The organism is Solimicrobium silvestre (assembly GCF_002976435.1).
GTDB lineage: Bacteria > Pseudomonadota > Gammaproteobacteria > Burkholderiales > Burkholderiaceae_D > Solimicrobium > Solimicrobium silvestre.
Genome location: NZ_PUGF01000007.1, coordinates 1 through 57,671 on the forward strand (window position 1 = coordinate 1; position 57,671 = coordinate 57,671).

At 48.2% G+C, this 57,671-nt stretch carries 48 protein-coding genes, 1 tRNA gene and 1 pseudogene (1 of these 50 running past the window's edge); 26 read left to right on the forward strand and 24 right to left on the reverse strand.

Annotated elements, in window-relative coordinates:
- Positions 1-351: 351 nt before the first annotated feature.
- The 3 genes from S2091_RS08695 to S2091_RS08705 are packed head-to-tail and all read right to left on the reverse strand — an operon-like array spanning position 352 to position 2,921.
- The gene (locus S2091_RS08695; RefSeq protein ID WP_243405363.1) at positions 352-873 is read right to left on the reverse strand and encodes a phosphatidylglycerophosphatase A family protein; all 522 of its coding nucleotides are present in this window, start codon (positions 871-873) and stop codon (positions 352-354) included.
- Positions 870-1,832, reverse strand: coding sequence for a thiamine-phosphate kinase (thiL, locus tag S2091_RS08700; RefSeq protein ID WP_105531424.1), 963 nt, complete (start codon positions 1,830-1,832; stop codon positions 870-872). Before thiL ends, S2091_RS08695 begins: the two co-directional genes overlap by 4 nt.
- A gap of 9 nt (positions 1,833-1,841) precedes the next feature.
- Complete coding sequence (locus S2091_RS08705) at positions 1,842-2,921, reverse strand: YeiH family protein (protein WP_105531425.1); 1,080 nt, start codon at positions 2,919-2,921, stop codon at positions 1,842-1,844.
- Positions 2,922-3,043: 122 nt separating this feature from the next.
- On the opposite strand from S2091_RS08705, the gene S2091_RS08710 reads away from it, so the two are divergent.
- Together S2091_RS08710 and S2091_RS08715 are read left to right on the forward strand one after the other, a co-directional pair.
- Positions 3,044-3,946 (forward strand): LysR family transcriptional regulator, encoded by a 903-nt coding sequence (locus S2091_RS08710; protein WP_105531426.1) that lies wholly within the window; start codon positions 3,044-3,046, stop codon positions 3,944-3,946.
- A gap of 148 nt (positions 3,947-4,094) precedes the next feature.
- Positions 4,095-5,738 carry a sensor histidine kinase gene (locus S2091_RS08715; protein ID WP_105531427.1) on the forward strand — a complete coding sequence of 548 codons (1,644 nt, stop codon included), beginning with the start codon at positions 4,095-4,097 and terminating at the stop codon, positions 5,736-5,738.
- Positions 5,739-5,810: 72 nt separating this feature from the next.
- On the opposite strand, the gene S2091_RS24455 is transcribed toward S2091_RS08715, so the two are convergent.
- A complete protein-coding gene (locus S2091_RS24455) occupies positions 5,811-6,722 on the reverse strand; it encodes a hypothetical protein (protein WP_243405364.1) in 912 nt (303 codons plus the stop codon).
- A 295-nt stretch (positions 6,723-7,017) separates the two neighbouring features.
- Positions 7,018-7,212, reverse strand: coding sequence for a rubredoxin (locus tag S2091_RS08725; protein ID WP_105531428.1), 195 nt, complete (start codon positions 7,210-7,212; stop codon positions 7,018-7,020).
- 311 nt (positions 7,213-7,523) lie between these two features.
- Between S2091_RS08725 and S2091_RS08730 the strand changes: the two genes are divergently transcribed.
- The 4 genes from S2091_RS08730 (at position 7,524) to S2091_RS08745 (ending at position 11,140) form a co-directional block, all read left to right on the forward strand.
- Complete coding sequence (locus S2091_RS08730; protein WP_105531429.1) at positions 7,524-9,824, forward strand: NADP-dependent malic enzyme; 2,301 nt, start codon at positions 7,524-7,526, stop codon at positions 9,822-9,824.
- Between the two features lie 224 nt (positions 9,825-10,048).
- Positions 10,049-10,282: a BrnT family toxin gene (locus S2091_RS08735; protein ID WP_423828235.1), complete on the forward strand. Its 234-nt coding sequence runs from the start codon at positions 10,049-10,051 to the stop codon at positions 10,280-10,282.
- Positions 10,266-10,535, forward strand: a complete 270-nt coding sequence (locus S2091_RS08740; RefSeq protein ID WP_105531431.1) for a BrnA antitoxin family protein — start codon at positions 10,266-10,268, stop codon at positions 10,533-10,535. The genes S2091_RS08735 and S2091_RS08740 overlap by 17 nt, the downstream gene beginning before the upstream one ends.
- A 125-nt stretch (positions 10,536-10,660) precedes the next feature.
- Entirely contained in the window at positions 10,661-11,140 is a 480-nt protein-coding gene (locus S2091_RS08745) for a CinA family protein (protein ID WP_105531432.1), read from the forward strand.
- 181 nt (positions 11,141-11,321) lie between these two features.
- On the opposite strand, the gene S2091_RS08750 is transcribed toward S2091_RS08745, so the two are convergent.
- A complete protein-coding gene (locus tag S2091_RS08750) occupies positions 11,322-11,870 on the reverse strand; it encodes a YaeQ family protein (protein WP_105531433.1) in 549 nt (182 codons plus the stop codon).
- Positions 11,871-12,065: 195 nt separating this feature from the next.
- Between S2091_RS08750 and S2091_RS08755 the strand changes: the two genes are divergently transcribed.
- The 7 genes from S2091_RS08755 to S2091_RS08780 all read left to right on the forward strand — a co-directional run bounded on the left by S2091_RS08755 (position 12,066) and on the right by S2091_RS08780 (position 18,018).
- Positions 12,066-12,542 (forward strand): VOC family protein, encoded by a 477-nt coding sequence (locus S2091_RS08755; RefSeq protein WP_105531434.1) that lies wholly within the window; start codon positions 12,066-12,068, stop codon positions 12,540-12,542.
- Positions 12,543-12,651: 109 nt separating this feature from the next.
- A complete protein-coding gene (locus tag S2091_RS08760; RefSeq protein ID WP_207769661.1) occupies positions 12,652-13,233 on the forward strand; it encodes a GbsR/MarR family transcriptional regulator in 582 nt (193 codons plus the stop codon).
- Positions 13,214-13,456: a cytochrome oxidase putative small subunit CydP gene (cydP, locus tag S2091_RS23835; RefSeq protein ID WP_133166883.1), complete on the forward strand. Its 243-nt coding sequence runs from the start codon at positions 13,214-13,216 to the stop codon at positions 13,454-13,456. The genes S2091_RS08760 and cydP overlap by 20 nt, the downstream gene beginning before the upstream one ends.
- A complete protein-coding gene (locus tag S2091_RS08765; RefSeq protein WP_105531436.1) occupies positions 13,453-15,027 on the forward strand; it encodes a cytochrome ubiquinol oxidase subunit I in 1,575 nt (524 codons plus the stop codon). Before cydP ends, S2091_RS08765 begins: the two co-directional genes overlap by 4 nt.
- Complete coding sequence (gene cydB, locus S2091_RS08770) at positions 15,024-16,163, forward strand: cytochrome d ubiquinol oxidase subunit II (RefSeq protein ID WP_105531437.1); 1,140 nt, start codon at positions 15,024-15,026, stop codon at positions 16,161-16,163. Before S2091_RS08765 ends, cydB begins: the two co-directional genes overlap by 4 nt.
- Before the next feature lie 35 nt (positions 16,164-16,198).
- Entirely contained in the window at positions 16,199-16,363 is a 165-nt protein-coding gene (gene cydX / locus S2091_RS08775) for a cytochrome bd-I oxidase subunit CydX (protein WP_105531438.1), read from the forward strand.
- Positions 16,364-16,551: 188 nt separating this feature from the next.
- Positions 16,552-18,018 (forward strand): transglycosylase SLT domain-containing protein, encoded by a 1,467-nt coding sequence (locus S2091_RS08780; protein WP_105531573.1) that lies wholly within the window; start codon positions 16,552-16,554, stop codon positions 18,016-18,018.
- 71 nt (positions 18,019-18,089) lie between these two features.
- Here S2091_RS08780 and S2091_RS08785 read toward each other — a convergent pair whose 3' ends face one another.
- From S2091_RS08785 to uvrB, 10 genes are all read right to left on the reverse strand, one after another.
- Positions 18,090-19,367 (reverse strand): tetratricopeptide repeat protein, encoded by a 1,278-nt coding sequence (locus tag S2091_RS08785; protein WP_105531439.1) that lies wholly within the window; start codon positions 19,365-19,367, stop codon positions 18,090-18,092.
- A 104-nt stretch (positions 19,368-19,471) separates the two neighbouring features.
- Entirely contained in the window at positions 19,472-20,716 is a 1,245-nt protein-coding gene (locus tag S2091_RS08790) for a tetratricopeptide repeat protein (protein ID WP_243405365.1), read from the reverse strand.
- A 221-nt stretch (positions 20,717-20,937) separates the two neighbouring features.
- On the reverse strand, positions 20,938-21,366 hold the full coding sequence (locus S2091_RS08795; protein WP_207769662.1) for an ExbD/TolR family protein: 429 nt from the start codon (positions 21,364-21,366) through the stop codon (positions 20,938-20,940).
- A 77-nt stretch (positions 21,367-21,443) separates the two neighbouring features.
- A complete protein-coding gene (locus S2091_RS08800; RefSeq protein WP_105531440.1) occupies positions 21,444-21,875 on the reverse strand; it encodes an ExbD/TolR family protein in 432 nt (143 codons plus the stop codon).
- 3 nt (positions 21,876-21,878) lie between these two features.
- Positions 21,879-22,802: a MotA/TolQ/ExbB proton channel family protein gene (locus S2091_RS08805; protein ID WP_105531441.1), complete on the reverse strand. Its 924-nt coding sequence runs from the start codon at positions 22,800-22,802 to the stop codon at positions 21,879-21,881.
- Between the two features lie 89 nt (positions 22,803-22,891).
- The gene (locus S2091_RS08810; RefSeq protein WP_105531442.1) at positions 22,892-23,548 is read right to left on the reverse strand and encodes an energy transducer TonB; all 657 of its coding nucleotides are present in this window, start codon (positions 23,546-23,548) and stop codon (positions 22,892-22,894) included.
- A 171-nt stretch (positions 23,549-23,719) separates the two neighbouring features.
- A complete protein-coding gene (locus tag S2091_RS08815; protein WP_207769663.1) occupies positions 23,720-25,153 on the reverse strand; it encodes an amino acid permease in 1,434 nt (477 codons plus the stop codon).
- Between the two features lie 119 nt (positions 25,154-25,272).
- Entirely contained in the window at positions 25,273-27,717 is a 2,445-nt protein-coding gene (locus S2091_RS08820) for a TonB-dependent receptor (protein WP_105531443.1), read from the reverse strand.
- 664 nt (positions 27,718-28,381) lie between these two features.
- Complete coding sequence (locus S2091_RS08825; RefSeq protein ID WP_105531444.1) at positions 28,382-29,773, reverse strand: GntP family permease; 1,392 nt, start codon at positions 29,771-29,773, stop codon at positions 28,382-28,384.
- Positions 29,774-29,867: 94 nt separating this feature from the next.
- Positions 29,868-31,967, reverse strand: coding sequence for an excinuclease ABC subunit UvrB (uvrB, locus tag S2091_RS08830; protein WP_105531445.1), 2,100 nt, complete (start codon positions 31,965-31,967; stop codon positions 29,868-29,870).
- Between the two features lie 141 nt (positions 31,968-32,108).
- Between uvrB and S2091_RS08835 the strand changes: the two genes are divergently transcribed.
- On the forward strand, positions 32,109-33,323 hold the full coding sequence (locus S2091_RS08835) for an amino acid aminotransferase (RefSeq protein WP_105531446.1): 1,215 nt from the start codon (positions 32,109-32,111) through the stop codon (positions 33,321-33,323).
- A 60-nt stretch (positions 33,324-33,383) separates the two neighbouring features.
- Positions 33,384-33,459: transfer RNA gene (locus S2091_RS08840), tRNA-Asn, on the forward strand.
- 38 nt (positions 33,460-33,497) lie between these two features.
- On the opposite strand, the gene S2091_RS24640 is transcribed toward S2091_RS08840, so the two are convergent.
- The 8 genes from S2091_RS24640 to S2091_RS08880 form a co-directional block, all read right to left on the reverse strand.
- On the reverse strand, positions 33,498-33,644 hold the full coding sequence (locus S2091_RS24640) for a hypothetical protein (protein WP_480935827.1): 147 nt from the start codon (positions 33,642-33,644) through the stop codon (positions 33,498-33,500).
- Between the two features lie 253 nt (positions 33,645-33,897).
- Entirely contained in the window at positions 33,898-35,730 is a 1,833-nt protein-coding gene (locus S2091_RS08850) for a hypothetical protein (RefSeq protein ID WP_105531448.1), read from the reverse strand.
- A 377-nt stretch (positions 35,731-36,107) separates the two neighbouring features.
- Positions 36,108-36,389: a hypothetical protein gene (locus tag S2091_RS23840; protein WP_133166884.1), complete on the reverse strand. Its 282-nt coding sequence runs from the start codon at positions 36,387-36,389 to the stop codon at positions 36,108-36,110.
- Between the two features lie 116 nt (positions 36,390-36,505).
- Entirely contained in the window at positions 36,506-39,394 is a 2,889-nt protein-coding gene (locus S2091_RS08855) for a TonB-dependent receptor plug domain-containing protein (protein ID WP_105531449.1), read from the reverse strand.
- A 538-nt stretch (positions 39,395-39,932) separates the two neighbouring features.
- Positions 39,933-41,969 (reverse strand): hypothetical protein, encoded by a 2,037-nt coding sequence (locus tag S2091_RS08860; protein WP_105531450.1) that lies wholly within the window; start codon positions 41,967-41,969, stop codon positions 39,933-39,935.
- Positions 41,966-43,195, reverse strand: coding sequence for a glycoside hydrolase family 27 protein (locus S2091_RS08865; protein ID WP_207769664.1), 1,230 nt, complete (start codon positions 43,193-43,195; stop codon positions 41,966-41,968). Before S2091_RS08865 ends, S2091_RS08860 begins: the two co-directional genes overlap by 4 nt.
- 98 nt (positions 43,196-43,293) lie before the next feature.
- Entirely contained in the window at positions 43,294-44,292 is a 999-nt protein-coding gene (locus S2091_RS08870; RefSeq protein WP_105531451.1) for a LysR family transcriptional regulator, read from the reverse strand.
- 308 nt (positions 44,293-44,600) lie between these two features.
- Entirely contained in the window at positions 44,601-45,647 is a 1,047-nt protein-coding gene (locus tag S2091_RS08880) for an aldose epimerase family protein (protein ID WP_243405366.1), read from the reverse strand.
- A 163-nt stretch (positions 45,648-45,810) separates the two neighbouring features.
- Between S2091_RS08880 and dgoD the strand changes: the two genes are divergently transcribed.
- From dgoD to S2091_RS08935, 11 genes and pseudogenes are all read left to right on the forward strand, one after another.
- Positions 45,811-46,959 carry a galactonate dehydratase gene (gene dgoD / locus S2091_RS08885; protein WP_105531578.1) on the forward strand — a complete coding sequence of 383 codons (1,149 nt, stop codon included), beginning with the start codon at positions 45,811-45,813 and terminating at the stop codon, positions 46,957-46,959.
- Entirely contained in the window at positions 46,923-47,918 is a 996-nt protein-coding gene (locus tag S2091_RS08890; RefSeq protein ID WP_105531454.1) for a 2-dehydro-3-deoxygalactonokinase, read from the forward strand. The genes dgoD and S2091_RS08890 overlap by 37 nt, the downstream gene beginning before the upstream one ends.
- Positions 47,919-47,969: 51 nt before the next feature.
- Positions 47,970-48,623 carry a 2-dehydro-3-deoxy-6-phosphogalactonate aldolase gene (locus tag S2091_RS08895; protein WP_105531455.1) on the forward strand — a complete coding sequence of 218 codons (654 nt, stop codon included), beginning with the start codon at positions 47,970-47,972 and terminating at the stop codon, positions 48,621-48,623.
- A gap of 40 nt (positions 48,624-48,663) precedes the next feature.
- Positions 48,664-49,632 carry an SMP-30/gluconolactonase/LRE family protein gene (locus tag S2091_RS08900; RefSeq protein ID WP_165794955.1) on the forward strand — a complete coding sequence of 323 codons (969 nt, stop codon included), beginning with the start codon at positions 48,664-48,666 and terminating at the stop codon, positions 49,630-49,632.
- 15 nt (positions 49,633-49,647) lie between these two features.
- Positions 49,648-50,658, forward strand: coding sequence for an arabinose ABC transporter substrate-binding protein (locus tag S2091_RS08905; RefSeq protein WP_105531457.1), 1,011 nt, complete (start codon positions 49,648-49,650; stop codon positions 50,656-50,658).
- A gap of 5 nt (positions 50,659-50,663) precedes the next feature.
- Positions 50,664-52,154: an L-arabinose ABC transporter ATP-binding protein AraG gene (araG, locus tag S2091_RS08910; RefSeq protein WP_105531458.1), complete on the forward strand. Its 1,491-nt coding sequence runs from the start codon at positions 50,664-50,666 to the stop codon at positions 52,152-52,154.
- A 112-nt stretch (positions 52,155-52,266) separates the two neighbouring features.
- Positions 52,267-53,244 carry an L-arabinose ABC transporter permease AraH gene (araH, locus tag S2091_RS08915; protein WP_105531459.1) on the forward strand — a complete coding sequence of 326 codons (978 nt, stop codon included), beginning with the start codon at positions 52,267-52,269 and terminating at the stop codon, positions 53,242-53,244.
- Between the two features lie 33 nt (positions 53,245-53,277).
- Positions 53,278-54,051 (forward strand): SDR family oxidoreductase, encoded by a 774-nt coding sequence (locus S2091_RS08920; protein ID WP_105531460.1) that lies wholly within the window; start codon positions 53,278-53,280, stop codon positions 54,049-54,051.
- A gap of 26 nt (positions 54,052-54,077) precedes the next feature.
- Positions 54,078-55,079 carry a LysR substrate-binding domain-containing protein gene (locus S2091_RS08925; RefSeq protein WP_105531461.1) on the forward strand — a complete coding sequence of 334 codons (1,002 nt, stop codon included), beginning with the start codon at positions 54,078-54,080 and terminating at the stop codon, positions 55,077-55,079.
- A 185-nt stretch (positions 55,080-55,264) separates the two neighbouring features.
- Positions 55,265-55,426: pseudogene (locus S2091_RS08930) on the forward strand (transposase); the annotation flags it as partial.
- Between the two features lie 577 nt (positions 55,427-56,003).
- Positions 56,004-57,671: the 5' portion of a S53 family peptidase gene (locus S2091_RS08935; RefSeq protein ID WP_105531462.1), read on the forward strand. It continues 216 nt past the right edge of the window; the window shows 1,668 of its 1,884 coding nt (coding positions 1-1,668); its start codon is at positions 56,004-56,006; its stop codon lies beyond the right edge, outside the window.

Consider the following 57,671-nt stretch of genomic DNA (forward strand, 5'->3'; position numbering starts at 1 on the left):
AACGTAAGTCCATAGTATTGGCTGTATTCCAGGTCATAATGGCGGCTCCGATTGGACATCATTCTTGATGCCCAATAGTGTTACCTATGTCCTGATACAGGTGTTACCCATGTCTCACGTCTATACAGCGACGCAAAAAAGGCAGGTAGCCGCCGGTCTACCACCGGCCTACAAGCCTAAAACCAACTCCAGCTAGTAAATCAAAGATAACGCGTGATCACAAAAACCTGCCCAATCAAATCGGCACAGAGTACTTTCGGCACTAACCGTGTTAACTCCTGGATTCCCGCCTGCGCGAGAATGACGATAGTAGAGGTGCGGCTTAAACTACGTATTGAGCTTAATTAAATATCAAATCAACCGCCAAACCGCAAACAACAACAACGTATAAAACGCCGCCACAATATCATCCCACATCACTCCAAACCCACCCTTGATATGCTGATCAAAATAAGCAATAGGCGGCGGCTTAGTCATATCAAAAACCCGGAACCAAAAGAACGCCCAGCATTGGGTACTAAAACTAGCCGGCATAATAAACAGCAACACCAACCACATAGCAATAATTTCATCCCAAACCATACTGCCATGATCGGACACTCCCATCGCACGACCAGTCCGGTCACAAACAACAATGCCAAGTAAAAAACCTAAGACGATAATCCAGGCCCAATGTGCTTCCGTAAACACAGTCGGCCAGCGATGGCTTAATACATTAAATGCAATCCAGCCAAACAAAGTACCGGCCGTGCCAGGCATGATCGGAGATAAACCACTTCCAAAACCCTGCGCAATAAAATGGCTGGGATCCGACAACATAAAAACCGCAGTAGGCTTGATTTTTTGCGGTGGGTTAACTGAATCTTGGCTCATGAGCTGAAATGATCAAAGGATTGATGCGATAAAGAAAGCGGCTGGTTGTTTGCATCAACAATCCGCAAACCTGCTTCTGCTTCTATATAACCGATGCGAGTAACTACAGTATCCGCTTGTTTAGCTGCCGCCAATACCGCGCTACGCTGTGCGCTTGGCGCTGTAAAACACAATTCATAATCATCACCGCCAGCTAACGCGTATTCGCGGCATAACGCGGTATTTTGCTGCGCTAATATTGGACCAAAAGGCAAGGAATCGCACCACAACGTTGCGCCTAATTGCGAGCGTTTTAAAATATGCCCCAAGTCCCCAATTAATCCATCCGACACATCGATCGCCGCATGGGCAATACCGCGCAACGCTAAACCTAAGGTAATTCGCGGGCTGGGCTGATGCAGGCGCAATGCGGCTTGCTGATGATCGGCCTCGGATAATGCCTGCTGCTTTAAATAACCCGCCAATGCGAGTCTGGCGTCGCCTAAGGCACCTGACACCCAAATATCATCACCCGCTTGTGCGGCATCACGGCGTAATGCCTGCCCGATAGGAACTTCACCGAACACAGTAATGCAGATGTTGAGTGGGCCTTTGGTGGTGTCACCGCCGATTAACTGGCAGTGATGCTGCTCGGCCAAGAAAAACATGCCTTCGGAAAAATCACGCAACCAGTCGGGCTGCACTTCAGGTAGCGCTAAGGCCAGCGTAAAGGCACGCGGTTCGGCGCCCATGGCGGCCAGGTCGGATAAATTAACGGCTAAGGATTTATGTCCCAACATGCGTGGATTGGCGTCGGCGAAGAAGTGTCGGCCAGCGACTAACATATCGGATGAAATGGCTAATTGCATGCCGACGCGTGCCGACATTAAAGCACAGTCGTCGCCGATACCTAAGGGAATATAGGATGGCGACGACTGGCGCTCGGTGAAATAGTGTTGGATAAGTTCAAATTCAGACATTCGGGCATTTTACAGCCAAAATACCAGTCTGCTAATCAATGCGCCGCCAATAATTAACCAGACAAATAAAATCAACGCTAACAATAATGGCTTGGCTCCGGCTTTACGTACAGCAGATAAATGAGTGGTTAAACCTAAGGCTGCCATCGCCATTGCCAACAATATCGTATCAATCTGAACCAGAACATGTGTTAGCTGAGCGGGCAAGATATGGAGTGAGTTAACCACTGCCATACCGATGAATAAAAAGGCAAACCAAGGAATGGCTAATTTTGGCTTGCCAGGGGTATCAGCATCAGCAGAAGCTACGTTAGACGCACCATTAGCAGCAGATTTTCTAGCGAAATACAGCGACAACATCAACAAGAACGGTGCCAACATCATCACACGTACCATTTTAGTAATTACCGCCACATCTTCCACTGCAGGATTAATGCTGCGCCCTGCTGCCACTACTTGCGCCACTTCATGAATGGTAGAACCCGCATAAATACCGAAGGCATTCGCGCTGGTTGCCAGCCAATGCCAATCTAAATTCAGCTGATATAAATAAGGATACAAAAAAATCGCAATGCTACCGAACACCACGACAGTAGAAACCGCCACGCTTACTTGTTCCGGTTCGGCTTCCACTACGCCATCGGATGCCATAATTGCAGCAGCTCCGCAGATGGAACTACCGGCACCAATTAAAATCACGCTTTCAGGGTTTAATTTGAATAGTTTAATACCGATAAACAGTGCTAACAAAAATGTCGAACCAAGCACCAATACATCACTCGCAATCCCTGCCACGCCGACACCGGCGATATCTTGCAAGGTCAATCGGAATCCGTACAAAATAATGCCGAAGCGGAGTAAATTATGCTTACTCAATCCAACACCAGCCATAAATGTAGGTTCAACTTTTTTGTACCAAGTATTACCCAGCACCATTCCCAAAATAATCGCGATGGTAAGTGCACTAAATCCGTGACTTTGTAAAAAATCAATATCGCCCATAAAAGAAGCTAGGAAAGCAATTACTCCGCATAAAATCAGACCGGGTATCAATCCGGGATTCAAGCTTTTATAACGAGCTGGCAACATAATAATTCCAATTCATTGAATAGTATGTTGATAGTGTATGGCAACACAATCTGAAAATAAAATGACTTATTTTTGTATAATTAAGTTACCAATCAACTTAATAAGCTCTTTTCAAGGCCCCCATGCATCTCACCCTAAGACAACTACAAATCTTTATGGCGGTAGCCGAATCCGGTAGCACGACGGCGGCAGCGGAGCTGGTTTGCTTGACCCAATCGGCATCCAGCGCAGCATTGCGCGAATTAGAAAACTTGCTGAGTTGCCATTTATTTGATCGGGTTGGGAAACGTTTGATACTCAATGACAATGGCCGTCAATTATTACCGCAAGCGCGGTTAATGTTAGATGCGGCGGCCAATATTGAACAGCAATTTCTACCCGGAACATCGGCAAATATCTCTGGTTTAAAAATCGGCTCCAGTACCACTATCGGCATTTATTTATTACCAAGTATTTTGGCCAAATACGATGCCGGGCTCCATGCCCAACCAACCAAAATTACCATCGCCAATACGCTGGACGTCGCCAACCTGGTCGCCAACTTTGAAGTCGATGCGGGCTTTATTGAAGGCCCTTGCCATCAGACTGACTTGATTATTGAGCCTTGGTTAATGGATGAATTAATTATTGTCTGCTCACCACAACATCCAATTTTAGCGGGGCAAGGATCAAACAAAATTGACTTGGTTACTTTACGCGAAGCTGGCTGGTTATTACGTGAGCGCGGTTCCGGCACCCGGGAAGCGGTTGAACAAGCTTTATTGCCGCAATTGCATTTTTTAAATCCGAGCATTGAATTCAGCAATTCTGAAGCGATTAAATATGCGGCAGCGGCTGGTTTAGGTTTGGCCTGTTTATCGCGTTTAGTGGTGCAGGATTTACTTCATAGCGGCCAATTGGTTGAGCTCTCTACCTCGCTACCCAAATTGCAGCGGCATTTTTATTTGCTGACAGCCAAGAAAAAAATAGTCTCGGCACGGCTCGCCGCGTTATTGGAATTTTGTCGGGGTTGGACGTCCGTGTAAGTTTTAATTGAATTGAGTAACATTTGCAGCTAAATTGAATTTTGCAATGAAGCAATTAATTTTGTTGAAAAACTGAATTAATGCTGAACTACAGCTGAATTACTACTAACTCAATTCGATAAAAAACTCGCTCACCAATCTTGTTTTTATGCGCCCAGACTTTATTAGTGTTCAATTAATCAATACCCAAGGGCCGCACCTCAAGCTAACGCTCACTAGCAAGTTGATGGCAGCGGTACTGCTGGCCTTTGCTATGCTGTGCACAGGCGATTACCTGATCAGCTACCGAACACTGGAATCCACTGTTTTAAAAAATATCCTCACTACAGTAAGTCAAAGCTCACAACTGATTAATGCAGCCGTCGCGTCGGCTGCAAATGGCCACGAAAATAAAAATGGTTTGCATACCCTGCAAACCTTCTTCTCTGAAATGCTGACGCCTAATGGCAACAGCGGCATTGTGTATATAGCCGTACTGCGTGCCGATGGCACGGTGATAATGAATACCAGCGCCACCCAAGTAAGCTTGCCAGCGCCAGATCTACCAGAAAACTACGCTGCCGCCGCCAAGCGCGGGATGCTGCATGTGCGCGATAACGTATTACTAGAAAATAATGAGGTCGGCTTTCTGCAATACGGACTTGCTACCGGTGACTTGATGGAAGCAATGGCGCAAAGCCAGCGTAATTCATTGATTTTAACCACCATTGTGATCTTGCTGAGTTTCGTCGCACTGAGTCTGTTTGGGTTGAAGATCACGCGCCAGCTCTCTGCGCTCAAGCATGCGACGCAAGAGATAGCCGACGGCCACTATGAGCTCAAAATGCCGGAAATTGGCGATGATGAATTAGGCGAAGTGGCACACAACTTTAATCTGATGTCAGAGGCAATTGCTGCCAAGGTACGTGAAGTATCCACCTTAAATCATGAGCTGGAACAACGGGTCGATCAACGCACTTCGGATCTGCATTTAGCGAACCAGAAACTGGAAGAGAATATCAAGGAGCTGGAAAGTACCCGCGACAGCCTGGTGAAATCAGAAAAACTCGCTAGCTTGGGCGCGATCGTGGCTGGCGTTGCGCATGAAATCAATACGCCAATCGGCAATGCGCTAGTCACCGCCAGCACCATCAGGGAGATTGTGGACGGTTTTTCAGCGCAGGCAGCGACCGGAAAAATGACCCACAGCGCGCTCAATAACTTCCTCAACCAATGCAAGGAAGGCAGCCATTTGGTTGAACACTCGCTTGCCCGCGCCTCAGAACTGATCCAAAGTTTTAAACAGGTTGCCGTTGACCAGTCTTCCGAACGGCGCCGCAGCTTTAATCTGGCGGAAATGGTACGGGAAACGATCACCACCTTGCGGCATATTTACAAAAACACCAACTTCACGCTGGAAAATGATATTCAAGCCAACATCGTCATGGATAGCTTTCCCGGCGCGTTAGGCCAGGTGATTACCAACCTGTTGAACAATGCGTTAATTCATGGCTTTGAAGGACGCGAACAAGGCAAAATGCTGATCAGCGCGGAGCGTCTGGTGAATAATTCAGTCCGAATCTGTTTTTCAGATAATGGCAACGGGATTGCGGTAAGTAACCTGAAACGTATCTTCGATCCGTTTTTTACCACCAAATTCGGTCAGGGCGGAAGCGGATTAGGGCTGAACGTGGTGGATAATATTGTGCACCGAATTCTCGGCGGCTCGGTGTACGTTGATTCACAAATCGGCTTTGGAACTATCTTTACGATTGAAATTCCATTGAATGCGCCGTTTGTTGAAGCAAGTTAATTGGACTTAATTTATGAGCTAAATCGGAGATATTTAAATAAAATACCCCCGTATATAATTATTAAAAAATTTTTAATCTGGAAATTCTTTCATCAAAAATGCTTCCAAACCAGCATTGTCCGCCGGACGCGCTGACAGCGGCACCACACGTCCCAAACGTTGCGACTCCCAATTAAAGTCACCGGTGTAATGCTCACGAATTAATTCGATCATTTTCCGGATAATAGCCAGCTTCACATCCCCACCAATCCCTGCATCCACCTCATAAGTTTGATGACTGCTTTGGCGCGGATCATTAGTCCAGCCACGGAACGAGAAGCTTCCGTTTTGTACACCTTTGCGCAAAATCTGGAATACGCCGTTAGTACCTTTACGGCTGTAATTAGCCGCTTGAATATTGGCTTTAATTCGCGCCATGGCAATGTCATTTTCAGACGGGCCGTTACTGGCAGCTTGCGCTTCACTATTTTGTTCTGCTGCCTCAGCTTCGGAAGCTCGACGGCGTTCTCTGGCCGCTGCAATTTGGCTCATGGTATCCACAACGGGAGGAGCTGCCACCGGCGAATTGGTCGGTGGGCTAACTACGGCTTGCGGAGCGGCAGCAATGGCATTGGGATTACGCGGCTGTTTTTGTTGTTGCTTCTTTTCAGGCTGAGTTTTAGCAGGTTTAGGTTTTTGAGCGCCGTCCTTTTTACCCTGTAGATCAAAGAACACCAGTTGCCCAGCTTCTTCACCTTGCTTTAACGGCGGCTCAGTTTTGTTCAGCAATAAAAAATAGATGACAATCAAATGTACCAGTGCCATAAAAATAATGGCAAACAGGTTGCGGCTACGCTGATGCGGATACAACTCGTCTTCAAAATCGCTGACTAACGGTTTTTTTGAAATCGTAAAACCAAATTCCAACGTGCCCCAGCTCATATTCAATAGAACAGTATCAATAGAAGCAGTTCGCTGTTTGGCAATGCTAAAACGTGGTAACACTAAACACTCCTGCCAATGACTGGCTTAAACCGACTCATTTTGGTCCGATGAGATTTATCAAAAGTACAGCATACCGAATTAGGTTGCGCATATGGAGCCAAGCTTTGCTTATCAATTAATCCAGCAAAGCCAAACAGGACAAAATTATCAACCAAAACCCAGCTAACTGGATAGTTATTTAGCCCGTTTTACTGTATTTCGTTACAAAATAGAGGGAGTTTGGCAAGCTTGGATTGAAAAAATCATATCGTTTTATTGGCAGATGGTGAAAATCCGGTGGCACCGGACTAAACGCTTAGAGCGCATTAAAATCTTCTTTCCCACCATCACAATGCGGGCATTCCCAGTCTTCGGTTAAATCATCCCAACGCGTTCCGGCCTCGACTTTGCTTTCCAGACAACCCTTGGCTTCGTCATAAACATAACCGCAAATCGTGCAAATGTAGGATTTATACTCTTGTTTAGGTTTATGTTTAAAAGTAGGAAACATCGCTTGCCTCACTCTGAAATAAATCATTTTTAAAAAACTGCCCCAGCGCCATTACATCCTAATTAAATTCCTTTTGAGTTTCAATAATTAAACAGACAAAAACAACAAGAAGAGTATTAACCATCTTCATTAATCGTCTTCAAAGTAATCAATCGGTAATTCAACTATGTTAATCATACATAACAAGTAGCAATTTAGAGGATTCTCTCTGATAGAATCATAGGTTCGAGACAATAATTATTTTAATGTAAAGAGTGGATGAAGAAAATAAGCATTCACCATGCGCTTCTAGAATAGAAAGATTAATACCAATGGATACACATTCAGATAAAGCCGAGCAATTACGTTGCGCAGCACTGGAATACCACGAACACCCGATCCCCGGCAAAATCAGCGTCACCGCGACCAAGCAACTCACCAACCAACGCGATCTGGCTCTGGCTTATTCACCCGGTGTAGCAGCTCCCTGCGAAGAAATCGTTAAAGACCCAGCCAATGTATTTAAATACACCGCACGCGGCAATTTAGTCGGCGTAATTACCAACGGCACTGCCGTGCTGGGCCTGGGTAATATCGGACCATTGGCCTCAAAACCGGTGATGGAAGGTAAAGGGGTATTATTTAAAAAGTTTGCCGGCATTGATGTGTTCGATATTGAAATCAACGAATCGGACCCCGACAAATTGTGCGACATTATCGCTTCGCTGGAACCGACTTTCGGCGGAATTAATCTAGAAGATATTAAAGCGCCGGAATGTTTTTATATCGAACGCAAACTGCGCGACCGAATGAAAATTCCGGTATTCCATGATGACCAACATGGCACTGCCATCATCGTTGGCGCAGCAATTTTAAACGGCTTGAAAGTCGTTAATAAAGACATCAAAAAATGTAAATTAGTCGTCTCTGGCGCAGGCGCTGCGGCGTTGGCTTGCCTTGATTTAATCGTCGATTTAGGCTTCCCGATTGAAAACATTTTCGTCACCGATTTAGCCGGCGTGGTCTACAAAGGCCGCACCGAATTAATGGATCCGGACAAGGCTCGCTTCGCACAAGATACTAGCGCGCGCACCTTGGCAGAAATCATTCCCGGTGCCGATGTGTTCCTCGGTTTATCTGCGGCTGGCGTGTTGAAAAAAGACATGGTCAAGCAAATGGGCGAACGTCCGTTAGTGATGGCATTAGCCAATCCAACGCCGGAAATTTTGCCTGAAGAAGTGCGCGAAGTACGCAGCGACGCCATCATCGCAACTGGCCGTTCTGACTATCCCAATCAGGTCAATAACGTGCTTTGTTTCCCGTATATTTTCCGTGGTGCGTTAGATTGCGGTGCTACTACCATCACGCGAGAAATGGAAATTGCAGTAGTTCATGCGATTGCTGAATTAGCTCAGGCCGAACAATCCGATGTGGTCGCTACGGTGTACGGTTTTACCAATTTAAGCTTCGGTCCGGAATACTTAATTCCAAAACCGTTTGACCCGCGACTGATGATGAAAATCGCGCCCGCAGTTGCTAAGGCGGCGTTTGAATCTGGCGTAGCAACCCGCCCTATCGCCGACTTGGAAGCCTATGCAGAAAAACTGCAGCAGTTTGTCTACCATAGCGGCACGTTCATGAAGCCGGCGTTCCAAATCGCCAAAAATGCGGCCGACACAAAAAAACGTATCGTATTCGCCGAAGGTGAAGATGAACGCGTATTGCGCGCTGTGCAAATTATTGTCGATGAACATTTAGCCAAACCGATTTTGGTTGGTCGTCCAAGCGTGTTGGATAAGCGCATTGAAAAATTCGGATTACGGATTAGAGCTGGCGTTGATTTTGAAGTCATCAACCCGGAGTTCGACGAACGCTATCGCGATTATTGGGAAACCTATTACGAGCTCACTGCTCGCCAAGGCGTCACCCAGCAATATGCAAAACTAGAAATGCGTCGCCGCCACTCATTAATCGGCGCCATTATGATCAAAAAAGGTCACGCCGACGGGATGATCTGCGGCACCTTTGGCACAACCCATTTGCATTTGAAATATATCGATCAGGTGCTAGGCAAACGCGAAGGCGTGAATGTCTACGCAGCGATGAATGCGCTCATCTTGCCAGACCGGCAGATAATTATGGTCGACACGCATGTCAATGAAAATCCCAACGCTGAACAGATGGCTGAAATCACCATTTTGGCAGCCGAAGAAATGCGTCGTTTTGGTATCACGCCACACGTAGCATTGCTGTCCCATTCTAATTTCGGTTCCAGCAATAGCGAATCAGCTCAAAAAATGCGCGACGCTTTAGCGATTATCCGCCGTGATGCACCCGACCTGGAAGTGGACGGAGAAATGCATGGCGACTCGGCATTAGATAGCGCTTACCGCAAAAAAAGCATGCCAAGCTCAACCTTAAAAAGCAATGCTAATTTATTAGTGCTGCCGAATATTGATGCAGCTAACATCTCTTACAACTTGATCAAAATCGCTGCCGGTAACGGAATTGCCATCGGCCCGATTTTGTTAGGATGCGCCAAACCGGTACATATTTTGACACCGTCTGCTACGGTACGTCGGATTGTGAATATGACTGCTTTGTGTGTGGTGGATGCGGTAGCTCAACGCTGAAGTAAGTAGTGAATAAGCTGTAAATCAGCTGAAAATAAAAAAGCCGAATCACACCGTTGATTCGGCTTTTTTACTTAATTCAATGGCATCAAGCCAATACTATTTCAAACCTATTGTAACGATGATTTTATTTTGAGCTATAATTTTGTAACTACATATTTGGAGTTATCACATTGTTTTCATGAGATAAAGCAAAGAACGAGAGCAACATTCGTAAACATGACATCAGCTTTGACCTTGCCAAGCTCGTATTTAATGATCCCCTCCATGTCACGCGGCAAGATCGCGTTGAAAACGACGAATCACGATGGCAAACTGTCGGCATGGTTGGTGGTGTAGTGATGCTATTGGTAGCACACACTTGGCAAGTAGCAAAGGATGGAGCGGAACATATTCGCATCATATCGGCGCGCCAGACAACAAAACTAGAAAGGAAAATTTATGAACAAGATTCCTGAATCCCTGCGCAAGGAGCTTGCCGCATTGGCGGCAAAGTCCGAGCATGAAATCGACTTCTCCGACATCCCCGCAACCAAGCAGGAAGAGTGGGACGGTGCTGTGCGTGGAAAATTTTACCGCCCCATAAAGCAGCAATTAACAGTACGCATCGACTCGGACGTATTGGAATGGTTAAAGAGTCAGGGTAAAGGTTATCAAAGCCGTTTAAACGATATTCTGCGAACGGAAATGCTGAACAAACTACGGCGCTGATGATACCTTTATCCGCTACACATTATGAGTAGTGCTGAACATAAAGCACACAAACTTCATGCCCCGCCCTGCTTTTTTAGCTCTGTTAGTGGTACAGTAATTCCCTTGATGATAGGAGGGACATAATGGACGACCTGACTCAACTAGCCACTAAAGTTGGTGTGCTACTCACCGAAAAGAACATCTTGTTAGCCACCGCTGAGTCTTGTACCGGCGGCGGGGTAGCACAAGCCGTCACCGAGATTTCCGGCTCGTCGATCTGGTTTGAATGCGGCTTCATTACCTATTCCAATTCGTCCAAATCGGAGTTGCTCGACATCTCACCTGCCTTAATTGCCCAACACGGCTCGGTCAGTGAAGAAATTGCAGCGGCTATGGCTGAAGGCGCATTAGCTAATTGTGAGGCACATGTAGCCTTAGCGACTACCGGCATCGCTGGCCCACTTGGTGCAGTGCCCGGCAAACCGGTCGGCACTATCTGCTTCGCCTGGAGTATGAATGGTAAAACCCACACCGAACGGCTACTGTTTAGCGGCGACCGTAAATCGGTACGCGAACAAACTGTGGTGCATGCATTGAAGGGATTGTTGCAGTTTTTGAGTTGAGCATATTTAGTATTATTTTATAAATATCAGCTAATAGCTAATTATCTAATGGGATTAAATAATACTCCCTAACAATATGCTTTCCCCTGCTCTAAAAGCCATTGAATGCGTTAAATATTCAAAAAATAAAGGGAGTAGTTGAATACTCCCTTTATTCCATCAATATCCGCAAAATATCGACTCAATAAGAAAACGGCTGCTTCAAACTCACCAAATCTACCTGCACAGTATTCGTGTCGTCGGTCAGCCAAAGCTGGCCGTCTTGTATCGTGCATTGCAACTGCATGTTCCGTTGCGCCATTTTTTCTAACGCTTGAGAAGTCGCCACCGGCACATTCCATACCGTTAAATTCTTGGCGCGCTCTAGACGATTGCCGAGGCCTTGCCACCAAATCGCACTATTGCTGGCGTAGCTGTACACCAAGACTTGCTCTGCGCGTCCGCAGGCTTTCAACAAGCGGCGTTCATCGGGCTGCCCTACTTCTATCCACTGTTGAATTGCGCCGGTGTAATCTTTATGCCAAATATCAGGCTCTTCAATGTCGGACAAACCTTTTGCAAACACTAGGTTTTCACTGGCATTTAAGGCAAATGCCAGCAAACGCACCATCATCCGCTCATCCGTTTCAGAAGGATGTCGTGCCAGAGTGAGCGAGTGCGCCGCGTAGTAGTTTCTATCCATATCGGATAGTTGTAATTCGACTTTATATACAGTTGATTTGAGTGCCATTAAATAAGGTAAAAGGTGAAGTGAGTAATAAACAAAGCTCGGTATTGTCGCATAGGCTGACAATATCCCACTTATATTTCCTCAAGTTCATTCTATAATCCTAAAAGCAACTGAACTGCGTTGCCATCTATTTACTTCAATATTTACCTCGACTTTCCCTTGCGAATTAACTACCAATTCTTCACAGGAGCAGCCATGAGCGTCAAATCACCACCCGCCGGATTTCATAGCATTACCCCAGCTTTAGCCATCAAAGGCGCAGCACGTGCCATTGAATTCTATAAAGAAATATTTGGCGCCGTTGTCGTCAGCCGCTATGCCAGCCCGGATGGAGTCGTTGGTCATGCTGAGTTAAAAATCGGCGACTCGCACATTATGGTCAGTGATGAATACCCCGATTTTGGATCAGTCAGTCCCTTGTCGCTTGGCGGCTCACCCGTCACCTTCATGCTCTATATGGATGACGTAGATAGCGTGGTGGAATGCGCAGTGGCAGCAGGCGCCACGTTGCAACGTCCGGTTGCCGATCAATTTCACGGCGACAGGACCGGCACCATTACTGATCCATTTGGTCATAAATGGACTATTGCCAAACATATTGAAGACGTCAGCTCAACTGAACTATCCAAACGCGCCCAAGAACTATTTGGCATGTCACTCACCAAAGATTAGCCCAAACGATGTCATGCGGCCCGCCTAGTTGACGAGCCGCATAAGTTTTGCGTCAGCATTAATTGTCAGCTTGTTCTATAATTTCAGTAATTACTGAAAATTGGAAAATATGATGAGCATCACACCACTAACACCGCTGTCACTACGTTTCATCTCACATTTCGGTGAAATGGGTAGCCGTTGGGGCATTAATCGCACCGTCGGACAAATTTATGCTTTGCTATATGTACAAGGTAAAGCATTAAATGCCGATGAAATCGCCGAACATTTAACTTTTTCCCGATCCAACGTCAGCATGGGATTAAAAGAACTGCAATCGTGGCGACTAGTTAAATTGCTGCATAAACCCGGCGATAGACGCGAATACTTTGAGCCACCTCAAGACATTTGGGATATTTTTAAAGCATTATTGGAAGAACGCCGTCGCCGCGAAATCGAACCCACTTTATCGATGTTACGCGATGCCTTGTTAGAACAACCAACAAATGAGGCTGACCAAGTTGCGCAACAACGCATGCGCGAAATGTATGATTTGATTGAATTATCCAGCTCGTGGTTTGATGACGTGCAACGGCTTTCACCAGAAACCTTAACATCGCTCATGAAAATGGGATCAAAGGTTAAAAAATTGTTAGATGTACGTGAAAAATTTCGTTTTTCAGGGACCAGCAATGACACCGTTATCAAGTAAAAACCTATTGCCGCACTGGTGTACGCATTGGCGCAACCATTCACTCAAATGGGAGATCACGATTGCCTTAATCGTAAAAATTTCCCTATTGTGGCTATTGTGGCAGTTCTTTTTCTCTGCACCGCAAGCCAAACATATGCACCTGCCTGAGCCGCAGGTCTCGCAACATTTATTGTCTGGCACTCCCCTCCCTTCTCCACAACCAGCGAGTACTCCAAAATGATTGATGAAGTCGTTGCACTTTCGCGCTTGCAGTTTGCGGCCACCGCCATGTATCACTTTTTGTTTGTGCCACTCACCCTCGGTCTGTCATGGATTTTGGTGATTATGGAAGCAACCTACCTTATGACCGGTCGTGAAATTTATAGAGACATGACCAAATTTTGGGGCAAATTATTCGGCATTAACTTTGCCATGGGAGTCACCACGGGTATCACCCTGGAATTTCAGTTTGGTACCAATTGGGCTTATTACTCGCACTACGTTGGCGATATTTTTGGCGTGCCGTTAGCGGTAGAAGGAATGATGGCATTCTTTCTTGAGTCCACCTTCGTCGGGCTGTTCTTTTTCGGCTGGTCACGCTTATCCCGCGTGCAGCATTTTGGCGTGACCTGCCTAGTCGCTCTCGGTTCCAGCCTTTCTGCGTTATGGATTTTAATTGCCAATGGCTGGATGAATAATCCGGTCGGCGCTGAATTTAATTTCACCACCATGCGCATGGAACTAACCAGCATTCAAGAGGTTATTTTTAACCCGGTTGCCCAAGTTAAGTTTGTACACACTATTGCAGCAGGTTATGTCACGGCGTCGATGTTTGTACTAGGTATTTCCGCCTTCTATTTATTAAGAGCACGCGATACCGCTTTTGCTTTACGCTCGTTCGCCATCGCCGCCGGCTTCGGGCTAGCAGCTACGCTATCGGTTATCGTGTTAGGCGACGAATCCGGCTATACCGCTGGCGAAGTAAACAAAGTCAAACTGGCAGCAATCGAAGCTGAATGGGAAACCCAACCAGCACCGGCCGGGATTACCTTGTTTGGCTGGCCGAATGACAAAACCGAACGCACCGATTACGCGATAAAAATTCCCTACGTATTAGGACTAATCGCTACCCGTTCTGTCGACACGGAAGTCAAGGGAATTAAAGATCTCAAAAAAGAACATGAAGTACGAATTCAAAACGGCATGTTGGCGTATGGCGCTTTAGTAAGATTAAAAGCTGGCGATCTTTCCGCGCGTCCAGAATTTGAACAGACACAACATGATTTAGGTTATGGCTTGCTACTTAAAAAATACACCGACAACGTAGTCGATGCCACACCAGCACAAATTACTAAAGCGGTCAACGACACCATTCCCAAAGTTGCACCGTTATTTTGGTCATTCCGCTTAATGGTTGCGCTGGGTTTTTTATTTCTGTTTATTTTTAGCTGCTCCTTTTACCTGCTGATCCGCAAAAAATTAGCAGAAAACCGCTGGTTATTAAAACTTGCCGTAGTGAGTATTCCATTACCTTGGATTGCCGCCGAACTGGGCTGGTTTACCGCCGAATATGGCCGCCAACCGTGGACTATTGCCGGAATTTTACCTACCCATTTATCCGTATCCAATCTGCCGGCTTCCAGCTTGTACGCTAGTCTGGCTGGCTTCATTGTGTTCTATACATTACTGCTAATTATTGAACTATTCTTAATGCAGAAATATATACGCTTAGGCCCATCTAGCCTGCATACCGGCAAATACCATTTTGAAACAAAGGTTGCGACTAACCTTCCAACCAAGGATGCCCCATGATTTTCGATTATGAAACATTAAAGGTAATTTGGTGGGGGATTATCGGCGTCGTTATTATTGGTTTTGCTGTGACTGGCGGCTTTGATTTGGGGGTAGGTATGTTGTTGCCGTGGGTAGGTAAAACCGATGATGAACGCAGGGTATTACTCAACTCGGTCGGCCCAACCTGGGAAGGCAATCAAACCTGGTTTATTACCGCTGGCGGAGCCACCTTTGCCGCTTGGCCATTAGTTTATAGTGCGGCTTTTTCTGGTTTATATACCGCACTGTTATTACTTTTGTTTACGTTCATATTGCGACCAGTTGGCTTTGACTATCGCAGCAAACTAGCGGATCCACGCTGGCGCTCTTGCTGGGATTGGGGCTTATTTATTGGGGGTCTGGTGCCAGCCTTAATCTTTGGTGTAGCTTTCGGAAATCTGTTAATCGGCCTGCCATTTGATTACGATATGTTTATGCGGGTAACGTATCACGGTGGTTTGCTTGGCCTACTAAATCCCTTTGGTTTATTAGCCGGACTAATTTCAGTTGCCATGTTGCTGATGCACGGTGCTTCTTTTTTACACACCAAAACCGAAGGAGCTATTGCCAACCGCTCCAAACATGTCGCCAGTGTCGCGGCCATCGTTAGTGCCGCGCTTTTCATTGCAGGTGGTTTTTGGGTCAGTCATCTCGATGGCATGCGTATTCTTACTATGCCTGATGCAAATAGCGCTTTCGTACCAGCAGCAAAAACCGTCGCACTTGCCACCGGCGCATGGTTAGATAATTATGCCCGCTGGCCATTGTTATGGGCGCTGCCAACTACAACTATTCTGCTCATGTTGCTATGCGCGTTGGGGAATAAATTGAACTATGCACGTAGTGCGTTTATCGCTAGTGGCTTGGCTGTGACTGGCATCATTCTTACCGCTGGCGCGTCACTGTTCCCGTTTATCATGCCATCCACCATGGCGCCCAATAACAGCCTCACCGTTTGGGACGCAGTTTCATCGCACCGCACATTAAGCATCATGTTTTGGGTCACACTCGTTATGGTGCCCATCATTGTTACTTACACTAGTTGGGTATATCGGATTATGCGCGGCAAAGTAACCGTGGAGCATATCCAGGAAAATCAACATTCGTCATATTAATGACTAAGTTCAATTAACCTTAATTAAGGAAAACTATGTGGTATTTCTCTTGGATTTTAGGACTAGGTCTGGCCGTTGCATTCGGGATTATTAATGTCATGTGGCTAGAAGCCGATTACGCTTTTGGTGCTCGTGACGAAGACACAACACGGGAACGTTTTGAGGCGGCTCAACAGCAGGCTACGCTTAAAAATGATTGATAAGTAATTAAAAAACAGTAATTCACCGCAACTCATATTCAACGCACAACGCCACTATGTAACAGTGGCGTTTTTTTACTTGACTGGACTGCCTTCACTTACTTACACTCTCACATCCACAGTTGATTGACAAAAGGGTTACACCTATGCCGCCATTTCGCTTAAAGCCCCTTTTTTTGACCACGCTCATGTCACTGTCAGGCCTTAGTTATGCTGAACCTGTTCTCGTCGCAAGCAATACAGTCACTAAAGAAATAAGCATTCCTGAAGCCATTCCGGCCGCAACGAATCTTCATTCACTTGCATTTAAACCTGATGATTCCCCAGAAATCCAAGAAGCAGATTTATGGAATCGAATTCGTCAAGGTTACGGCATTCCGAATCTAGATAATTCTTTGGTCACTAGCCAACTGAATTGGTATAGCGCCCGCACAGACTACATTCTTCGCACCACCGAACGTGCCTCACGTTATCTGTATCATGTAGTGGAAGAGTTAGAGAAACGTGGCATGCCGACTGAACTAGCGTTGTTACCGTTCATTGAATCAGCATTTAATCCGCAAGCCATGTCCACTGCCAAAGCCTCTGGCATGTGGCAATTTATCCCATCTACCGGCCGCGATTTCAATTTAAAACAAAACATGTTTAAGGATGAGCGACGTGGAGTGCTAGATTCCACCGACGCGGCTTTAAATTATCTACAAAAACTATATGACATGTTTGGCGATTGGCAGTTAGCATTAGCAGCGTATAACTGGGGCGAAGGTTCGGTACAGCGCGCAATTAAAAAACAACAGGCGGCAGGTTTGCCAATTGATTTTGACAGCATGTCTTACTTAATGCCGAAAGAAACGCAAAATTACGTACCGAAGCTGCAGGCAGTTAAAAACATCATCAGCAATCCTGAGTTCTTTAACATTGCATTGCCAAAAGTAGATAACCAGCCGTATTTTGCCAGTGTCGATAAAACCCGCGATATCGACGTTCGTGTTGCCGCCCAATTAGCCGAATTAACCGTTGCTGAGTTCAAACAACTCAATCCCCAATTTAACCGCCCAGTAATTACTGGTAACGCAGATACTAAAATATTACTCCCCGCCGACAACGTAGAAATCTATAAATACAATTTAAGTAAATGGGAAGGTCCGCTTTCAAGCTGGACTGCTTACACAGTCGGTAAAAATGAACGCATTGAAAGCATTGCGCGACGCGTTGGGGCGCAAGCTAGCGTACTCAAAGATGTCAATCAAGTGCCAAGCAACATGATGGTCAAAGCAGGTTCTACCCTGTTAATTCCTAAATCCTCACAATCAGCAGATAACGATATTTCACAACGTGTGGTTGATAATGCCAGTCTGACCATGACGCATGACAACACCAGAAAAATCAATGTCACTGCATCCAAAAAAGATTCGTTGACAGCGCTTGCCAAGCGTTACAAGGTTTCTACCGCTCAAATTAAAGAGTGGAATAATTTGAAGTCAGATACGCTTAAGACTGGTCAAAAATTGCAAATTGAAGTCGCTGCTGCACCATCCAGACGTAAAAACACCCGTGTTGCTGCAATTTCCACACCTAAAAAAGCAATTGCTGTGAATAAGCAAACTAAAAAAATTACTGTCGCACAAAATAAAACACACAAGCAACCGGGTTAATTAACTAGATTAATTGTGTGCACATAAAAAAAGCAGCCTAGGCTGCTTTTTTTATGTTGGCAATAATGTACTTATTTAGCTAACGGGTGATTGATTTGCATCACCCAGTAACGCGCCAAGTCAGCAGTTCCATCTGCGCCCTGCACAGTGCTCAGCTGTTTAATGGCCTCATCTTTTTTACCTGCCCAGTAATACACAATACCAAGGTGCAATTTAGCATCTTCAAGGTTCGTTAAGCCGCCTTTACTAATACCTTGTTCAATCAGGCTAATGGCTTTATCAAACTGACCGGCGGTTGCATATGCCATACCCAGATTAACTAAACCAGCGCCACCTTTGTTTTTATTGGCACTCGCTTCACCTTGCTGCATAGTTTTCAAGTCATCTTCTGCATGTTTGTTGGCAGTCGCTAATAAGCTCGCGTGCTTTTTAGCATCAGGGCCTTTATCCAGCAAGCCAGCAGCAAAACCTTCATCTAAAGCTTTTTTAGCTTCAGCAGGCAAACCAGCGCGCGTCGCAAGTTCCGACATGTCAGTATAGTCTGCTGCCACGCTCATTAACGCTAATTCTTGCTTTAAACGGTAGACATCCAACGCCAAACGGTCAGAGTAACCAGGCTTGCTATGAAGCTGGGACACTAAATATAGCCAGTTTTTAGAATTAGGGTAGTAACTGTTTAATTGTTCCAGTGCTTTTAATGTGCCCTCTTTATCATTCAACAGCCCCATACAGCTTAATAATAATTTGAGATTTTGCTCACTAGGAACATGACCAGCGGCTATATCGTCTTGAACTTCAGCGGAAATACCTTTAAATGCAATGGCATAATCTTTATTTAAATAACGAGCCTGGTTCAAAACTATTTTAGATCTTGGATCGGTACCACCCTCAGCCAAATAACGCTCCATCCATGAAATGGTCAAAGGATAGTTAGATAACTGAAAATAAAGCTGGCTGATTGCTTGAATCATGTTCAATTGATCAGCGCGCACCAAATAGTGAGCACCAACCACCGCTTCAAATGCTTGTGCAGCTTTAGTTTTATCGCCGGATGCCATCAGGTAATTACCACGGCTACGCTCTACGGCATAAGTTTCATATGACGTTTTGTTAGCAATAGCATCTGTTTCAGCTAATTTGGCTAACGCATCAGGATAATTTTTAGCTTCAAATAAGACTTGCGCGGCAGCTAAAGATTTAGAAATTTCAGGGCGCAGTGTTTCTGCCGGTGTTGCTGCCGAAGCTGCTGGGGTTTCAGCATACGCGCTGGATAATAGCAAAGTTGAAGCGGCGGAAAGCCCTAATACAACTGCAATTGCGCTAAGACGGGCATTACGAAATTTTGTCATTTTTCACTCTTTTTGAATTGGATACAAAAATCGGTAGGAAAGCCTACCGATTTTCACTATGCGATTTAATCACTAGCTTACGCAATGATTACGTCGATAAACATTTATTTCAATGGGCGATTAGCTTGAATCATCCAATAGCGTGCTAAATCAGCGGTACCGTCTTTGCCTTCAACTGTTTTAAACATTTTGACAGCATCCGCTTTTTTACCAGCCCATAAATAGGCTATACCTAAATGCAATTTAGCGTCGTCAGGACGGCTCAAGCCATCTTTCGCAATACCTTGCTCCATTAAAGCGATCCCTTTAGGGTATTGACCTGAGACTACGTAAGCAAAGCCCAAGTTAACTAAGCCAGTACCTTCTTTGGCAGCATTTGCATCTGCCTCAGCTTGTGGCAATGCCTTTAAATCTGCTGCTGCGTTTTTTGCAGCCAAATCTTTCAGACGTTGATGACGCGCAGCTTCAGGACCTACACCAAAAACACCGGCTTTATAGCCTTGATCAATAATTTTTTGCGCTTCAGCTGGCAAACCAGCTTGCAATGACAATTGCGACATTTCCATGTAATCATTTACGGAAGCAAGTTGACCGAGATCTTGTTTCAAACGATACACGTCAAGCAATAAGCGCTCTGAATAACCAGGTCTGGCTGGCAGACGGTTCAACAGGTCTTTCCAATATTCTTTTTTAGGATAGTAAGTAGTCAATTTCTCCATGGCGCCGACATAACCTGCTTTGTCATTCTTCATGCAGTTTGCCAACATTTGCAAATCGCCTTCGGCTGGAGTACGACCCGCTTTTTCTTCCGCACGAACATTCGCTGAAATTTCTTTAGATACTTTTGAGCAATCGCCATTTTGGAAAGAAATTTGCGTCATCATGGCGCGGATTTTTGGATCATCTCCGCCTTCTGATAAATACCGTCCATACCAAACCGATGCTTTAGGCAGATTATTCATGCTGTAGTAACTGCCGCCTAACGATTCATACATCGCCAGTTTTTGCGGGCCACTCAAGCGTCCGGAACTTACTACGGCTTCATAGGCTTTCACCGCAGTTTCTTTGTCGCCTGCCGCCATTGCGTAAGAACCGCGAGTACTTTCAATTACATAGCTTTCATACGCCGTTTTTCCAGGAACAGCATCAGCATCGCGAACTTTACCCAATGCCTCTTTATATTTTTTGGCCTTTGCCAACTCGCTCGCTTCATGCAAAGCAGTACCAATTGCAGGTTTGACTGTTTCAGCTGCCTGTGCAAACGCAGCGGTTGGAACCATGCTTGAAACTGCGGACAAACCTAAAGCAGCAATGAGCACTCCAAAACGGGCATATCGAAATTTGGTCATTACTTTTACTCTTTATAAGAAGTTTAAATGTGAAAAAATCGGCAGGATAATCCTGCCGATTTTCATTTATTAGTGACACAGCAAGTCTCAGCGATTGTATAAGCCATATCAGAAAAACTCAACAAGCTTTTACACTGTTACTTGACTGGAAACGGCAGTATTGAATCAATTTGTAAGTCGCTTAATGAGCAACTCATTTAACAACTTATTTAACAAACTAATTAATCCACAAACTGTTCATTCCCAACCATACCAATCTTAGTCACACCAAGACGTTGCGCTGCTGCCATCACGCTAGCCACCGTTTTATAGGCCACCAACTTGTTTGGACGCAAATGCATTTCCGGCTGATCTGGTATCGCCGCCACTGCACGCATATGCTCTTCTAATGATGCGTGATCAGGTATAACGTTACCGTCCCATAAAATCGTGCCATCAAAATCAATGTCAATGTTGACCACAGTCGGCGGTGCTACTTGCGGCGGCGGTGTGCCATTCGGCATATTCAAATTCACAGCGTGATTTTGAATCGGGATAGTAATAATTAGCATAATAATCAACACCAACATCACGTCGATTAACGGCGTCATGTTCATTTCAATCATTACATCGGGTTCAGACGAACTACCCGAGCTTATGTTCATTCCCATCTTTTCTCCTCGAACTTTCTTTTCCTTTTTACTCACTAGCCTCGCTCCTTGGCAAAACTAGTGAGGGGCACCTGTAGTTAGTGTCTTGCTGGGGGTTCCAGCACAAAACCAACCTTGGCGATCCCGGCACGCTGCGCTGTTAAAATTACTTTACCCACAAATTCGTAACGCGCATTTTGATCGCCACGAATATGTACTTCCGGTTGCGGTACTAAGACCGAGACCTTCTTGAGCTTTTCCAGTAATTCATTGTTATCAGCGAGTTGTTTCTGACCCCAGAATATTTCGCCGTCTTTATTTACCGACAGATCGATGTCTTCAATATGGGTCTTAAACAGTTGGTTCCGTTCACTTGGCAACTTCACCGGAATGGTGTGGGTTACCACTGGAACCGTGATCAGGAAAATGATCAGTAACACGAGCATAACGTCAACAAGTGGCGTTGTGTTGATGGTACTGTTTACCTCATCTTCACCATCCCCATCTGGGGAACCGATTGCCATTGCCATAATTTAACCTGCTTTTTTCATGTTTGTGCGACCAACTTCTGATGTGCTCATCGCACCGCTGATCAACACTAAATGTAAGTCTGCGCTGAAGGCACGAACTTCTTCCATCGCTGATTTATTGCGACGTACCAGGAAGTTGTAACCCAACACAGCTGGAACAGCAACGAACAAACCGAACGCGGTCATGATCAACGCTTCACCAACTGGACCCGCTACTTTATCGATCGATGCTTGACCGGCGATACCGATTTTGATCAACGCATTGTAAATACCCCAAACGGTACCGAACAAACCAACGAACGGTGCTGTAGAACCAACTGTCGCCAAAAATGCCAAGCCATCTTGCAAACGGCTTTGTACTTTTTCAACTGCGCGTTGAATTGACATGGTGACCCATTCGTTCAAGTCGATTTTTTCTAACAACGAACCTTCGTGGTGCTCAGAAGCTTTTGAGCCGATTTCAGCGATAAAGCGGAATGGGCTGCTTTCTTTCAAGCTAGTGATACCTGCTGGTACTGAAGCGGCTTTCCAGAATGATTTTTTTGCGTCCGATGCTTGGCCGCTCATTTTGTATTGGTCGATCATTTTAGTGATCAGAATGTACCAGCTACCCATCGACATGATCGACAGAATGATCAACGTACCGCGAGAAATAAAATCGCCGCCCTTCCATAACGCTTCTAAGCCGTATGGATTGTCAACAGATTCATTGGTCGCTTCTGGTGTTGCTGCGGCTGCAGCTGGTGCTGCGGCGTCTGGTGCTGGTGTAGCTACTGCTGGTGTTGCGGCAGCTGGGGCTGCAGCGGCTGGTGTATCGGCTGGCGCTGCTGCTGCAGCTGGTGTATCGGCGGCAAAACTAACGGCACTGGCGGACAATGCGATCGCCGCGATAAGTGCTGAGAGGGATAAAGAGACGCGGTTTTTCATAAAAATACTTCCTTAAAAAATTAAATTCAAATCAAATAGGTGTAAAGGTAACTAAGTACAAACATTACGGGCAGTTTTCGTCGTTTGACTTACTCCGGCAATGTCCATACATAATCCACGGCAGTCCATGTTTGCTGCGGTTTTCCATCAACAGTGCCAGGTTTAAACTTACACAAACTCAGCCCATTTTTTGCAGCGGCATCCAACGCTCTGAAGCCTGACGACTTCTCGATTTTTGAATCAGCTACACGACCATCTAAACCAATCAGGAACGCAATACGCACTGTGCCGTGTTCTTCATTGCGGACAGAATTACGCGGATAGTCCGGCTTGTCACAGGTACTGAAATCAACCACAGCTGCTACAACGGACGGGCCGCTTGCTTTGGCTACTACCGGTGGTGCTGCAACTGCTTTGGTAAAGTCCTGACGCGGTGGCTGTACATTCGATACGGCTGAAATCGTATTCACCACTGGCTGTTGTGCAACTTGCACTTCTGGCGGTGGAATAAACGGCGGTGGTGGCGCTGCCAGTTTTGGCGGTGGCGGCGGTGCATCTGGCGGTGGTGGCGGTGGCTTCACCTCTTCAATGACTTTAGTTTCTATCGGTATGTCTTTAATGACCGCAATGATTTGCTTACCTAAGCCGTTTAACAGCGCGTAGATAACTATCACGTGAATCAATACTACAACAGAAATTCCAACCAATTTCTTGGTGGGGTCCTGCCCGTGCTCTGAAAAATCCATACAAACCCTCCATTACTAACTACATAATATTTACTACCGAACCGTGTTTTGTCTCCGGATTGGCAGCACTTTATACTATTTTTAGGCAATTACGTCTATTAATTGCTGTAAATCAATTTTCCTAAACCAATATTACCTTGGAACTGATTAAAACTGATAGAAGCATTTGATTTAAACATTTTCTAATTTTGAATTACGCATGCTGTAAGAAAAATAAAATATCAGCGCAAACGATAACCATACGGCAAATAAAGTGAAGGTATGCGTTGGTAAATCAGCAATCAGATAAATACAAAACAGAACACTTAAAATAGGAAATAACGGATAAAACGGCACTTTAAAGCCACGTGGTAAATCTGGGCGCGTTCGACGCAAAATAATAACGCCAGTCGATACAATCGCAAAAGCCACCAAGGTACCCATACTCGTTAAATCTGCCAGCACATCTAAAGGTAATAAGGCCGCTGCTATCGCCACCAAGGTGCCCACAATCACGGTATTTTTCCGAGGGGTTTTAGTATGCGCATCCACCTTGGCAAAAATTTTCGGCAGCATGCCATCGCGTGCCATCGCGTACAAAATCCGCGTTTGCCCATATAACGTCACTAAGGTAATGCTAAAGATGGAAATAACTGCCCCCATCGCCAGAATCACACCCGGCCAAGTAGCGCCAGTAATGCGACGTAAAATTTGTACCAGCCCAGCTTCATTACCATTAAATTCGGTATACGGTTGCGAACCGACGCCAACAATCGCGACCAATACATACACCGCCGTTACAATCGCCAATGAAAATAAAATGGCTAATGGCAGCGTACGTTTGGGATTTTTTACTTCATCGCTCGCCGTGGCAATGGTATCTAAACCGATATAAGAGAAGAAAATACTGGAAGCCGCTGCACCAACGCCGCTCATGCCCATCGGCATAAAAGGATGCAGGTTAGACGAATGAAACGCCGTCAAACCAATCAAAATAAACATAATTAAAACGGCAATTTTAACTACCACCATAATCGCGTTGACTCGGGCGGATTCTTTCGTCCCTCGCAATAATAAAACGCAGCACATAAAAACCAGCACCACGGCGGGTAGATTAAAAATACCGCCATTCACCCCGGGCGGATTAGCAATCGCGGCGGGCATACGCATACCTAACAAATCGAACGATAATTCATTCAGATACTGGCCCCAGCCGACCGCAATCGCCGAGGTTGAAATGCCATATTCCAGCAGCAAACACCAGCCGACCAAGTAAGCGACCATTTCGCCCATGGTGGCGTAAGTATAGGAATAGGAAGAACCGGTGGAGGGAATCGAGGAAGCTAATTCTGCATAACACAGCGCTGTCAGAGCGGCAGTAATACCGGCAATGATAAAAGATAAAATAACACCCGGGCCCGCTTTAGGAACAGCATCGCCCAGAATCACAAAAATACCGGAGCCAATAGTGGCTCCGACGCCGAACATGGTCAGTTGAAACAAACCGATAGTACGATGCAGGCCGCCCGTAGCCTCTTCTCCGTGCGTTGGCATGGCGTCAATCGGTTTGGTGCGCAGCATCCTTTCAAACAGCGAAGGCGTGCTTAATTTGGTAGAAATACTCATTCGATTTTGTCCCGGAAATCTCACCTAATTCTAGTTTTCTAGTTTTATTTAGGCTACAACACAAAAGGAGGGGAAGTCAGCGACTTCCCCTAAGCTTACTAAACGAAAAACGGCTAATTTTACAGCTTACCGGTCAAAGTTACACCAATTGTTCGTGGTGACATGCGATAAGCTTCATCTGCCGTGCCTTGTACTTGTGGGCGTTGAATGATTTTTTGGCTATTCGCTATATTTCTGACATATAACGACACGTCCCATTTTTCAAAACTAACACCGGTGCTGGCATCTACGTTGGCATACGCCGGACGTTGGTAGTCAGGATTGCTTGGCGCTAATGTGCCGTTGGAAGTACCTGTCCAGTGCGCCGCCGTGCGAACGAAACCCATTACATCGTCATTGATAGCGAAGTTATATTGCCCGGTTAATGCCAGGTTAAATTTAGGTACACCAGGAACATCAGCGCCCTTCACCGCACCAACGACACCAGCATTAAGACCAGCATCATCTGACAGCGTTGCGTGGGTATAACCGCCAGCCAAATCAAGAACCACGCTAGAAATTGGTTTATATTTCACTTCAATTTCGCCGCCATAGCTAGTAGCACTACCTACATTGGTGTTATAGGCATAGCCGCAATTAGCTAAGGTGATTTGCTGTTGCAGATTCTTCCAGTCGATATAAAACAGATCGGCATTCACGGACAAGGTATTGTCTAAGAAGCGTGATTTATCACCGACTTCATAACTCCAGAGCGTATCTGCACCGAAGCTGAGCGGATTCGGCGTAGTCATTCCACAATAGCCCATTGGTAACGGGAAGTTAGAGCCACCAACCCGGAAACCTTCTGCTGCTGTGGCATACAAGGTGTCGGTTTTATCGACTTCCCAAGTAATCGCAAACTTAGGAGTAGCCTTGCTTCCACTGCTGTCTTGGACGTTATAGGCATTACCGTCATTAGTACCGTCGTTAGCAAAATATAGTCCGGCAGCACGGCTAAAGGTTTCTTTGGCTTCTAAAAAGCGCAGGCCAGCAGTCGCGTGAACGGTAGGAATAAAGTAGTAGTTTGCTTCACCAAAAACGGCTTGCTGTGTATCGTGGTAAGCACGATGCGCAAAGTAGGAATTATCATTTGGGAAACCTGCCGTCACTGTTCCAGCCAGATCAGCTGGATTGCTTGGATTCATACCAGCGGCATTAAAAGCAGCATTGATCCCATACACCGGTTCATTATCAGTAATATTGGTATTCATGTTGGAGACATAAGCGCCAGCAACCCACGTGAATGGCGAAACGCTTTGGTCATACGGCTTTGAAGCGATGCGTACCTCTTGCGAAAACTGGGTCACTTCGTTATTCAAGAAAACAGCAGAAGGCAACGCTCCAACGACGGAAGCCAGCGCAGGATCATTCTGCACTTGCGATCCCAGATAAACGCTGTTCACCGTTGTACCATCTTGAGTACGGTTAAAGTTACGTTTGAAGTAGCTGGTGACTGAAGTGATATCACCCACATCCATACTGTAGTTAATTGTCAGGCTCGGCACCACCATGGTGTCTTTACCAGGCTCACGCACCAGCTTGGCAGTTTCATTTTTAGGTATAGGTGTTCCATTCAATAGGGTGAGATATGAAACATCAATATCGCCTGTATTTACCTGCTGATAAAACACGGAAGGCGTAATGGATAAATCTTTAGTCGGCATCCATTTCATCGCTATCCGCGCAACCCGATCATCTTCCCAGTTAATACCGTTCGCAATCACTGCCGCAGTAGTCGGGTTGACTTGATTAATGAAGCCGCTTTTATGTGCGGATTCAACACCAATGCGCAAGGCCAATTCATTGGGGATCAGCACCGCATTGAAAACACCAGTCTCGGTATTATTCGTACCGCCACCCGCGGTGGAAGAAACATCGGCAGAGATATTGGTTTCTTGTATTTTTAAGTTGGGTTGATTACTAATGAATTTAACCGTGCCACCCATTGAACTTGCGCCGTACAGCGTCCCTTGTGGGCCGCGTAATACTTCAATATGGTCTAAATCGAAAAATTTTGGCTCAGCACTTCCCATGCTGTACAGATTACCGACCGTCATTGACACATCATCTAAATAAATGCCAACCGTGGCAGAACCTGCTTCAGAACTAATCCCGCGCATTTCCACATTCGACAAGCCAGGGCCATTACCCGCATTACCGCCACCGCCACCGCCCGAGAATGAAATATTAGGGATTGAACGGGTAGCAGAAGCAAAGTCTTCAATGTGTTGCGCGGCTAATTCATCACCACCAATCACCGAAATACTGAGCGGCACCTTGCTGGCGTCTTCTTTACGCTTATTCGCGGTAATGATGACGGTTTGAATCTGGTTTGAATTTTTGACTGAAGTTGGTGCGGGGGTGGCAGTTGAATCCGGTGTTTCGGTTGATGCTGGTGCAGATGCGGCTGGCGCTGCGGTGGTTTGTGCTACTTCTTGTGCCCAGGTTGGTGCACAAATAAAAGTTGAGGCGAAGGTTGATGCGACTGCTGCGGCACAGATGAAATTAAACTGTCGGTTCGCCATAATTCATTATCTCCAAGTGATATTTATTTATTGAATTCTATTTAGCTCAACTTTGTTTATTGCGTTGACGCTCACATCGACTAAGCAATATGTGCGCCATGTTTGTCATGCTTTATCTTTCTTTTTTAAAAATTAATTCATCCGTATTTACCGCTATAACTTCCTAAGTCGCAACTATTTATTTAGTTGAAACAGTTATGGCGCGGAGTTGTACGGTTTTGACGCAGCTCTATGTAAATGCTCCTTTCGAACTTTTATTTCGTTTATCACTAAAAAATCAGAGTTTATTTGTTAAATTAACCTTAGCCTTCCGTTCGCACGAAATATGTATAGATAACTTACTTTATTTCTGAAAAATAAGTATATACATGGCAAAGCAAGTTCAACAAAAAAATATTACTGTATGTGGTTTTTTTAACGTATCGAATTGGCTGTTGCAAAGAACGGGTAACGTTGTTTGGCAAGCTTTTGATATTCAGAAATCGTGCTAAGTGGATCGCACTTAGTGAATGGAGTTGATTCTACTTAGCAACTAAAACAAACTCTTTTCAATCTGCGACATGAATTTACATAAAGTTGACGGGCGATGTGGTCGAGATTAAAAGTCGCAAATTAAAATTGAATGTGGCGTGGGCACGTTTTTGTACCCACGCTACGTCACAGCTTAATAAATACCGGTTGCGTAATACACCGCAATCACAAAAAACACGGCCATGGTTTTAATGCAGGTCACCGCAAAAATATCGCCATAAGAAACCCGATGCGTTAAGCCGGTTACTGCCAGCAAGGTAATCACCGCACCATTATGGGGCAAAGTATCCATCCCGCCGCTCGCCATCGAAGCAATCCGGTGCATTACTTCCAATGGTATGTGCGCTGCATTCGCCGCTTGAATAAAGGTATCGGACATCGCTGCCAATGCAATACTCAAACCACCTGAAGCGGAACCGGTAATCCCTGCCAGAGCAGTGACAGTAATAGCCTCATTGACGAGTGGATTCGGGATCGACTTCAACGCATCAGCCACAATCAAAAAGCCCGGCAAACTAGCGATCACCGCACCGAAACCATATTCGGTTGCGGTATTAGTGGCCGCTAACAAGGCCCCTGCTATCGCCGCCTTCGAGCCATCGGCAAATTGTTTTTTGATCGGTTTAAAGGCCAAGACCAACACAGTCAAAATACCAACCAATAAGGCAGCTTCAACTGCCCAAATCGCCGCCACTTTAGAGATTTCCGTCACAACTGGCTTAGCATTTCCTGCTAGTTGCAAGTTGTAGGATTGACCGTAAAGTTGAGGTATGAGGCCAGTAAATACTTTATTTAATACTGCCACCAACACCAAGGGCAACAACGCAATTAGTGGGTTAGGCAATTTTTCATGGGTAAACGCTTCGGGCTCATTCAAATGATTCTCTCCGTAGCCCTCACCTTTTGCTAATGCGGCTTTACGACGCCATTCCAGATACAGCATGCCCATTAACAAAATAAACATGCCGCCAATAACACCTAACCAAGGCGCTGCCCAAGTAGTGGTTTTAAAAAAAGTGCTCGGAATAATGTTTTGAATTTGCGGCGTACCGGGTAACGAATCCATCGTAAAACTAAATGCGCCCAAGGCAATTGTGCCGGGAATTAAACGCTTGGGAATATTCCCTTGTTTGAACATCTCCGCAGCAAATGGATACACCGCGAACACCACAACAAATAAAGAAACGCCGCCGTAGGTGAGTACCGCACACACCAACACAATCGACAAGATGGCGCGTTGCGATCCGACCACCTGAATAATGCTGGATACAATGGCTTTGGAAAATCCAGATAATTCAATTACTTTACCGAACAATGCGCCCAGCAAAAATACCGGGAAATACAGCTTAAGAAAGCCCACCATTTTTTCCATAAACACACTGGTGAACATTGGAGCTACCATGCCTGGATCGGTCAAGAACACCGCGGCCAGGGCAATTATCGGCGCAAACAGAATGACGCTAAAGCCGCGGTACGCGACAAACATCAGTAAGAACAAGGCAGCCAAGACGACGAGAAGTGCCATACATATCCTTAGAAAATAAGTTGATCAAGGTGAAACCAAATGGTTTTATTAATTGTGCAAATACTCATCAAACAAAAAACCTACAGCGGCATAGTCACTCTACTAAATCAGTAGCGCCACTAGAGCCAAACAATTGCAATTTCAACTGCGCCAACTGATCCCGCACTTGCGCTGCTTTTTCAAACTCCAGATTCTTGGCATGATCCAGCATGGATTTTTCCAACCGTTTAATTTCTTTACTAACCTGCTTTTCGCTCATCACCTCATAACGTGCATGCTCTTGCGCCGCATCCAACTCTGCTCTGGCCGCTTGCGGGTTGTATACACCGTCGATCAAATCACGGATATGTTTCACCACACCAGTTGGGGTAATGTTGTTGGCTTTATTAAAGGCGATTTGCTTATTACGACGGCGCTCGGTTTCCTCCATGGCGCGACTCATTGAATTGGTGATTTTGTCACCGTATAAAATCGCCATCCCGTTTAAATTACGCGCGGCACGGCCGATAGTTTGAATCAGGCTGCGCTCAGAACGCAAGAAACCTTCTTTATCCGCATCTAAAATAGCCACCAGAGATACCTCAGGAATATCCAAACCTTCTCGCAACAGGTTAATCCCGACCAGTACATCAAAAGTGCCGAGGCGTAAATCACGCAAAATCTCTACCCGCTCTACCGTATCAATATCGCTGTGCAAATAACGTACTTTAATACCGTGCTCACCCAAGAAATCGGTCAACTGCTCTGCCATGCGCTTGGTTAAGGTCGTGACTAAGATGCGCTCATTCTTCTTGACCCGCATATGAATTTGCGTCATCAAATCATCAACTTGCGTACTGGCTGGCAGCACGATGATCATTGGATCAACCAGCCCCGTCGGGCGCACCACCTGCTCCACTACTTGATTGGTATGTTCGGCTTCATATGCAGCCGGGGTCGCGGACACAAACACCGTTTGGCGCATTTTTGACTCGAACTCATCAAACCTTAACGGGCGGTTATCTAGTGCTGATGGCAGACGAAAACCGTAATCCACCAAATTGGTTTTGCGCGCCCTATCGCCGTTATACATACCGGTAAATTGTCCGATCAGCACATGCGACTCATCCAAAAACATGAGCGCATCTTTCGGCAAATAATCAACCAACGTCGGTGGCGGCTCACCCGGAAGTGCGCCACTTAAATGCCGTGAATAATTTTCAATCCCTTTGGTAAAGCCAATTTCACTCATCATTTCCAAATCAAAGCGTGTGCGCTGTTCTATGCGCTGCTCTTCAATGAGTTTATTTTCTTTTCTAAAGAAAACCAAACGTTCACCCAACTCGGCTTTAATCGTTTCAATCGCTCGCAACACCGTGGCGCGAGGTGTAACGTAATGCGAACCGGGATACACGGTGAAGCGCACAATTTTTTGCTTAATGCGACCAGTCAGTGGATCAAATAACTGCAGGTTTTCAATCTCATCGTCAAACATTTCCACGCGCACGGCCAATTCTGCATGTTCGGCAGGGAAAATATCAATCGTGTCACCACGCACCCGAAACGTACCGCGCCCAAAATCAACTTCATTGCGGGTGTATTGCATTTGAATTAAACGGGCGATGATGTCACGCTGACTCACCCGGTCTTTGGCGCGCAACGTAAGAATCATTTGATGGTATTCGTTCGGGTTCCCAATACCGTAAATCGCCGAAACGGTTGCAACAATAATCACGTCGCGCCGCTCCATCAGCGACTTGGTGCATGACAGGCGCATTTGCTCGATGTGCTCATTAATCGCGGAATCTTTTTCAATGAAAAGATCGCGCTGCGGCACATAGGCTTCAGGCTGGTAATAATCGTAGTAACTGACGAAGTATTCCACCGCATTGTGTGGAAAAAATTCACGGAATTCACTATATAACTGCGCTGCCAGAGTTTTATTCGGCGCAAACACAATCGCTGGACGGCCAGTACGCGCAATCACATTCGCCATCGTGTAGGTTTTACCGGAACCAGTCACTCCCAATAGAGTTTGATATGCCAGACCGTCGTTAATACCCTCAACTAATTGATCAATTGCTACCGGTTGATCACCTGCTGGCGCAAATGGTTGAAATAATTGATAAGGTGAATTTGGAAAACGCACAGTTTGCCCTTCAGGCACTGCGTTTTTCTGTGGGTCAGTTATTGAAATCCCTGCTAAATCCGCCATGGGCGTAACCTTTGTTATAGAATACTGATTGATTATTTATAGCCTTGCATTTTACTCATTTAGTTTGAATCTAGTCTGAATTTCGTCTAATTATTGCCGAATTTACTCAGAATTTTCTCTTCTTTTTTATTTAAAGCCACAATGACTTCCACCTCTACCCCTTCGCTGTTTACCGCCATCGAATTGGCACCTCGCGACCCTATTTTAGGGATCACTGAAGCCTACAACGCCGATACCAACCCTAAAAAAGTGAATCTGGGCGTAGGCGTTTATTACGATGACAACGGCAAAGTCCCCTTGCTGGAATGCGTACAACGTGCCGAAGCGCTGCTAATCGCCACAGTAACGCCACGCACCTATTTGCCGATTGACGGTTTGGCAACCTACGACAAAGCGGTTCAGGAATTAGTGTTTGGCGCAGAGAGTAAAGTGATTGCAGAAAAGCGTGTAATTACCGCTCAAGCTATCGGTGGAACTGGCGCATTAAAACTTGGCGCCGACTTCTTAAAACGTTTCGCACCAGACGCGCAAGTGTGGATTAGTGACCCAAGCTGGGAAAACCACCGCGCCCTGTTTGAATCGGCCGGTTTTGTCGTCAACAATTACCCTTACTACGACGCAGCAACTCACGGCGTTGACTTTGAAAGCATGTTAGCCAGCTTCAAAACTATGCCGGCTGGCTCTATCGTCTTGTTGCACGCTTGCTGCCACAATCCAACCGGCGCAGATTTAAACGCCGACCAGTGGAGCAAAATCATTGAAGTCGTCACCAGCCGTGGCTTGGTTCCCTTCCTCGACATGGCGTATCAAGGCTTTGGCGAAGGCATTGAAACAGACGGCCAGGTAGTACGCCGCTTTGCCGCAGCGGGCGGACCGTTGTTTGTATCTAACTCATTTTCAAAATCATTCTCGCTATACGGCGAACGGGTCGGCGCATTAAGCATTGTTGCCACCGACAGCGCAGAGGCTGCCCGAGTATTGTCGCAATTAAAACGCATCATCCGAACCAACTACTCGAACCCGCCAACTCATGGTGGAAAAGTCGTGGCAACCGTATTGTCCAATCCAGAATTACGCGCTTTATGGGAAACAGAATTAGCCGCCATGCGCGTACGAATCCGCGCCAATCGTGAATTATTAGTTGATTTACTCAAGCAAAAAGCACCAAGCCATGACTTTGCTTTTGTTAAACAACAATGCGGCATGTTCTCTTATTCAGGACTCAGTAAAGAACAGGTAGACCAATTACGCAACAATAATGCTATCTACGCCGTCGACACTGGCCGTATCTGCGTTGCCGCCTTAAATTCCAGCAACATCAATTACGTGGTGGATGCAATCTGCCAAGTTTTGTAATAAATAATAGGGGAAATTGCTTGACGAGTTAAACAACTCCCCCTATAATCTCGCTTCTGTTCCCTGATAGCTCAGTTGGTAGAGCGACGGACTGTTAATCCGCAGGTCCCTGGTTCGAGTCCAGGTCGGGGAGCCACAGAATATAAAGGGCCGCAAGCAATTGCGGCCCTTTTTCTATTTCTGCTTTTGTGACGTATTTGTGCCGTAAAGTAAAGATCCCACCACATCCGCATGCTTCGCCATCTGTGCTGGGGCAAGGTGCGCATACCGCCTCACCATCTCTGCAGGCTTCCATCCACCCATTTCCTGCAAGTCATACATCGGAGTGCCATTTTGCACTAACCAGCTTGCCCAAGTATGTCGAAGGTCTAGATCGACATGATGGATAGCTGGCTCATGCTTCCCACATTCCCCCCACAAGGTTGGCGAGATATTCTTCGCGCGATGCTCAGGTCATGTTGGTTGCCGGATTAATTGATTCCGGTCTGAATTGGCGAAGCGTACCGAGGCAAATCTCTGCCTCGGTATCGCCTCTCGTGGAACTTGACTTAATTCGGCGCAAACGCCTTTTCGCTCAAATCGATGACGTCACCGTCATGCTGGTCACGGCATAGTTCGGATCGCCTGCATACAGCCAGATTCCGCGATTATCGGCATTGCAGCCATATGTCTCTGTAGTGGGGTCATAGATGAGGTTGAATGTATCCGTACGCGACGTACCATTTTTAAAGGTACTGAAGACATTGCAGTGATAACCAGCCGCTGTACGAAAACGTGGAATCCAATACACACCGCCGTTGGGCTGCAAAGACGGATCCGTGTTGAAAGCCAACATGGTGGACACCAGTCCTTGGGTGCCGACTGCCGTTTGAGAGATCGTCAAACTAAAGGTCAACGCAGCGTTATGGATGGGTATGTTGCTGACCTGGACGTAGTTACCTGAACTAAATGACGAAGGAAGATTGGCAAGCGTAGTCAAATTGTTGTTCGGTGCATCAAAATCAACGCCGAGCACTTTGGTAATAGTATCGGAAATCAGCGCAAAACCAACTTCAGGGTAGGTCGACGTTCCGCCTTGAACTTGCCATGCGGCCAGCCTTGTTAGCCATTTCCATGCAGTATCAGGCATATTCGCATTGTAAAAAGCTGTCGGCAAATACGTGTGCGATTCGACACCCGGCGATTGCAGGCTATTTCCAGCAGCGACAAAAGCGGCTTCGGCGTTACTATCAACATAGGTGGCCTGATTGGCCAACGCAGTTGGATCGGTAATGATGCCCTTATAGAGCGGAAACAGATTGGGCTCTTGAGCGTAGTGATCATAATAGGTCAGGCTTGCGTAATTGGCGCTGGAATAAGTCGTGCCAGTCACCCCAGTCAATGCGACGGAAAAATGCCCGGCTCCGCCAAGATACCAATGCGAATTGAAGTTCGATGACAGCGTATTGAATTGCCCAGCCATATTGGTTGTATCGCCAGAGGCTTGCATTGCCGGGTATTGCGATACGCCGCGATAGTAAGCGATCTCACTTGCCGCCATATCACCGCCGAGCACAATGCTGGTGGTAGGTGGGACGCCTGCGTTGGAGACGAATTCGTTGTAAGTCGCCGCTTCACCGTCCTCCAGCCTTGCCATCCGGAAGCCATCGGCATTGATGTATTGGTTATTATTGATATTGGAAAAATTGTTGTTAATGTTATTGATATATGCGCTAAACGCAGAACCAAGATACCTACTGTCGGCGGTCAGTCGATACATATTTGCGATGTTTTGACCGATCTCAAATGGCGCCGGTGATTCGTCGTTTTGTTCATATTCATTTCCGTTTGCCCCAATTGCCCAATATGGAGCTAGTGCGCCGGAATTGTTATGGAGAATCGTCGCGAAATGGTATGCCATCTGATAGTTTTGTTCATACATTCCGAGATAATAGGCACCGGTTGCCTGATGTACATAGTCTCTTGAATAGTAAGCGCATCGATTTTGAATGCCCGCCAGATAGCCGGTTACCATCGTTGATTCTGCGCATCGGGAATCGGTTGTAGGCCATCCCAGACTCAGTAGAAACGGGTAATTCGCATCGGTGAAATTCAACAACCGCGCCTCCGTTACCGCCTGATTGAAGCCGCTTTGTAGTCCAGCGTCGCTTGAGGTTGCCGTAAGTTCCGTACTCGATGCCGCCGCCAATTGTCGTGCTTCGGTCTTGCCGACAGCAGCAGCGCTGCTATCAGCAGGGCTATTACCTCCACCGCAGCCATATAATATTGCGCTGCCGGTTAGCATTGCCAACAGACTCCGCTTCCTAAATATTGAATTCAATTGCGGTCGCGTAGCACGTAATTCATCCGCGCGATCATGCATCCCGGCAGTATATTTTTTTCCGAACTTCTGTGAGCTTTTGTTCATTATTCTGTCTCCTATTGTGAATGGGAAAAACTTAAATATGAGAATGAAGCACAACTAAAACAGTGGATTTTTTGCTGCAAAATACAGTTACTGAAGCTGCCACTTGCCATCCGGCCTAATCCACATTGATCGAGATGACAATCTTGCCCGGTTGATCCTTGTCGCTCGCGCGACCGCCAAGAAAGGCGCAGTCAAATTCCCTAGTTGGCGCTGCCACATGAACGCCTCACGCTCAAGGGCACTATGTCTTTCACACACATATGCTCTATCGGCTCCCCTGCAACCAGCTAGCAAAATTTTAACGCTGCATGCACACAGCAAAGTATGACTTAATTGAACACTGGTATATGAAAAAGGAATACCTGAACTGGTCAGGCTCAGGCTGACGTCTCTAAAAGTCGCATTGCGCCTGAAGCAGATCCGCTGGCAGGCGAACCGTCCGATAGCCGTCGAAAATGCCGGTGTCGGGATCCCGAGTTGGATGGGCTGAAGCTGTGCTTGTCGCCAACTCGCCTGGTATTTATTAAGCGCGCCCGAAAAAAATCTTCCATCAGCAAGCTCTCAAGGTCCGACGTCTTGGCACACGCCTTTTTATGTCGGCGAGAAACACGCACCCTACGCTCCACATCATCGTGATCGCGTCGAGATCGAGCTTCCACTGCCGCTCCTTTTTTGCTGCCTTTGATGACGCCAATGCCTACATAAATATGTATCGACAATAGAATGATCAAATAATCTTGATCATTCTATCGATCAGCCCACCGCTGACACGCGATTAATAAAACTTATAATCCACACTCAAACGCAGCATTCTTCCTTCCGCATCTTGCAGACTCGACGGAATAATTCCACCGACTCCAAATGCGCGCAAATCGGCCGGAGCTCTTTGCTGAAACATATTCAGGAGATTCATTTTCAACACTAAATTTTTGAATCCCGAATACGACAGCGCATAGTCAGTAGTACGCGCCGACGCAACGCGGCACTGTGAGGCGGAAAAGCCATTAGTTGCGCAACCCTTCAAGCTCCATGTTGTATCGTTTTGTCCATACTGCAAATCGTACCCCCCAGTGTAGTTGTACCGTAATGAATTGGAAAAACCTTTGTAATCCCAACCCAAGGTGAAGTTGGCGACCATTTGCGGCATATCATATTGACCGGTCAAATTTTCATTTGCGGTTGACACCGAGGTATCGTAGTAGGTCATATTGTAGGTACCGTCCAATATCTCCAACAACTTACCCCAACTACCCAAATTTTGATTACCTTTAAAGGCAATATCGATACCGCTCGTGCTTTGCTGGAAGATATTTTCCATCTGTAGAGTCATATTCTGCAACGGTCCGGTAGTGACACCGTACTGAGTTAGCTCTGTCGCACTGAAGGTCTGATCCCCTCCTGAGTTGAACGGAACCCGATTAATCTGGACGCCTGCTGGCAAAGGCCCTCCATTCAGCAGCTGTGATGTTGATGGTGTGCCTATGGTATTTCTGCGATCAATATGCCAGTAATCCAGTGACGTGCTGTATCCCTTAACTGGCTCATACACCGCTCCAAAAGAAAAACTTTTGGAACTTTCTGGCTGTAGATTCGGGTTATTCCTAACTTCAGAAGCCAAACCAAAACTGCACTCCTGCGCCCATACCGATTCGGCGCGGGCATTCAGCACTGCAGCCTGCGGATCGTTTGCAGGTAACGCCGCTGCCTGTGCATATAAGGAATTCGATAAGGCCGATGCCTGCGGACATCGCTGCGGATCCGCGGTGCCGTTGGCATAGGCAAATTTCACGGAATTGGCACTTTCAATCAGGTTCGGAGCCCGAAAACCATTCTCATAGGTTCCACGCAACAGCAGGGAATCCGTCACTGCATAGCGCAATGCCAGTTTTGGCGAAAAATGGGTAGCCAGGTTGGGATATTTATCGGCACGTAATGCGGCCTGCATTTCCAGATCTTTAGCAAGCGGAATACTCAATTCACTGTATGCCGACTCGATGTTTCTGGATGAATCGGCCGCACTGATTCCATAGCCGACAATATCGCCATCTAGTAAATTGGAGGTTGGTTGGATACTCATGCTTTCATGCCGGATCTCGCCACCAGCCGCAAAATTGATCATCCCTGCAGGTACCTTAAACAGCGGACCGGTTATTTTGGCATCGGCAAACTCGGCTTTGGTATCGCCCGTATTGCCGTACACAGGGAACAGCGTATTTAATACTGCCGGACTATTTACCTGCCCTGGATGATATCCACCAGGTTGAGCAAAAAAATTTGGATCAGACGCTGTATAAGCCAAATTGACGTTGGGATTGTTATTAAGCCGAAAATTATTGTAGTTACCTATTTCCTGTATAAATCCAGCACTGCTGAAGGTGCCCTGCGAAGACTGAACTGCTTTGGAGCCCATCACGCCAAGCGCGGATTCCCATTCATATTGATTGATATTGCCACGCAATCCACCCAATACGCGAAACTGAGTCGCCGTCACATCCTGGTAGTCGGGCGCATCGGTAAATCGATATCTAAAACCAACGCCATCGTCTCCTGTAGGATTTAACGGACTATTGGCGGCCAAACCAAGTTCATTGAAAACCAAAGATTTTCCGGTAGAAGGATTGCCCCACTGAGTCGGCGCAAGTCCATCTCCATAGTATGGAAATGCTCCCAGATATTTTGTGGTATTTCTCGAAAAACTAATTTCGGAAAACGCCTCGATTCCGCCTTCCAATTTAAATGTGCCAGTGCTAAAAAAATTGGCACGTTCTGATTCGGGCACTGCCTGAAACCGTTGATATCGATTGTATTTGCAAAGACCACCAATAATCAGACTGGGCGCACATCCGGCCACCGGCTGTGTATTGGGACCGTCTATGATATTTCCTGGCGTCGAATAGCTTGAGAAAGTACCAAAGCCTGGGGACGTTTTGGTCAGATCTGGGTTGGTGTATTGCTCCAAATTGGTCCACATCACGTTGTCACGCTTCAGAAAATCGGCGTTGAGCAAAATGTTGTAGCCATCTTTATTCATATCGCCGAAGCCGGTGGTAATAGATGCCTTATTGGTTCCAAATGTATGGCTCTGCAGAGACTTGACAGCATCAGCATTGACTTCGAGTCCTTGGAAATTGGTACGGGTAATAATATTGATGACGCCGGCGACAGCGTCCGATCCGTAAATCGCAGACGCACCACTTTTTAAAATTTCAACACGCTCAACTGCATCAAGCGGAATGGCATCCACATTGCTGAACACGTTGGTATAGTCGGCGAATCCATAAGAAGAGATTCGTCGTCCATTCACCAAAACCAAGGTTGATTGCGGTCCCAGATTTCGTAATGATACGTTCGATGCTCCGGGCGCGAATGAGTTAGAACCGCCCAAATCAGACAGTCCACCTGTCGATCCAGAGATATTTCCGATCAGATCTGCTACTGTAGATACGCCCTGACGGGTGATGTCTGCACGGGTAATAACCTGAACTGGAGAGGCAGTTTCAGTATCAACTGTCTTAATATTTGATCCGGTAATAATAACTTTCGTTACCTTATCATCGGGATCAGACTGAGTTGGATCAGCATGCGCAACCACACAAGCACTTCCTACCAAAATAGATACCGCGAATTTAATCGGTGTAATCCTTAATTTATTTTTGAATTCCATGTCCACTCCAATTTGATTTTTTATTCGAATTTGAATTTGATTTATTCACCACTCAACGAACTAAACAAAAAAAACAATCGTTACTATTTGGCGCTGCGACTTTTTTTACTAACGGAAATTCCAGATAGTTCAATTTAATGACGTCGCAGCTGCTTAACCGGACAGACTGTCATGTCAGCATCGCGCCAGCAAACTCCTCCCTGTGTATCAACACGGAATATTTTTTGCTGAGCGGATTTTAGCGCTGCGACTTGATTTCACAATATGATTTAAATGCATATAGCTATCTGATTTTGGAATGCGTAAAAAACGACAAATGAAACGTTCAGCGCATTAATCGAGACTAGTGGTGATCCGTAGAAGGGGGACATGTCCGTGTCCAGTTTTTGAAAAATGGAGGCGACAGTTCGATGGTGGCAAAACAGGTAAAAAAACAGCCGGTTTTTTTAATGTATCAGAAGACAATACGAACCGACTGCAATGAGGAAATCGTTGTAATTCAGATGCATGTTCGAACGACCAGATCGCGGTGGCAAACCTATTCAGGCAAGATCACATTTATCATTGCATGGCCATCCCAATCTCGGTCCACAATCAATTTCCCATGCAACCTGACCTGCACATGCTGACGTTGTTGCTTGATGCGAGTAGTGGAAATATCCAGACCCGATTCGCTTACCTGGCCATCTACGAATCCGGCGCCGAATGCACGGATATTGGTGAGCGCCATATGCGGCCACGCTTTGGGCAGTCTTGGCGCAATGTTAAAACTGCGCAGTCCGACCGGTTCAATGCCAAACAGTCCTTCAACGATAACTCTGGCGTATAAGGCGCTTTCAGCTGAAAGCTGACGTTGGTTGCCTTCCGGCCACGCTTCGATCGCATAAGGAACATGTTCGCCTGTCAGGCGCATACCGGAGTAATAACGAAAATACGGCATCACCTGTTCGAGCTCGCCGACTTTCATCAGGCCACGAAAACCATACAACGTGGCGCGGTCCCAATAGGTGTTCGATTCTGCTTCGCTGAGCACGCCATTGAGCGACCACAATTGTGGCGACAGCAGCGCCGCAACGGTGCCGGCCTTGCGTTCTTCCATGCCGAATACCAGCGGCAAAGCGATCCAGGCACGCAGTTTGGTATTGCCGTCATAGTAGCGATAGGTATCGAATCCGCCCACGTTGGCGGCAAAGTATCGGTTGATGGCACTGCGCTGCAGCTGCGCTTCTTCGTTCAACGCGCTTCGCTCCTGCGGGTCTTGGCTCAGGCGGGCGGCGCCAATCAGGCTGGCATAGGCCAGCACGTTGGTGCTCAAATTCGCTTTGCCCGATTCAAACCGCCCTTCCAGTTCATCACTATCAGAATGCACGATACCCGCCGCGTCGCGCTGCCGACGCGTATATTCCAGACACCAGTTAATCAGGGGGTGAACTTGTTCTGCAAGCGCCGCATCGCCTTGCGCCAGTGCGAACTGCCCGGCGCCGTAGGCAATCATCGCGCAATCACCGCGGTCGCCGGCACCATTCCAAAACCCCCGTCCCTCGGCAATGATGGATGAAGGTATCGGCTGATAGGTCGGATTCATGTAACCGGCGAACAACCTAAAGCTGTTCAATGCCGCTTCCACGCCGCTGGCATCGCCGAGATAGGGAAAAAATGGATTGGCATATTCAGCCTGATCATTAGCCCAGATGGCGGCATAGTACCTCCCCCCGCCCGGCGCGTGCAGCAGACCACCGCGCGTAGCGAAAATACTTTCTGCGGCGCGGATTTTGGCAAATTCGAACATTTGATTCAAGACAGGTTCGGGCGTATCCAGCACCAATCTGGAACGCCAGGACTGCAATTTTTGCCGACGTGCTGCAAGCTGTTCATTGACATCAACGTACACCATTTCATTAACCAGTTGGGCTTGGTACAGGACATCGACATGCATGCTCTGACCCGACTTGAGCGAACCACTGCTGGCGCGTGAAAATGCTCTGATCAGATACGAGCCGTGCGTGCCGGCCTGCGCTGGCGTGGTCTCGGTTTTATTCAATGCATCAAAACGGTAAGCAATGACAGTGTCGGTATGATTGGTCAGGGTGAGACGCTCTATCAGTGCCGGTTCATCCGTCGCGGGAGAAAGCAGTCTGGTCAGACTCAGACCGCGCATGAGCTCCGAATCGAGGGTGAGCTGGCCGTCATAACGAATCTTGCGTAACGTTTCCTTTGGAGCTACATGCCCATCTATTTCGATGGACGGACTGTCGGCCAATTCAAATTTCCGTATCAGGCTAGCATGGGTATCGTCCGGAATAGTGCGCAGCATAGGCCACACCAGAGTGCGACGCAAATTCAGGCTGCCGTTGACATCTCGCCCATAATCGATGATGGTAGAAACCTGGCGTCCACTCATTTCCAGTTGATCAGTGTGCTGGTCCGTCGCGCTGGTTTGTATACCATTTTGTTGTATGGTCCAGCGCGGGTGTAGTGTTGGTATGATTTCTGCGTTGACCACTGCCGGCCCCAACAGATTGAACGCAATCAGGAAACCATACGCCATTATTTTTTTTAGCCGTGATGCAATCATTTCTCCGCACCCTGCATTGGCCGATAATCAAGCCTCAGCATTACGACACCATGCGACGGCACCATCGCCGTGTAAGATGATCTGGCGGCGGGCAAATTTTTGGCCAACCAAACATCGCGTAACTGCATATCCAACTGGTCCGGCAAATTCAGCATGTCCCAACTTACTGTCACTGAGTGCGCCGTTTCGCTGCGATTAAGCAATACCACGGCGCGCCCACCGCCCTGCAACGGCCGAGCCCAAACTTCATCTCCAACGTGTTTGGCTACCCGTTTGGCTTGAATTCCCAGCGCGTCCTGATCGATGGCAATCACTTCGCGGTTGGTCAAAATCGCCCTGGTCTGCTCAGTCATCGCCGACAGATCGTTACCGGCCATCAGCGGCGCGGCCAGTATGGCCCACAGACTGAAGTGCGAGCGGTATTCTTCATTACTCATCTTGCCGTTGCCGACTTCCAGCATGTCCGGATCATTCCAATGACCGGGACCGGAAAAACTTTCCAGTCCGACCTGCAGATCAAGTATGTCCATGACCCCATGCTCAAAGGTTTTTTTTCCTTCCCAGTGATCATAAATGTCGTCGGTGGTACGCCACAGATTGCCGATATTCGTTCCCCACTGCCACGGCTTATTCAAGCCCCATTCACAAATACTCAGGACGATGGGGCGACCAGTGGCGCGAAGTGCATCACTCATGGTTTCATAAGACGATTTGGCGTTTTGATCGTAGGTGGAACACCAATCGTATTTCAGATAATCGACACCCCACTCGGCGTATTTTTGCGCATCTTGATATTCATGCCCCAGACTACCGGGTCGCTTGCCGCAGGTCAGACTGCCGGCATCGGAATAGATGCCGAATTTCAGTCCCCTGGAATGTATGTAATCGCCCAACGCCTTCATCCCTGAAGGAAAGCGCGCCGGATCTGCGTAGATATTGCCAGCCTTGTCGCGACCCTGCTGCCAGCAATCATCGATCACGATGTATTCATATCCGGCATCGCGCATGCCAGACGTCACCATCGCATCGGCGGCCTGGCGCAGAAGCGCCTCACTGACGTTGCACGCAAATTTATTCCAGGTATTCCACCCCATAGGCGGCGTCAGTGCTAAATTATTCCCGACACGCTCAGGACGCGGTGGAGCGGCTTCGGCACGGGCATACTGGATGACCAACAGTTGGCTAACTATCAGAATCAGCAGGATCAGAATTCGAAATGGTTTCATAGTCTCCCTGACATGGATTTATTTTTTTAGATCGATACCGGTTGGTACGGCCCAGGACAGCAAAATTCTACCGCTGCGCGCACGCGTCAATGCATAACTTAACTGATGGTTGGTATATGAAAATGGAATGTCGGGGCCAGTCCGGTTCTGGCTGGCGATTCCATCAACCGCATGGCTTGACTTGCGCGCAATGCATCCAGCATCAGTTCGGCGCTCAGTGACAGTCGGCACCGACTACGCATCATGAATCCATATGCCTCCAAGCCTATTCCGAGTTGAAATGGCAATTCGTCCAGTAATCCTGCGTCCAGATAAACCCGCATCGCTTCTCTTGGCAGTGCGACGATCATATTACTGTCGGCCAGTAGAACGGAAATCAGCGAGATGTCCTCAGTTTCCACCGTGCCACTCGGACAGTCCAGGCCCTGCGCAAGGAACAGATTCGTCAGCCGGGCACGCAAGATGCTGCCGGGCGATGGCAGTATCCAGCTTCCCTCCAATAGTGATTTCAGGGATAAATCCGTATGGGTCAGCCAAGGATGTCCGGCACGTACAAATAAACTGTGCGGCTCATCCCGGATCGCTTCGAACGTGAATTCTTCGTCCGGATTTAATTGATGCCCTATCACCAGATCGAGTTCGGCGGATCGTAATTTTTGCAATAACTGAACGCTGGTATCGACGGTAACGCTGACGTTGATACGGGCATAGCGTTGCTTGAGAATCTGGATAGCACGCGGTACCACACTGATCGATGGCGCCAGCACCGTACCGAGAGCCACGCGGCCGCACAGTCCGGATCTGCGCTCATCAATTTCTTGTTGCGCTACTGTCATTTCATTGAGCGCGGCTTCCGCACGGCGTATCATAACTTCACCGTATCTGGTGGGAAAAATACCGCGCGGTTGACGTTCGAACAGAGTCACATTCAAGGCATACTCAATTTCGGCGAGAAGTTTCGACACTGCAGATTGGGTCATGTGCACAGACTGCGCGGCGCGTGAAATTGAACCGTGCCGTCCCAGCTCCACCATCAGCACCAGATGTTTAATCTTTAAATAATGTCTGACAAACTTTTCAGAAGCGCTATTGCGCATGGGGCTACCTTATCGATCAAGCTGCATAGGCTGTCGCAACGCTGATACGGATAGATCCGTTTTGAATGGCGATGGCGATAATTTGATGACTGTACAGAAATATTGCAGTCTGATCTATGCGGAATTCGTCATTTCTGAATAATATATCCGCATAGTCACTAGTAGGTCTCGACGTCATTTTCTGATACGCGTACACCGGAGTGTACGTAATAAATAACTGGCATAGGCATAGTGTTACCATCAACATTTTCGTCACGCACTTTGCCATTTCTTTGTAATTAATGACGAAATCTGCACAGGTCAAACAATTACACCCAAACCCGATATATAGTTGTTTGCCGATAGATTTGTCCGGGACGCAGTACCACCGCATCAGCCCACGGGCTGTTAATTTGATTGGGATAAGCCTGTGCTTCCAGACAAAATCCGGCATACCGTTCATAAACTGAATTGCCACGACCCGACACTCCGGTCAGAAAATTACCACTATAAAACTGCAAGCCGGCCTGATCGGTGCAGACCGATAAATTTCGACCTGAAGCAGGATCGAAAACGGCAGCAACCTGGCGTAATTTCCCCGACCGTCCGTCGCGTTCCGGCTGAACGCAATAGCAATGATCAAAGATGCTCTGCACCGGTGGCTGGGCATCCAGCCAGGACAATCTTGGCCCGATAGCAGCTGGCTGCCGAAAATCGAAGGCGCTACCGGAAACGTCGGCGCACTGAATCGGAATGTGATCGGCGTCGGTCTGGAGATAATAACTAGCGTTGATAGTCAGGAGATGTTCGCCGATATCAGTGAGACCGCCGTTTAAATTGAAGTAGGGATGAGAAGTCAGATTCACAGGCGTAGCTCGGTCGGTGTGAGCTTCATAGACTATGCTCAACTGACCCAGCTCATCCAGACGATAGCGCAGCACGATGCGCAAGTTGCCCGGAAATCCGCCGCTGCCGTCTGGGTCCAGGTACTGCAAAATAAGTTCGTTCTGACTCTGAGTGACTTGCCAGAACACCCGATGCAAACCGGCATACCCGCCATGCAGATGGTGTATGCCGTCATTGCTGTCGACATGGTATTGAACACCGTCAAGTGTAAAGTGTGCGGTAGAAATCCGGTTGGCCCAACGTCCAACTATGGCTCCGAAATAATCGAAATTATTGACGTAGTCAGTAGCGTTGCGGTAGCCGAGCAGCACGTCGGCCAGTTGACCGTCACGATCAGGCGCGAGCCATGACACCAGGCTGGCGCCATGCGGGCTGACGGTTACGGTCATGCCAGAAGCATTGCGTAACGTGTACAAATTTTGATATTGAGATGAAGAGATGGTAATCATCAATTTATTTAATGTTGACATATTCCGACAGCGACTCCGGTCAGGAATGGTAACAGATGCCGATGCCGAATTCGGCACTGTGCATGTATTCCATTTTCATATGGGTATCCACGAATTATTCATATTTGCCGTTCAATTGATCCGACTACACTCGTGCTGGTCACTTGAACACCTTACTGCATCTATGAAAATAACCAAATTAACTACCTACCGCATTGCCCCACGTTGGATGCTATTGAAAATCGACACCGACGCCGGCATAGTCGGCTGGGGTGAGCCTATCATCGAAGGACGCGCACGCACCGTTGAAATGGCAGTACAGGAAATGCAACCCTATTTGATCGGACAGGATCCTGCGCGTATCAATGATCTGTGGCATGCCATGTATCGCGGCGGATTTTACCGCGGCGGATCGATCTTGATGAGTGCCATCGCAGGCATTGATCAGGCCTTATGGGATATCAAAGGCAAAGTACATGGCGTTCCGGTCTATCAGCTTTTGGGAGGCCTGGTACGCGACCGCATGAAAACCTATAGCTGGGTTGGCGGCGACCGTCCGTCGGACGTGATTGCAGGCATAACTTCATTGCGTAATGCCGGATTTGATACGTTTAAACTGAACGGCACGGAAGAACTCGGCATGATCGACAGCGCGATGGCTATCGATGCTGCGGTAGAGCGCATAGCTGAAATTCGCGCCGCATTTGGCTCGACGATTGAATTCGGCATCGATTTTCATGGTCGGGTTTCTGCGCCGATGGCCAAGGTGTTGCTGCGCGAACTGGAGCCGTACCGGCCGCTGTTTGTCGAGGAGCCAGTTCTGGCTGAACAGGCCGAATATTATCCACGTTTGGCCAACAGCACCTCGATTCCGTTGGCCGCCGGCGAACGCATGTATTCACGCTTCGATTTCAAAAACGTGTTTCATCAGGGCGGCCTGTCTATCGTTCAGCCCGACCTGTCGCATGCTGGCGGCATTACCGAATGCTGCAAGATTGCAGCTATGGCCGAGGCCTATGAAATCGCACTGGCCCCGCATTGCCCGCTGGGACCGATAGCATTGGCGGCATGTCTACAGGTGGACTTCGTCTCGCACAACGCGGTATTGCAGGAACAAAGCATCGGCATCCATTACAACCAGGGCGCCGAATTGCTGGACTACGTCATCAATCGGGAGGACTTTAAGATCACGAACGGCTATATCGCGCCTTTCCCAAAACCCGGCCTGGGAGTGGAAATCGACGAGGAACGGGTTATCGCCGCTAGCCTCAATCCGCCCGACTGGCGCAATCCACTATGGCGCCATGCCGATGGCAGCGTGGCCGAATGGTGACCAGCCAGCCTTCATTAATCGGCATCGACTGGGGCAGCACCAGCCTGCGCGCCTACCTATTTGACGCAGATGGCGCCGTGCTTGAAACCCGCGCAACGACGCAAGGGGCTTCTGGCATGGCTGATGCCGACAGTTATCTGAATACGCTGTACCAATTAACCGGCGACTGGATGCAAACCGGCGGCAGGAAAAATAATCTATCCGTGCTGGCCTGTGGAATGGTGGGCTCTGCGCATGGCTGGCAGGAAGTGCCGTATGTGGAATGCGTCGCCGACATCAACAAAGTAGCCGCCAATCTGGTAAAAATACATCACCAGCCGGTACACATTATTCCCGGCCTGATTTGCAGCCCCGACAATTTACCGCCTGACGTCATGCGTGGCGAGGAGACACAATTGATCGGTGCGCTGCGAAATTTGCCGAATCTGACCAGCGAAGCATGTATCGTTTTACCGGGCACCCATTCCAAATGGGCGCGAACCAGCCACGGCACAATTTGTGCGTTCGCCACCCATATGACCGGTGAACTATTTTTCGTACTGCGCCAACATTCTGTACTTGGCCGTCTGCTTCCCGAATCCGGAATCACCAGGGACGATGCTGCTTTTTTGAATGGCGTGCGCGCCTCACGCGATCAGGGCTATCTGGGTTTAAGCCACCAGCTGTTTTCCGTGCGCAGCCTGGGATTGACGAAGAATATGAATGGAATGGAATTAACTGAATATCTGTCTGGTCTGTTGATAGGCCACGAAGTACAGGCCGGGCTGAACTGGCGAAAACTGGCTGGGCTGGAATCGGCGCCGCTGGTGCTGGCGGGTGATCCAGAACTATGCCGACGCTATGTACATGCCATGAGCAGTTACGACGTCACCGATGCTGTTGTGCTCTCTGACACCGCCCCGGCTGGTCTGTGGAGCGTGGCATTGGCATCAGGCATTACCAGACAGTCGTTAAACTGAATTGAACATCATCCAATATTAAATCGTGTTTACTATTTTCAGGCACCTACAGTGAGCAATTATACTTCCCGCTTTACCGCCGCCTTTTCGGCACTCCCACTGGTGGCGATTCTACGTGGCATCCATCCGTCGGAAGTGGAAGCCGTCGCGGCTGCGCTGTACGCAGAGGGATTCAGACTGATTGAAGTGCCGCTGAATTCACCGCAGGCGCTCGATTCAATCAAACTGCTCAGACGCTGTCTTCCGGATGATGCGCTCGTCGGTGCCGGAACCGTATTAACAACTAACGCTGTTGTTCAGGTGCAGGATGCGGGCGGAACATTGATTGTCATGCCCCACGCCGACCTGGTCGTCATCGCAGCAAGCAAACAGGCCGGCATGGCTTGCGTGCCGGGCGTGACAACGTTGACGGAAGCATTTTCTGCTTATTTTTCCGGTGCCGATGCGCTGAAATTATTTCCTGCCGAATTAATCCCTCCGGTTGCATTAAAAGCGATGCGCGCCGTTTTGCCTCCGGCTCTGCCCGTTATGCCCGTCGGCGGAATCACTACCAGCAATATGGCTGAATACCGGCAGGCTGGTGCGCAGGGCTTTGGCCTGGGATCAGCGTTGTTTTCCAGCGGCATGGTGGCAACAGATGTGGCCAAACGGGGGCGCCTTTTCGCCGACAAATGGCAGCAGATAAGCAATACCGAAATCTCATAATGATCATGCAAATAACCATTTATTTTCAAAGGTAATGTCCATGTTCGCGCAATCTTCCTTAACGCCGGAATTGACCATGTCGGTGGTGCACGCGCAAAAAAATATCCTCGGTGAAGGCCTGCTATGGCATCCGGCTGATCAGCGCTGGTGGTGGACCGATATTGAATCAGCCACGATTCATGCCTGGTCGGGTGAAACCGGCTTGCGCTGCGATTTCCAACCGGGTGGTCGGGTCGGTTCGATGGCGCACAGCAGATCCGGGCGGATTTTGCTCGGCATGGCGAAGTGGGTGTGCACGGCCGAGCTACCCGATCTGGCGGCGGTGCCGCTGGTTGCCGTGGATCCGGCAGAGCCGCGCACCCGCATCAACGACGGGCGCACCGACCGCAGCGGCAATTTTGTATTCGGCACGATGAACGAAGCGACAGATAAGCGGGCCATCGCCAGCTTCTATCACTATTCGCATCTACACGGATTACGACGCCTGGCGCTGCCTGCGGTAGCTGTCGCCAACAGTATTTGCTTTAGCCCGGATGGCAAAACCATGTATTTTTGCGACACGCCCACGCGCTGCATTATGCAATGTGACTACGACAGCGACAGCGCACAGGTGAATAATATTCGCCTCTTTTCGAAGGTGGCCGACGCCGATGGCGTGGCCGCATTTCCCGACGGATCGGTCATTGATCGTCATGGATGCCTGTGGAATGCCCAATGGGGTGCATCGCAAATCGCGCAATACGCGCCGGATGGTCGCTTGATACGCCGCATTGCCGTACCGGTCAAAAATCCGACCTGCCCTGCCTTTGGTGGCTCCAATCTGGACATGTTGATGGTCACCAGTTCAACCCAGGAAATGAGTAACGCAGAATTGATCCACATGCCGGATGCAGGCAGCCTGTTTGGCATCACATTGCCGGAGCCGATCGGGATAGCAGAGACCTTGTTTGACGATATGCCAGATGTTTCTGTTGCAGTTGAAATCAGAATGAATACTAAACAATCATAATCAGGGAGAGAATAAATGAATACACAATTGACGTCGCTGCTCAGATCCTTGCCGCTCCTGGCTGCCTTTATTTCCAGCAATCTGGTTGAAGCCGCTGAACCACAAAAACCTGGTGAACCGATCAAAATCGGATTCCTGGTCAAACAGGCAGAAGAGCCGTGGTTCCAGGATGAATGGCGATTTGCCGAACAGGCGGCACGCGAAAAAGGATTTACGCTGATTAAGATCGGCACGCCGAACGGCGAAAAGATGATGGCTGCCATCGATAATCTGGCCGCGCAAAAAGCGCAAGGCTTCGTGATTTGCGCGCCTGATGTCAAACTGGGCGTCGCCATCGAGCGGGCTGCCATGCGCAACAGCCTGAAAGTGATGGCGGTCGATGACCAGCTCATCGATGCCAGCGGCAAACCTGTGACGAGCATACCGTACATGGGCATCTCCGGCGGCGACATCGGCAGGCAGGTCGGTCAGGGATTGATATCTGCCATGAAGGAGCGTGGCTGGCAACCGTCGGAGGTCGGCGCATTACGTATGGCGTTTGACCAACTGCCGACCGCTCGCGAGCGCACCATGGGTGCGGCCGAGGTTTTGAAGGCCGCCGGCGTTCCAAGCGCCAACATTATCGACGCATCTCAGGGAAAATCCGACACCGAGAGCGCCTTTAACGCAGCCAATATCGCTTTCACCAAACAGGCTCATTTCAAACACTGGCTAGTATTCGGCATGAATGATGAAGCGGTTCTGGGTGCCGTGCGCGCAGCGGAAAGCCATGGATTGAAAAGCGATTCGTTGATCGGCATCGGCATCGGCGGCAGCAAAACCGCTCAAAATGAATTTGCCAAACCGATGATCACCGGTTTTTACGGGACGGTACTGATCAGCCCGAAGCGTCATGGCTATGAAACGGCACTCAATATGTACAAATGGATAGTAGACAATCAGCAACCGGTAGCCGTTACGCTCACCGCCGGCACCTTGATGACCCGAGTCAACCAGGCAGCAGTTCGCGCCGCGAACGGGCTGTGAAATCGATGACGGCCTATCTGCAATTCGATCAGGTTTCAAAACATTTTTCTGGGGTTCGGGCGCTGGCTGGCGTGAGCTTCGATGCGCACGCCGGAACAGTGCATGGCCTGTTGGGTGAAAACGGTGCGGGTAAATCTACCCTCTTGAAAATTCTGGGTGGTCAATACCGGCCCGACGGCGGTCGTTTGCTGGTCAACTCGGTGCCATGCCAGTTCAATTCAGCCGCCGATGCCATCCGCGCCGGCATCGCCGTAATTCATCAGGAACTGCAGTATGTGCCGGAACTGACGGTGACCGAAAATATATTGATGGGGCGTTTTCCGGCACGCTTCGGGCTGATTGATCGAAATAAGGCCAGACGTATGGTCTTGCAGCGACTGAGTGAAATCGGTGTTGATCTGGACCCCGATGCACGCCTCTCGCATCTGTCCATAGCACAACGTCAGATGGTGGAAATCTGCAAGGCAGTAATGCAGAATGCCCAGATCATCGCGTTCGATGAACCGACCAGCAGCCTTTCCTATACCGAGAGTGAGATTCTGTTTCGACTGGTGCGCGAATTGCGCAGCACCGGACACACGCTGATTTACATTTCGCACCGGCTCGAAGAGCTGTATAGCTTGTGCGACGCCTGCACGATTTTTCGCGATGGGCGCAAAATCGTTACCCATCCGGTCATGGCGCAGGTACCGCGTGAGACGCTGATCCACGACATGGTCGGGCGCGAACTGTCCGACATTTACGGCTATCGCCCCAGACCGCTCGGCGCACAGCGTCTGCAGGTGCGTGGACTGAGAGGCAAGAATGACCCCACCGGATGCAACTTCAGCGTGCGCGGCGCGGAAATCGTCGGCTTCTTCGGCCTGGTTGGCGCTGGTCGTAGCGAACTGATGAGGCTGCTGTACGGTGCCGACCGGCGCCTTGCCGGTAGCGTGTTACTGGACGGTGTGCCGGTACCGGCTAACAGCCCGCCTGCGGCAATTGAAGCAGGAATTTTGCTGTGTCCGGAAGACCGCAAAGAACAAGGCATTCTGGCGCAGGCCTCGGTTGCGGAAAATATAAATATCAGCTGCCGCCGCCATGATTTACGCGTCGGTTTCTTTCTGCGTCGAAACAAGGAAGCGGCCCGGGCCGATTTTTTCATTGATCGATTGCGCATCAAAACGCCGAATCGTGACCAGGAGATACGGTTCCTGTCCGGCGGCAATCAACAAAAAGTGATACTGGCGCGCTGGCTAGCCGAATCGACGATGAAGGTATTGATACTGGACGAACCCACGCGCGGCATCGACGTCGGCGCAAAAAATGAAATCTACCGCATTATTCAGGAGGTGGCCGAACAGGGCTGCTGCGTAATTGTGGTGTCATCGGAATTGCCCGAAGTGCTGGGCATCGCCGACCGCGTGCTCGTGATGCGCAATAAGGAAATCAGCGGTGTGTTGGATCGTTCCGAAGCAACCGAGACAGCTGTACTGAACCTGGCATTGGCTGCCTGATAACGATGAACCACCCAAATTTTGAGACCAAACAATGCTAAAACAATTCCAGACACTAGCTGTTCAAACGATGAATTCCTCCCACTCCTCCGATCCAAATCCGGAGCACGACATGCGTGTGCATTCCAGTGAGCAGCCATTTGTACCCGCCGACAAACAACGCCGCTGGTTAGTCGAATACAGCATGCCGATAGGTTACGCGGTCCTGTTCATCCTTTTGTCGTTCACAGTCGAGAACTTTTTCTCGACCACCAACATCATCGGTTTGATGTTATCCGTAGCACAGATCGGTATGGTGGCCTGCACCATGATGCTGTGCCTGGCCTCGCGCGATTTTGATTTATCTGTCGGATCCACCATCGCCTTTGCCGGCGTCCTCGGCGCTATCATCCTGGAACAGACGCACAGTGTAGCGCTGACTGTCATAGGCGGCCTGCTGGCCGGCGCACTAATCGGAGCGGGTAACGGCGTGCTGATCGCCTATTTACGGGTCAACGCCTTGATCGCCACACTGGCCACCATGCTGATGGTGCGCGGTCTGGCTTTCATCGTCTCGCACGGACAGGCAGTCGGCATCGCAAACGAAGACTTCATCAGCTTTGGCGATACCCGCCTGCTCGGTCTGCCTCTACCGATACTGGTAACCGCGGCCTGCTTTGTGGTATTCGGCGTCCTGCTCAATCACACCGTGTTTGGCCGCAATACTCTGGCTATTGGAGGTAATCCGGAAGCAGCGCGATTGGCAGGTGTCAAGGTGGAACGATTACGAGTCTGGATTTTTTTATTGCAGGGGCTGATCACGGCCATGGCCGGATTAATTCTGGCCTCACGCATTACCAGCGGCCAACCGAATGCAGCCCAGGGGTTTGAGCTGGACGTAATATCGGCCTGCGTGCTGGGCGGGGTCTCCCTACAGGGCGGCAAAGCCAGAATTTTCGGGGTGCTGATCGGCGTGCTTATCATGGGCACGCTGGAAAATGTCATGAATTTGATGGATGTTGACGCGTTTTATCAGTACCTGATGCGTGGCCTGATTTTACTCATCGCCGTATTGTTGGACCAGTTGAAAACAACTGCCCATCGCATCTGATCCGAACAACCTTTAACAATCAGGATCATTATCATGACTCAACGACTTGCCGGCAAGGTTGCCATCGTCACTGGCTCAACACTCGGAATCGGCCGCGCCATTGCCAGACTGTTCGTGGATCAGGGCGCCAGCGTGGTGTTTAACAGCCATCGCTACGACGATGCGGCCGCGCAGATGTGTGATGAATTAGGCAAAGAACATGCCCTATTTGTGCAGGCCGATGTGGCCGATACCTATGCCATGCAGCAGCTGGCATCGACGTCGGTGGCGCGCTTTGGCAAAGTCGATGTGCTTATCAACAACGCCGGCATGGACGTGTTCTCGGATCCGTTGGCGATGACGCCCGACCAGTGGCAACGCTGTTTTTCTGTCGACCTGGAAGGCGCGTGGAATGCGTCGCGTTCGGTGCTGCCATCGATGTTGGAACAAGGATCAGGCAGCATCGTCAACATCGCCTCGGTGCACGGCCACAAAATTATTCCCGGCTGCTTCCCCTATCCAATAGCCAAGCATGCATTGATTGGACTTACACGCTCGCTGGGTATTGAATATGCGGCACGCGGCATCCGAGTCAATTCAATTTCGCCGGGACTGATCATGACGGACAATGTCAAAACATGGCTGGCAAACTGCCCGGATCCGGAAGCAGAGCAGGCGCGCCAGGCAGCGTTGTTGCCGTGCAAGCGAATCGGCACGCCAGAGGAAGTAGCCTACACCGCGCTTTTTTTAGCCAGCGATGAAGCACGCTTCATCAATGCCACCGACATACTGATCGATGGCGGCAGATCCCAGCTTTATCATGAATAACACTACTCACTACCCTAAAGGCCGGTATGTCTGATACACGTGTTGACCGCTTTGTACGCTCACACCTCAAAACCAGACATCTGGTGTTGCTGGTAGAACTAGGTCGCAATGGATCTATCCTGCATGCTGCCCAGGCAGCCAACCTAACCCAACCTGCCGCATCCAAGTTACTCAGCGAACTGGAACATGCGCTCAGCGTCCCGTTATTTGACCGCCTGCCGCGCGGTGTGGTACCGACCTGTTATGGCGAAGTGCTGATCCGGCGTGCTGGTGCGGCGCTGGCAGAAATGGATGCGGCCCATCAGGAAATCATGGAGCTGCTTTCCGGCCTCTCCGGCCGGGTGGCGATCGGAACGGTAATGACGCCGTCGATCAGCCTGCTGCCGCAAACGGTGCGATTACTTAAACTGCGCTTTCCACGCGTGCAGGTGTCAATCTGCGTTGATTCCAGCAAAACGCTGGTCGCGCGCCTGCGCAAAGGTGAACTTGATATGGTGATAGGACGCATTCTGGATTCCGAGTCGGCTAACGAACTTAACTTTGAACCGCTCTCCGACGAACCGCATAGTCTGATCGTGCGCGCTGATCACCCGCTGGCAAAGACCTCGGATCTGCATCTCGAGAAATTGATTGAAGAAGGCTGGATCATGCCGCCGGCTGGCAGCATATTACGCGACCGGCTGACTGCGTTGTTTTTAGCACGCGGACTGGATCAACCGGGAATCACGGTGGAAACCACCGCGTTGCCCATGATCACCAACCTGCTCATTGGCAGTGACATGATTGCTGCGCTGCCGGAAGAGTTGGTACGTCCCTATTTGGATATCGGACTGCTGACAGTGCTACCTTATGATCTCGGTCTGCGCATGGATTGTTACGGCATTGTAACGCGTAGAAAATATAAGCTGTCCCCGGGAGCGCAAGCTATGTTGACCATATTGCGTGAAGTTGCAGCGAATCTGCAAAATCAGTTAAAACTGGATGGCATGTCAACATTCAGCGCGGCGGTAGAAGCGGGACAAAAATAAAAAAATATTCCCAACACCACGGCGCTGGGCTAATAGCAGCTTGGCGATAGTTTGAGCATTTTGGATCAGCCATTTTAGATTCACCAATTCCCTTCCAACCACCAATCATTTGTTGGTGCGATTGCACAATGCGATCAATCATTTCCTGACTCAATAGCGCATCTGAAAACGCTGCATACCACAGGGTACCGGTGGACTATTTCCATGTCGTCTTTACGTTACGCACCATCGCTGCCAACCCGACACATCTCGGTGCACGTATTGGCGCAACGTTGATATTACATACCTGGAAATCGGCGTTGAAACATCATCCGCATGTGCATGGCATTGTTCCGGGCGGTGATATACATCGGTATGCTAATTTCGTCACCTTTAACTATCATAACGATCAAGGTCTGGTTGTTTGAATTGTGTATTCTGTGTAGTGCACGATGGAAGAAAAAGACTAACTGACATTCTGTAATTAATTCAATTTTACATCGGGCGCATTATCAATATTGTGATCAGCTCATTATTGACTTAATGAAGTATCTAACTATGAAAAGGAATTTGCATATGAACCAAACAAACAATGTAGGTTTTCGCGTTCTTGCTCGTGATATTGCAGAAGAGCTCACTGCGGAAGAACTAATGGACGTTAGTGGCGGCGGATGAACGGTGTCCGGTACGCTGACCAACCCTCCACAAGGAAGTAATCAACCAGATTGGGTAGTCATCGTTTCTTGCCCCCTTTAACAAAATCGCTTTGATTTTGTACGACAAAGTACTGATATGCCAATCCCCCAACGCATCATAGAGGATTTGCGTCAACTTACCGAAGTTAATACAAATTGCATAAAAAAATGCATGGCCCTATTCAGCGGTATTTTATTCCATGAGAATAAGTACCGCCCGATCAAAACCCAATCCGCGGGAGACTTTTAAATGAAACTCAAAACCAAGCCGTTAGCTGCTGCAGTATCTGGCCTATTCATTGGAGCACTATGTTTGCCAGGTAGCGCATTTGCTGCCAAATCACTTACAACCGCGCAGGACACAGGCGCAATCTCACCGACCCAGACCCAGACCGTTTCTATTGTGCTGCAGTTGCGCAATGCTAATGAGCTCAATAAATACATTAACGACACTGTCGATCCTAACAGCCCGAATTACCATCATTTTTTATCGGTGGATGAATTCGCGCACCGTTATGCTCCCACAGATGCAGACGTTAATCGCGTTAAAGCAGACTTAGGCAAATTAGGGATACAGGTTAGCGAAGTTTACCGCAGCCACATGGTCATACGCGCAACCGGTAGCACTGCGCAATTTAACAAATATCTTGCCACTGAAGTGCATAGTTACAAGGAGAACGGGTTAAGTTATATCAAACCAAGTGTTGCCCTTACTATTCCTTCCAGCGTGTCTGATGTGGTCATGGCAGTAATCGGTCTGAATACCAAACCTAAATTACATTCGCTGTCGCATAATCTTGCCAAGGATTCTGGCGGCACGATGAAGATGGTTCCAGGCACCAAAGGAATAAAATTGGCTAATGGCGTAACAACGACCAACTCACCTGGCTCGTTTACGGTAACCGATGTCGCTGAACTGTATAACATCAACCCGCTGTACCAACAAGGCATTCTGGGGCAAAACCATAATATTGGTATAGCAACGTTTGCCACCTTCACCGCCAGCGATGCTTATACTTATTGGCAAACCATCGGCCTGCACGTGGCATCCGATAGAATCACAGAGATTCCGGTTGATGGCGGAACCGGAACAAATGGATCTGGTGAAACTACACTAGACGTAGAACAATCTGGCGGTGTCGCACCGGCAGCCAAAGTCTATGTTTATGAAGCGCCGAATACTGATCAGGGATTTGCCGACGTATTTTTAAAAGCGGCCGCTGACAACACAGTCGACACGCTTTCAATGAGCTGGGGCGGCACCGAATTTGGTCAAGACACGGGCGTTATGCCAGCAGTCCATCAGGCCTTGATGGAATTGGCAGCGCAAGGTATTTCCGTGCTCACTTCGTCCGGTGATGAAGGCGCGTACGACATCAACAATAATCAAGGCTATTACTATTATCCCGGCTGTACAGCAACGCTGAGTGTCGAGTACCCCGCCAGCGATTCGATGATTCTTGCCGCCGGCGGGATAACCTTGGCCGGAACCCAAACCTTTTACAATAGCAATAACGTTGTAGTTGGCAGTGTTACTGTGCCCAAAGACAGGGCCTGGGCCTGGGATTATCTACAAAACTTCTTCATCACCAATTTTGGCGATAACTCCTATTACGAACACTTATTTCCAGTCGGTGGCGGCGGTGGCGTGAGCGTGGAATTTGACCTGCCGTACTACCAGCAAAATTTGCACGGCACACAAGTCACAGCAGCTAACCAAGCTCTAATTTGCCAGACATCTACTGGCCCGGTAGATCTGATCGATTTGCCAGATGGTTATGCAGGGCGCAATGTGCCGGACATCTCGTTGAATGCAGATCCTGATACCGGCTATGCCGAATACGTGGGCGGCCAATGGGCGTACTACTGGGGTGGCACCAGCTTTGTCGCTCCTCAGTTAAACGGTATGGCCATTCTC

What these genes read in the sequence shown, in the direction of transcription:
- S2091_RS08695 (WP_243405363.1), bottom strand. Translation starts at nt 873, where the DNA reads ATGAGCCAAGATTCAGTTAACCCACCGCAAAAAATCAAGCCTACTGCG.
- thiL (WP_105531424.1), bottom strand. Translation starts at nt 1,832, where the DNA reads ATGTCTGAATTTGAACTTATCCAACACTATTTCACCGAGCGCCAGTCG.
- S2091_RS08705 (WP_105531425.1), bottom strand. Translation starts at nt 2,921, where the DNA reads ATGTTGCCAGCTCGTTATAAAAGCTTGAATCCCGGATTGATACCCGGT.
- S2091_RS08710 (WP_105531426.1), top strand. Translation starts at nt 3,044, where the DNA reads ATGCATCTCACCCTAAGACAACTACAAATCTTTATGGCGGTAGCCGAA.
- S2091_RS08715 (WP_105531427.1), top strand. Translation starts at nt 4,095, where the DNA reads ATGCGCCCAGACTTTATTAGTGTTCAATTAATCAATACCCAAGGGCCG.
- S2091_RS08725 (WP_105531428.1), bottom strand. Translation starts at nt 7,212, where the DNA reads ATGTTTCCTACTTTTAAACATAAACCTAAACAAGAGTATAAATCCTAC.
- S2091_RS08730 (WP_105531429.1), top strand. Translation starts at nt 7,524, where the DNA reads ATGGATACACATTCAGATAAAGCCGAGCAATTACGTTGCGCAGCACTG.
- S2091_RS08740 (WP_105531431.1), top strand. Translation starts at nt 10,266, where the DNA reads ATGAACAAGATTCCTGAATCCCTGCGCAAGGAGCTTGCCGCATTGGCG.
- S2091_RS08745 (WP_105531432.1), top strand. Translation starts at nt 10,661, where the DNA reads ATGGACGACCTGACTCAACTAGCCACTAAAGTTGGTGTGCTACTCACC.
- S2091_RS08750 (WP_105531433.1), bottom strand. Translation starts at nt 11,870, where the DNA reads ATGGCACTCAAATCAACTGTATATAAAGTCGAATTACAACTATCCGAT.
- S2091_RS08755 (WP_105531434.1), top strand. Translation starts at nt 12,066, where the DNA reads ATGAGCGTCAAATCACCACCCGCCGGATTTCATAGCATTACCCCAGCT.
- S2091_RS08760 (WP_207769661.1), top strand. Translation starts at nt 12,652, where the DNA reads ATGATGAGCATCACACCACTAACACCGCTGTCACTACGTTTCATCTCA.
- cydP (WP_133166883.1), top strand. Translation starts at nt 13,214, where the DNA reads ATGACACCGTTATCAAGTAAAAACCTATTGCCGCACTGGTGTACGCAT.
- S2091_RS08765 (WP_105531436.1), top strand. Translation starts at nt 13,453, where the DNA reads ATGATTGATGAAGTCGTTGCACTTTCGCGCTTGCAGTTTGCGGCCACC.
- cydB (WP_105531437.1), top strand. Translation starts at nt 15,024, where the DNA reads ATGATTTTCGATTATGAAACATTAAAGGTAATTTGGTGGGGGATTATC.
- cydX (WP_105531438.1), top strand. Translation starts at nt 16,199, where the DNA reads ATGTGGTATTTCTCTTGGATTTTAGGACTAGGTCTGGCCGTTGCATTC.
- S2091_RS08780 (WP_105531573.1), top strand. Translation starts at nt 16,552, where the DNA reads ATGTCACTGTCAGGCCTTAGTTATGCTGAACCTGTTCTCGTCGCAAGC.
- S2091_RS08785 (WP_105531439.1), bottom strand. Translation starts at nt 19,367, where the DNA reads ATGACAAAATTTCGTAATGCCCGTCTTAGCGCAATTGCAGTTGTATTA.
- S2091_RS08790 (WP_243405365.1), bottom strand. Translation starts at nt 20,716, where the DNA reads ATGACCAAATTTCGATATGCCCGTTTTGGAGTGCTCATTGCTGCTTTA.
- S2091_RS08795 (WP_207769662.1), bottom strand. Translation starts at nt 21,366, where the DNA reads ATGGGAATGAACATAAGCTCGGGTAGTTCGTCTGAACCCGATGTAATG.
- S2091_RS08800 (WP_105531440.1), bottom strand. Translation starts at nt 21,875, where the DNA reads ATGGCAATGGCAATCGGTTCCCCAGATGGGGATGGTGAAGATGAGGTA.
- S2091_RS08805 (WP_105531441.1), bottom strand. Translation starts at nt 22,802, where the DNA reads ATGAAAAACCGCGTCTCTTTATCCCTCTCAGCACTTATCGCGGCGATC.
- S2091_RS08810 (WP_105531442.1), bottom strand. Translation starts at nt 23,548, where the DNA reads ATGGATTTTTCAGAGCACGGGCAGGACCCCACCAAGAAATTGGTTGGA.
- S2091_RS08815 (WP_207769663.1), bottom strand. Translation starts at nt 25,153, where the DNA reads ATGAGTATTTCTACCAAATTAAGCACGCCTTCGCTGTTTGAAAGGATG.
- S2091_RS08820 (WP_105531443.1), bottom strand. Translation starts at nt 27,717, where the DNA reads ATGGCGAACCGACAGTTTAATTTCATCTGTGCCGCAGCAGTCGCATCA.
- S2091_RS08825 (WP_105531444.1), bottom strand. Translation starts at nt 29,773, where the DNA reads ATGGCACTTCTCGTCGTCTTGGCTGCCTTGTTCTTACTGATGTTTGTC.
- uvrB (WP_105531445.1), bottom strand. Translation starts at nt 31,967, where the DNA reads ATGGCGGATTTAGCAGGGATTTCAATAACTGACCCACAGAAAAACGCA.
- S2091_RS08835 (WP_105531446.1), top strand. Translation starts at nt 32,109, where the DNA reads ATGACTTCCACCTCTACCCCTTCGCTGTTTACCGCCATCGAATTGGCA.
- S2091_RS24640 (WP_480935827.1), bottom strand. Translation starts at nt 33,644, where the DNA reads ATGTATGACTTGCAGGAAATGGGTGGATGGAAGCCTGCAGAGATGGTG.
- S2091_RS08850 (WP_105531448.1), bottom strand. Translation starts at nt 35,730, where the DNA reads ATGAACAAAAGCTCACAGAAGTTCGGAAAAAAATATACTGCCGGGATG.
- S2091_RS08855 (WP_105531449.1), bottom strand. Translation starts at nt 39,394, where the DNA reads ATGGAATTCAAAAATAAATTAAGGATTACACCGATTAAATTCGCGGTA.
- S2091_RS08860 (WP_105531450.1), bottom strand. Translation starts at nt 41,969, where the DNA reads ATGATTGCATCACGGCTAAAAAAAATAATGGCGTATGGTTTCCTGATT.
- S2091_RS08865 (WP_207769664.1), bottom strand. Translation starts at nt 43,195, where the DNA reads ATGAAACCATTTCGAATTCTGATCCTGCTGATTCTGATAGTTAGCCAA.
- S2091_RS08870 (WP_105531451.1), bottom strand. Translation starts at nt 44,292, where the DNA reads ATGCGCAATAGCGCTTCTGAAAAGTTTGTCAGACATTATTTAAAGATT.
- S2091_RS08880 (WP_243405366.1), bottom strand. Translation starts at nt 45,647, where the DNA reads ATGTCAACATTAAATAAATTGATGATTACCATCTCTTCATCTCAATAT.
- dgoD (WP_105531578.1), top strand. Translation starts at nt 45,811, where the DNA reads ATGAAAATAACCAAATTAACTACCTACCGCATTGCCCCACGTTGGATG.
- S2091_RS08890 (WP_105531454.1), top strand. Translation starts at nt 46,923, where the DNA reads ATGGCGCCATGCCGATGGCAGCGTGGCCGAATGGTGACCAGCCAGCCT.
- S2091_RS08900 (WP_165794955.1), top strand. Translation starts at nt 48,664, where the DNA reads ATGTTCGCGCAATCTTCCTTAACGCCGGAATTGACCATGTCGGTGGTG.
- S2091_RS08905 (WP_105531457.1), top strand. Translation starts at nt 49,648, where the DNA reads ATGAATACACAATTGACGTCGCTGCTCAGATCCTTGCCGCTCCTGGCT.
- araG (WP_105531458.1), top strand. Translation starts at nt 50,664, where the DNA reads ATGACGGCCTATCTGCAATTCGATCAGGTTTCAAAACATTTTTCTGGG.
- araH (WP_105531459.1), top strand. Translation starts at nt 52,267, where the DNA reads ATGCGTGTGCATTCCAGTGAGCAGCCATTTGTACCCGCCGACAAACAA.
- S2091_RS08920 (WP_105531460.1), top strand. Translation starts at nt 53,278, where the DNA reads ATGACTCAACGACTTGCCGGCAAGGTTGCCATCGTCACTGGCTCAACA.
- S2091_RS08925 (WP_105531461.1), top strand. Translation starts at nt 54,078, where the DNA reads ATGTCTGATACACGTGTTGACCGCTTTGTACGCTCACACCTCAAAACC.